General features: G+C 54.6%; 44 protein-coding genes and 1 riboswitch (2 of these 45 only partly in view). Of the genes, 25 read left to right on the forward strand and 19 right to left on the reverse strand.

Translation table 11 applies throughout. The annotated features are described in order from the left end of the window. Window positions 1-1,370, reverse strand: the 5' portion of a protein-coding gene (locus CX650_RS08080; RefSeq protein WP_101095525.1) for a S8 family serine peptidase. Its footprint begins 1,132 nt before the window's first position; 1,370 of the gene's 2,502 nt are visible here — the first part of the coding sequence; it begins with the start codon at window positions 1,368-1,370; its stop codon lies beyond the left edge, outside the window. 412 nt (window positions 1,371-1,782) lie between these two features. Between CX650_RS08080 and CX650_RS08085 the strand changes: the two genes are divergently transcribed. Continuing rightward, on the forward strand, window positions 1,783-2,211 hold the full coding sequence (locus CX650_RS08085; protein ID WP_025008981.1) for a curlin: 429 nt from the start codon (window positions 1,783-1,785) through the stop codon (window positions 2,209-2,211). 18 nt (window positions 2,212-2,229) lie between these two features. Beyond that, the gene (locus CX650_RS08090; RefSeq protein ID WP_045282999.1) at window positions 2,230-3,666 is read left to right on the forward strand and encodes a curlin; all 1,437 of its coding nucleotides are present in this window, start codon (window positions 2,230-2,232) and stop codon (window positions 3,664-3,666) included. Between the two features lie 1,235 nt (window positions 3,667-4,901). Here the strand turns inward: CX650_RS08090 and CX650_RS08095 are convergent. Together CX650_RS08095 and CX650_RS08100 are read right to left on the reverse strand one after the other, a co-directional pair. Next, on the reverse strand, window positions 4,902-5,567 hold the full coding sequence (locus CX650_RS08095) for a helix-turn-helix transcriptional regulator (RefSeq protein ID WP_025008979.1): 666 nt from the start codon (window positions 5,565-5,567) through the stop codon (window positions 4,902-4,904). 211 nt (window positions 5,568-5,778) lie between these two features. Next, window positions 5,779-6,384, reverse strand: coding sequence for a DUF2238 domain-containing protein (locus tag CX650_RS08100; RefSeq protein ID WP_025890161.1), 606 nt, complete (start codon window positions 6,382-6,384; stop codon window positions 5,779-5,781). Window positions 6,385-6,542: 158 nt separating this feature from the next. Here CX650_RS08100 and serA point away from each other — a divergent pair, with 158 nt between their 5' ends. Further along, complete coding sequence (gene serA / locus CX650_RS08105) at window positions 6,543-7,772, forward strand: phosphoglycerate dehydrogenase (RefSeq protein ID WP_101095526.1); 1,230 nt, start codon at window positions 6,543-6,545, stop codon at window positions 7,770-7,772. A 108-nt stretch (window positions 7,773-7,880) separates the two neighbouring features. Beyond that, window positions 7,881-8,843, forward strand: a complete 963-nt coding sequence (gene ygfZ, locus CX650_RS08110) for a tRNA-modifying protein YgfZ (RefSeq protein WP_096140954.1) — start codon at window positions 7,881-7,883, stop codon at window positions 8,841-8,843. 58 nt (window positions 8,844-8,901) lie between these two features. Here ygfZ and CX650_RS08115 read toward each other — a convergent pair whose 3' ends face one another. The 3 genes from CX650_RS08115 to CX650_RS20005 all read right to left on the reverse strand — a co-directional run bounded on the left by CX650_RS08115 (window position 8,902) and on the right by CX650_RS20005 (window position 15,724). Then, window positions 8,902-9,933, reverse strand: coding sequence for a response regulator (locus CX650_RS08115; protein ID WP_101095527.1), 1,032 nt, complete (start codon window positions 9,931-9,933; stop codon window positions 8,902-8,904). An 88-nt stretch (window positions 9,934-10,021) separates the two neighbouring features. Further along, window positions 10,022-15,325, reverse strand: a complete 5,304-nt coding sequence (locus CX650_RS08120) for a PAS domain S-box protein (RefSeq protein ID WP_101095528.1) — start codon at window positions 15,323-15,325, stop codon at window positions 10,022-10,024. 249 nt (window positions 15,326-15,574) lie between these two features. After that, complete coding sequence (locus CX650_RS20005; RefSeq protein WP_157823005.1) at window positions 15,575-15,724, reverse strand: hypothetical protein; 150 nt, start codon at window positions 15,722-15,724, stop codon at window positions 15,575-15,577. 90 nt (window positions 15,725-15,814) lie between these two features. On the opposite strand from CX650_RS20005, the gene CX650_RS08125 reads away from it, so the two are divergent. Further along, window positions 15,815-16,723, forward strand: coding sequence for a LysR substrate-binding domain-containing protein (locus tag CX650_RS08125; protein WP_045283002.1), 909 nt, complete (start codon window positions 15,815-15,817; stop codon window positions 16,721-16,723). Here CX650_RS08125 and CX650_RS08130 read toward each other — a convergent pair. Then, on the reverse strand, window positions 16,708-18,075 hold the full coding sequence (locus CX650_RS08130) for an alanine/glycine:cation symporter family protein (protein ID WP_101095529.1): 1,368 nt from the start codon (window positions 18,073-18,075) through the stop codon (window positions 16,708-16,710). The genes CX650_RS08125 and CX650_RS08130 overlap by 16 nt on opposite strands. Window positions 18,076-18,192: 117 nt before the next feature. Continuing rightward, a riboswitch (glycine riboswitch) is annotated at window positions 18,193-18,293 on the reverse strand. Window positions 18,294-18,648: 355 nt separating this feature from the next. Between CX650_RS08130 and CX650_RS08135 the strand changes: the two genes are divergently transcribed. The 8 genes from CX650_RS08135 (at window position 18,649) to CX650_RS08170 (ending at window position 28,227) form a co-directional block, all read left to right on the forward strand. Then, complete coding sequence (locus CX650_RS08135; RefSeq protein WP_101095530.1) at window positions 18,649-19,314, forward strand: ABC transporter ATP-binding protein; 666 nt, start codon at window positions 18,649-18,651, stop codon at window positions 19,312-19,314. Then, window positions 19,307-21,880: an ABC transporter permease gene (locus CX650_RS08140; protein ID WP_101095531.1), complete on the forward strand. Its 2,574-nt coding sequence runs from the start codon at window positions 19,307-19,309 to the stop codon at window positions 21,878-21,880. The genes CX650_RS08135 and CX650_RS08140 overlap by 8 nt, the downstream gene beginning before the upstream one ends. Beyond that, the gene (locus CX650_RS08145; protein ID WP_101095532.1) at window positions 21,880-23,070 is read left to right on the forward strand and encodes a lipocalin-like domain-containing protein; all 1,191 of its coding nucleotides are present in this window, start codon (window positions 21,880-21,882) and stop codon (window positions 23,068-23,070) included. Before CX650_RS08140 ends, CX650_RS08145 begins: the two co-directional genes overlap by 1 nt. A gap of 257 nt (window positions 23,071-23,327) precedes the next feature. Then, a complete protein-coding gene (locus tag CX650_RS08150) occupies window positions 23,328-23,627 on the forward strand; it encodes a chaperone NapD (RefSeq protein ID WP_025889977.1) in 300 nt (99 codons plus the stop codon). Beyond that, on the forward strand, window positions 23,624-26,107 hold the full coding sequence (gene napA, locus CX650_RS08155; protein ID WP_101095533.1) for a nitrate reductase catalytic subunit NapA: 2,484 nt from the start codon (window positions 23,624-23,626) through the stop codon (window positions 26,105-26,107). The genes CX650_RS08150 and napA overlap by 4 nt, the downstream gene beginning before the upstream one ends. A 10-nt stretch (window positions 26,108-26,117) precedes the next feature. Further along, window positions 26,118-26,861 (forward strand): ferredoxin-type protein NapG, encoded by a 744-nt coding sequence (napG, locus tag CX650_RS08160; RefSeq protein WP_101095534.1) that lies wholly within the window; start codon window positions 26,118-26,120, stop codon window positions 26,859-26,861. Then, complete coding sequence (gene napH, locus CX650_RS08165; RefSeq protein WP_101095535.1) at window positions 26,858-27,790, forward strand: quinol dehydrogenase ferredoxin subunit NapH; 933 nt, start codon at window positions 26,858-26,860, stop codon at window positions 27,788-27,790. The genes napG and napH overlap by 4 nt, the downstream gene beginning before the upstream one ends. Continuing rightward, entirely contained in the window at window positions 27,787-28,227 is a 441-nt protein-coding gene (locus tag CX650_RS08170) for a nitrate reductase cytochrome c-type subunit (protein WP_093982332.1), read from the forward strand. The genes napH and CX650_RS08170 overlap by 4 nt, the downstream gene beginning before the upstream one ends. A gap of 107 nt (window positions 28,228-28,334) precedes the next feature. Here the strand turns inward: CX650_RS08170 and CX650_RS08175 are convergent, their stop codons facing one another. Both CX650_RS08175 and acnA read right to left on the reverse strand, forming a co-directional pair. After that, window positions 28,335-28,970 carry a class I SAM-dependent methyltransferase gene (locus tag CX650_RS08175; RefSeq protein WP_071238474.1) on the reverse strand — a complete coding sequence of 212 codons (636 nt, stop codon included), beginning with the start codon at window positions 28,968-28,970 and terminating at the stop codon, window positions 28,335-28,337. Between the two features lie 340 nt (window positions 28,971-29,310). Further along, window positions 29,311-31,983 (reverse strand): aconitate hydratase AcnA, encoded by a 2,673-nt coding sequence (acnA, locus tag CX650_RS08180; RefSeq protein ID WP_101095536.1) that lies wholly within the window; start codon window positions 31,981-31,983, stop codon window positions 29,311-29,313. Window positions 31,984-32,153: 170 nt separating this feature from the next. Here acnA and CX650_RS08185 point away from each other — a divergent pair, with 170 nt between their 5' ends. Then, window positions 32,154-32,414: a DUF5062 family protein gene (locus tag CX650_RS08185; protein WP_025008966.1), complete on the forward strand. Its 261-nt coding sequence runs from the start codon at window positions 32,154-32,156 to the stop codon at window positions 32,412-32,414. A 76-nt stretch (window positions 32,415-32,490) separates the two neighbouring features. On the opposite strand, the gene CX650_RS20010 is transcribed toward CX650_RS08185, so the two are convergent. Continuing rightward, a complete protein-coding gene (locus tag CX650_RS20010; protein ID WP_157823006.1) occupies window positions 32,491-32,631 on the reverse strand; it encodes a hypothetical protein in 141 nt (46 codons plus the stop codon). A 95-nt stretch (window positions 32,632-32,726) separates the two neighbouring features. Between CX650_RS20010 and CX650_RS08190 the strand changes: the two genes are divergently transcribed. Next, the gene (locus CX650_RS08190) at window positions 32,727-33,608 is read left to right on the forward strand and encodes a LysR family transcriptional regulator (protein ID WP_039035018.1); all 882 of its coding nucleotides are present in this window, start codon (window positions 32,727-32,729) and stop codon (window positions 33,606-33,608) included. Window positions 33,609-33,620: 12 nt separating this feature from the next. Here the strand turns inward: CX650_RS08190 and CX650_RS08195 are convergent, their stop codons facing one another. Continuing rightward, complete coding sequence (locus CX650_RS08195) at window positions 33,621-34,490, reverse strand: universal stress protein (protein WP_039035019.1); 870 nt, start codon at window positions 34,488-34,490, stop codon at window positions 33,621-33,623. A gap of 107 nt (window positions 34,491-34,597) precedes the next feature. On the opposite strand from CX650_RS08195, the gene CX650_RS08200 reads away from it, so the two are divergent. Then, window positions 34,598-35,794: a cation:proton antiporter gene (locus CX650_RS08200; protein WP_101095537.1), complete on the forward strand. Its 1,197-nt coding sequence runs from the start codon at window positions 34,598-34,600 to the stop codon at window positions 35,792-35,794. Between the two features lie 59 nt (window positions 35,795-35,853). On the opposite strand, the gene CX650_RS08205 is transcribed toward CX650_RS08200, so the two are convergent. Further along, window positions 35,854-38,091 (reverse strand): S9 family peptidase, encoded by a 2,238-nt coding sequence (locus tag CX650_RS08205; protein WP_101095538.1) that lies wholly within the window; start codon window positions 38,089-38,091, stop codon window positions 35,854-35,856. Window positions 38,092-38,274: 183 nt separating this feature from the next. On the opposite strand from CX650_RS08205, the gene CX650_RS08210 reads away from it, so the two are divergent. The 3 genes from CX650_RS08210 (at window position 38,275) to CX650_RS08220 (ending at window position 40,844) form a co-directional block, all read left to right on the forward strand. Then, complete coding sequence (locus tag CX650_RS08210; RefSeq protein WP_039035022.1) at window positions 38,275-39,264, forward strand: class 1 fructose-bisphosphatase; 990 nt, start codon at window positions 38,275-38,277, stop codon at window positions 39,262-39,264. A gap of 207 nt (window positions 39,265-39,471) precedes the next feature. Continuing rightward, window positions 39,472-39,999: an inorganic diphosphatase gene (gene ppa, locus CX650_RS08215; RefSeq protein ID WP_025008962.1), complete on the forward strand. Its 528-nt coding sequence runs from the start codon at window positions 39,472-39,474 to the stop codon at window positions 39,997-39,999. Between the two features lie 398 nt (window positions 40,000-40,397). Further along, entirely contained in the window at window positions 40,398-40,844 is a 447-nt protein-coding gene (locus CX650_RS08220; protein ID WP_039035023.1) for a hypothetical protein, read from the forward strand. 215 nt (window positions 40,845-41,059) lie between these two features. On the opposite strand, the gene CX650_RS08225 is transcribed toward CX650_RS08220, so the two are convergent. After that, window positions 41,060-42,304: a dicarboxylate/amino acid:cation symporter gene (locus tag CX650_RS08225; RefSeq protein WP_101095594.1), complete on the reverse strand. Its 1,245-nt coding sequence runs from the start codon at window positions 42,302-42,304 to the stop codon at window positions 41,060-41,062. A gap of 271 nt (window positions 42,305-42,575) precedes the next feature. Here CX650_RS08225 and CX650_RS20015 point away from each other — a divergent pair, with 271 nt between their 5' ends. Next, window positions 42,576-42,908, forward strand: coding sequence for a hypothetical protein (locus CX650_RS20015; RefSeq protein WP_157823007.1), 333 nt, complete (start codon window positions 42,576-42,578; stop codon window positions 42,906-42,908). Between the two features lie 128 nt (window positions 42,909-43,036). Here the strand turns inward: CX650_RS20015 and CX650_RS08240 are convergent, their stop codons facing one another. Together CX650_RS08240 and CX650_RS08245 are read right to left on the reverse strand one after the other, a co-directional pair. Further along, the gene (locus CX650_RS08240) at window positions 43,037-43,726 is read right to left on the reverse strand and encodes an LrgB family protein (protein ID WP_083399819.1); all 690 of its coding nucleotides are present in this window, start codon (window positions 43,724-43,726) and stop codon (window positions 43,037-43,039) included. A gap of 4 nt (window positions 43,727-43,730) precedes the next feature. Further along, window positions 43,731-44,198 carry a CidA/LrgA family protein gene (locus CX650_RS08245; RefSeq protein WP_071476553.1) on the reverse strand — a complete coding sequence of 156 codons (468 nt, stop codon included), beginning with the start codon at window positions 44,196-44,198 and terminating at the stop codon, window positions 43,731-43,733. Window positions 44,199-44,297: 99 nt separating this feature from the next. Between CX650_RS08245 and CX650_RS08250 the strand changes: the two genes are divergently transcribed. Both CX650_RS08250 and CX650_RS08255 read left to right on the forward strand, forming a co-directional pair. Beyond that, on the forward strand, window positions 44,298-45,188 hold the full coding sequence (locus CX650_RS08250) for a LysR family transcriptional regulator (RefSeq protein WP_039035027.1): 891 nt from the start codon (window positions 44,298-44,300) through the stop codon (window positions 45,186-45,188). 367 nt (window positions 45,189-45,555) lie between these two features. After that, window positions 45,556-46,761 (forward strand): aromatic amino acid transport family protein, encoded by a 1,206-nt coding sequence (locus tag CX650_RS08255; protein ID WP_101095540.1) that lies wholly within the window; start codon window positions 45,556-45,558, stop codon window positions 46,759-46,761. Window positions 46,762-46,861: 100 nt separating this feature from the next. On the opposite strand, the gene CX650_RS08260 is transcribed toward CX650_RS08255, so the two are convergent. After that, window positions 46,862-47,299, reverse strand: coding sequence for a hypothetical protein (locus tag CX650_RS08260; RefSeq protein WP_101095541.1), 438 nt, complete (start codon window positions 47,297-47,299; stop codon window positions 46,862-46,864). 318 nt (window positions 47,300-47,617) lie between these two features. Here CX650_RS08260 and CX650_RS08265 point away from each other — a divergent pair, with 318 nt between their 5' ends. After that, the gene (locus CX650_RS08265; protein WP_101095595.1) at window positions 47,618-48,475 is read left to right on the forward strand and encodes a DUF72 domain-containing protein; all 858 of its coding nucleotides are present in this window, start codon (window positions 47,618-47,620) and stop codon (window positions 48,473-48,475) included. A 75-nt stretch (window positions 48,476-48,550) separates the two neighbouring features. On the opposite strand, the gene CX650_RS08270 is transcribed toward CX650_RS08265, so the two are convergent. Next, window positions 48,551-49,090, reverse strand: coding sequence for a hypothetical protein (locus CX650_RS08270; RefSeq protein ID WP_071476550.1), 540 nt, complete (start codon window positions 49,088-49,090; stop codon window positions 48,551-48,553). A 136-nt stretch (window positions 49,091-49,226) separates the two neighbouring features. On the opposite strand from CX650_RS08270, the gene CX650_RS08275 reads away from it, so the two are divergent. Further along, complete coding sequence (locus CX650_RS08275) at window positions 49,227-50,156, forward strand: GGDEF domain-containing protein (protein ID WP_101095542.1); 930 nt, start codon at window positions 49,227-49,229, stop codon at window positions 50,154-50,156. 77 nt (window positions 50,157-50,233) lie between these two features. On the opposite strand, the gene lysS is transcribed toward CX650_RS08275, so the two are convergent. Beyond that, complete coding sequence (lysS, locus tag CX650_RS08280) at window positions 50,234-51,736, reverse strand: lysine--tRNA ligase (RefSeq protein ID WP_028779438.1); 1,503 nt, start codon at window positions 51,734-51,736, stop codon at window positions 50,234-50,236. Window positions 51,737-51,753: 17 nt separating this feature from the next. Continuing rightward, a protein-coding gene (prfB, locus tag CX650_RS08285; protein WP_162206727.1) for a peptide chain release factor 2 occupies window positions 51,754-52,852 on the reverse strand; the annotation gives its coding sequence in 2 pieces (ribosomal slippage) (window positions 51,754-52,776 and window positions 52,778-52,852; 1,098 coding nt in all). Window positions 52,853-53,553: 701 nt separating this feature from the next. Between prfB and fdhF the strand changes: the two genes are divergently transcribed. Further along, window positions 53,554-57,671, forward strand: the 5' portion of a protein-coding gene (gene fdhF, locus CX650_RS08295) for a formate dehydrogenase subunit alpha (RefSeq protein WP_101095544.1). 130 nt of this gene lie beyond the right edge of the window; 4,118 of the gene's 4,248 nt are visible here — the first part of the coding sequence; it begins with the start codon at window positions 53,554-53,556; its stop codon lies off the right edge, out of view.

The following is a 57,671-nucleotide window of genomic DNA, read 5'->3' on the forward strand; positions in this document are numbered from 1 at the left end:
GCCGGAGTCACGCTGAAGCGATAACTTGGGCTTGGGTTGGCTTGATCGAGCGCGTTGGCCGCGTTCAGACGGGTACCGGCAACACTCTTGCCAGTCATGGCCGCATTGGCATCACCCGAATTCATCAACAGTTCTTTCATCTCAAGCGGTGTCAGATCCGGGTTGATGGACCACACCAGAGCCGCCACCCCGGTCACCATAGGCGTAGCCATGGAAGTACCCGAATAACTCTCGTAACCACCACCTGGAACCGTTGACAGAATGGCACTGCCAGGCGCCGCCATGTCTACGCTGGTAGCCCCCCAGTTGGAGAACCAGGAGATACCATCCGAGCTATCGGTACTGGCGATAGACATCACTATGTCCGATTCATAGTTGGACGGATAATGAGGGCTGACATCATTGTCACTGGTGTCATTACCGGCCGCAGCCAGGAACAGAATACCGGCTTCACCGGCGGCTTCGATGGAGTCCTTCAGCGCCTGGCTGAAACCACCGCCGCCCCAGGAGTTGTTCGTTGCTTTGATATCGACGCCATGATTCACCTTGAGATCAGTCATATAGTCGATACAGGCGATGGCATCTGCGGTAGAACCTGTACCGGCAGGAGTCAGGAACTGACAACCAATGATCTTCACATCCCAGTTAACCCCGACCACACCCAGACCATTGTTGCCCTTGGCGCCAATGGTGCCGGATACATGGGTACCATGGCCGTTGCCGTCCATGGGATCGCCATTGTTGTTGGCCGAGCTGAAACCGTGAACATCATCAATCACGCCGTTGCCATCATCATCTATGCCGTTACCGGGAATTTCACCCGGGTTAACCCACATATTGGCCTGCAAGTCCGGATGGTTATAGTCAACCCCGGTGTCGATAACCCCAATGATCACATCCGAGCTGCCTGTGGTGACATCCCAGGCTTCGGGAGCATCAATATCGGCGTCAGCCACACCACCGGTTTGCCCAGTGTTGTGCATGCCCCAGAGCTCAGGGAAACGGGGATCATCCGGCATGCCTATGGCCCGCAGAATGTAGTTGGGTTCAGCATATTTAACCGCAGGGTGGCTGGAGATCATCTTGATCGCCTGCTCAATATCGGCGCCTTGACGCAGATTCAGCTTTGCCAGACGGCCATCGAGCAAGCGGGCAAATTTGTCATCTATACCATCGGCATTGGCATCACGCAGAGTGCCACGTACCAGGCGCTGAGCCGCGATGCGCTCCTCTTTGGTGGCATTATCCTTGTAAACCACCAGGATAGAGTCCTTGGCGTAACGGATCTCGTTTTTAGCCATTGCAGGAGCGGCGCCAAGCGCCATAACACCAGCGACAGCCACCGCCAATGGCGAGAATTTTTTCAACATATTCGGGCTTCCTATAGTCCTTATAATCCCTTGATATCCGGAACGGCTTGCATCTGCGGCACTTCCTTGAAACGACAGGCAAACAGTGACCAGCGAGTGAAATCCGGCGTTTATTTATTGCAAATAGATTGTTACCGCAATGAAAACAATAGCGATAGTAGCAAACGGTAAAATACGACTTTAATACTAGACGCGTTAGGTATGAACAAACTTAAAAATCGCCAGAAATAAAACACAAATCATTGTTTATAAAACAAAATAAATCAATTCACCATTATTGCAAAAAGCAATATCGACTAAAGCCTAAATAGCCTTTAACTCCGATTGCGACCCCGGCTCAAGGCGCGTAACTTTTGTTGCTGATTTGTACCACTCTGGTTCAATCAAGGATATGTACGAAAAGGAGTCTTAGGTGTCGGTACTCGCAAAAATCCTGTTTGGTTCGGCCGTTTTGTTGACCAGTCTTGGTACAGCAGCGACAGAACGCCAGGTGAATGCACTACAGGAGTTGCCAGTCACCCTCCAGACGCTGCTGGAAACTCAGGGACGCGACAACTTGGTCGACCTGATGCAACAAGGCAGTTTCAACCAAGCCATCATAGTTCAAGCCGGAATTGACAACAGCGCCATCCTCACCCAGGCCGGGTTTGGAAATCAGGCACAAGTAGTACAACTCGGGGTCAATAACCAGGTTGAAATGATGCAGGTGGGTGACGCCAATAAGGCAAACATCACTCAAATAGGCAATGACAATCTGGTGCAACTCAACCAGCTTGGCAGCGCCAATTTTTCGATACAACAAATTGCCGATGCTGCCACTATCAGCATCACGCAGTATTAAAAACACAGGGAGCGTTTAATGAAATCTCAAGCTAAAAAGTCACTGATTGCACTGGCTATCACAACGGGTCTGGGTATGAGTGCCCAAGCCTTCGCCGGCAGTGTCAATGAAATCTCAGTTAACCAGCAGAGCCGCAGCACTGTAGGTCAGGAAGTCTATGCCGAGCAAACCGGCATTCTGAACCTGGCAGTCATCAATCAGGAAGGTTCTGCCCAGGAAGCCACCGTGGTTCAAGACGGTGTTTGGCACGAAGCCTATGTTGATTCCAAGGGCGACGAAAACAAAGTTATAGTGACTCAGAATGAAGACTGGCACGTGGCCAGCGTCGATGTAGACGGTAACGTCAACACAGCAACTGTCGCTCAATCCGGTTTCTTCAACGAAGCCAATGTTGAGCTGATCGGTGACAACAACAGTGCCGAAGTAAACCAAAACGGTGACACCAACTTCGCAGTATTCCGTGTCAACGGCAACGACAACTCCGGCTATATCAGCCAAAACGGTAACAACAACGAAGCCGGCATGATAGCCGTTGATTTCAGCCCCAACGTAGGCAACGGTAACTCTGTGACCGTACTGCAGGAAGGCAACAGCAACATAGGTGGCGTGCGTGGCGTTGCCGGTGATAACAACAGCATCGAAATCGATCAGGCAGGTGATCTGAACACTGGTTTTGTTTACGCCCTGTCCGGCTCTGAAAACAACATCGAAATGATGCAAACCGGCACTGCCAACACCGCAGTACTCGAATTCACCACAGGTGATGACAACGACGTTGAAATCTACCAGAAAGGTGATGGCAACGCGGTAGGCGATCTGCTGGTTGCCGATATTCAGGGTAGCGACAACGTAGTCGATATCCAGCAGGAAGGCGACACCAACGGCGTTGAATTCCAAATCTGGGGTGACGACAACAACATCGACCTGGAGCAGGATGGTAGCACCAACTTCGCTACTGCCGCCGCCTATGGCACTGACAACAGCATGGACCTGACTTCACAGGGCGATTACAACGAGCTGGTTGCATTCGCCACAGGTGAAGACAACCAGATCGAAATCCATCAGGAAGGCACAGAGAACTTTGCCTATGCCGAGCTGGAAGGTGAGAACAACGAAGTTGATATGGAGCAAGATGGCAGCGCCAACGAAGCTCTGGTCACTGTTGTTGGCTATGACAATACCGATATCGAAACCACTCAAAGCGGTGACCTCAACCTGGTAGACCTGCTGATCCTCGGTGATGACAACCTGGCTCAAATCGTTCAAAGCGGCGACAACAACTGGGTGAGCGGTGTTGACGGCGGCGCCTTCGCCGTGGTTGGTACAGGTAACAGCCTGATGATCACCCAAAGCGGTAACGAAAACCTGGTTGTCGGTTCTCAGGCCGGTACCAGCAACGCTATCAGCGTAACCCAAAGCGGCGACTACAACGTTGCCACTGTTATCCAGAACTAATCACTCTGGTGCTTTATGCGAAGGGAGCCTCTTGGCTCCCTTTTTGTTTGCCCAATTGCCAACTGAGCGTGAGTCATTATAGCTTGAAAACTCATGGTTCCAGCGGTTTCCAGGAAACCCCATACCATAAGCATCGAATAACAAGGCGAGTATTCGCCGCTGGAACAGCGTCTATCATGGCTTTGAACCAAATATCACTAATAAACCTGGTTTTAGCTGCCAGCTAAGTTGCAGCCCATCACCTGCGGTGGGCTCTTGCACAGGCGATCCTGTGACACGGCATTAATACGTCCCTGTCGCCTCGACGAAAACATCTGACCTACATGGACGTAGGAAATGCCGAATTTGTCAGGAACAAAATTCGGCCCTGTTTTCGACGGTCACAGTTCCGCCTGTGCCTGAAAATGAGGTGGATGTCTGCAGACACTTCAGATGTTTCAAGCTACTCAGTGCTAACAGAATTACACCAATTCCCCCTTCGGAGCCGCCGCCGGCGTTGTTGTAAATTGGCATAGCCGAGACAGGGAGGTCGAGGCTCGAAGGTCGAGCAGGGCGAATGTTGCGAAGCGACAAGCTTATGAGCGCGAGCCAAGGAAGGCGAGCTGGCCCTTATGCATGGATGCATTTGGCGAGTCCTGAGTGTAGCCAATTTGCTTCATAAGTCAGCGGGGATTTCGGCTACGTCGGGGTGTCCTTGGGGATGCAAGGGGCTTTGGACAAGCAAAGCCCCTTGTCCAGTGTGGTTTGGCGAGTGTCGCGCAGCGACTGGCTGCGAGCGAGAGCCAGGAATGGCGAACTGGCCCTTGTGCATGGAGGCATTTACACCACGACTTTAGGCCGCTGGCACAGCGGCTATCATGGCTTCTAACTAAAAGTTACTAATTAGTATTGGCAGGGCTTCCAGCGACGGACGGTCTCCCATTGCCTGCCGCAGGCTTATGCACAGGCGATCCTGTGACTCGGCGAGAGTTGCGCAGCAACATGCTTTCGAGCGCGAGCCTTGGATGGCGAACTGGCCCTTGTGCATCGACTCATTTGCCCCACGACTTCAGGTCGCTGGCACAACGGCTATCATGGCTTTGGCTGAAAGCCATTCCCGACGCGCAAAAAAACACAAAGCAGCGGCGATTGCCGCACTCTGACAGGAATTTTCCACTGACTTGGCTTACATAAAAGCCATCAAAGCATAAACAAGCCCCATTCGGGGCCAAGTTCAGGCTGGATCTAGCGACAAATCAACTGATGAGATCGAAGTGACTCTGATAGGTCTGGGCCCAACGCAACAATTCGACTCGATTACGAGATTGAGTCTTGCGGAAAATCGATGAAATATGCGCCTTGACCGTATGCTCACTGATACACAGACGTTGGGCTATCTCTTTATTCCTGGCACCACTGGAAACCAGCTGAATAATGGTACGTTCACGCCGGGTCAACATCTGCAGCATGGAAACCGTATCGGCCGACATCTCATTGCCAGTGTCCAAGGTCTTGACCAGCTTACGGAACATCTTGCTGATAAGGGTTCTGTCGTACCAGAGCTCATCGGCCACCATCTTGCGCAGGCCAGTAAGCATAAGATCGATGCGCTGATCTGAATAAAGTACCCCGCGGATCCCCAGCAACATAGCCGACTCCTGATCCAGTGAACCTCTGGCAACTTGATAGAGGGCGACAGGAACATGAGAGACCAGACGGCTGGCCAGCAGAGGAATGCCCTTATTGTCCAGCGCCGACCCCTTCTGAGAAATTAGATAGAAAGTACTATCGCTCTTCTGCGGATCCAACTGTTCCGGGTGGCGTACTATACGGGTCTTAAGACCAATGGACTCGGCCAGTATGGCCAAATGACAAGGGGCGGCTATCTGGTTTATAAAAACCAACTCATTGATACTACTCATATTTACTCTTCTCCCTGAAAAGTTTCGCTCATATCCCTAAAGGGATAGCTTCCTTAATCACTTTCCGTGAGCTTACACAAAAAGTATCAGATGATTCTGACCAGATAGTGTCCGGTTTTCATCACCATAAAGTATGATTCTAACAATCTTTAGTCGCATTGCCAGATGAAATATTGTAAAGACTGTATATGGCTCTCTCTGTCCCGACCTGTCAATCGGCGCCAAGACGCTGCAACTGGCGGTCATGAAATGAGGATAAAACCAGCAGGGCGGCGATGGCACCGATAAGAGCCATCAGCATATCCGACTGGGTATCCCAGACATAGCCCTGGGTGCCGAGAAAGGCCTCGGCACCTGTGCCTGTAGCCGCGGCAACCCACCATTCAATCAGTTCATAGAAAGCCGACAAGGCCAAGGCAAAACAACTGACCAGAAAAGCACACCAGGCACCAGGTTTCACTGCTTGATTACGCAGCAGTATCTCCCTGGCAATCATTGCCGGGATAAATCCTTGGGCCAAATGACCCAGTTTATCGTAGTTGTTACGCTCAGAGCCCATCCACTGTGCTAAAGTATCGAACAGCGGCACCTCGGCATAGGTGTAGTGGGCGCCGACAAACAGTATCAGGCAATGCACCAAGATCAGGCCATAAAGCAGCGGAGTCAGCGGAAAACGTTTGCGGGTAAAAAACAGTATCGGCAGCGCCAGCATCCCAGGCAGCGCTTCCAGCCACCAAGTGAAATCATCTTTAGGCGCTATCGCCGACCAGATAAGTACCACAAAATAAATGACCAGCCAGATAATTGTGTTTTTCAAGCCACTTTCCTTATGCCAGTGATTGTTCTCAATTAGGAAAAAATACTTTAGCCATCTAGCCCTCCACTTCACCTGAAAAAAGTGCTACTTTGATTGGGCATGGGCGAAAGCATCATAGCATACGTACATTAGTTAATAATCAAGAGGGTACCTATATCATGGCGAAACACTCGCTGGACAAGGATAAAATTAAAATCCTGTTGTTGGAAGGCGTCCACCAATCAGCCGTCGATGTGCTGGAAAGGGCTGGCTATACCAATATCGAGTATCACAAGGCATCACTCTCCGGCTCAGAGCTTCAGCAGTCGATCAAAGATGCCCATTTCGTCGGAATCCGCTCCCGTACCCAACTGACCCAAGAAGTATTACAACAGGCGGAAAAGCTGGTTGCCATAGGATGTTTCTGTATCGGCACCAACCAGGTCGACCTCAAGGCTGCCGAGCAACTGGGTATTCCTGTGTTCAATGCGCCCTTCTCCAATACCCGCAGCGTGGCCGAACTGGTACTCGGTGAAATCATCATGCTGCTGCGCGGTATTCCGCAGCGCAACGCCCTGGCCCATCGTGGTGGCTGGCTCAAGAGCGCCAATGGCAGCTTCGAAGCCCGTGGCAAGACCCTGGGGGTCATAGGTTATGGCCATATCGGTACCCAGTTGGGGATCCTCGCCGAAACCTTGGGGATGAAAGTGATCTTCTTCGATATCGAAGATAAGCTGCCGCTGGGTAACGCCCAGCAGGTACATTCCATGGAGCAGTTACTGTCTCAAGCCGATGTGGTCAGCCTGCATGTGCCTGAAACCCCACAAACCAAAGAGATGATTGCCCAGGCCGAACTGGCGATGATGCGCAAAGGCAGCATACTGATCAATGCTTCCCGCGGCACTGTGGTGGATATCGATGCCCTGGCCGTAGCCCTCAAGGAGCAACAATTGGCTGGTGCCGCCATCGACGTGTTCCCGGTTGAGCCCAAGTCCAATACTGACGAATTCCAAAGCCCGCTGCGCGGTCTGGGCAATGTGTTACTGACCCCACACATAGGCGGCAGCACAGAAGAAGCCCAGGAAAACATAGGTATTGAGGTTGCCGGCAAGCTGGCCAAATACTCAGACAACGGCTCTACCCTGTCGGCAGTCAACTTCCCGGAAGTATCGCTACCGCAGCATAAAGATGCCTCCCGCCTGCTGCATATTCACCATAACCGCCCCGGTATTCTGATCAAGATTAACCAGGCGTTCTCGGAGAAAGGCATCAACATTTCAGCCCAGTATCTGCAAACCACGGCCACCATAGGTTATGTGGTGATGGAGGTAGATACCACCCAGGCTGAAGAAGCACTGACAGAACTCAAGTCTATCGAAGGTACTATCCGTACCAGACTGCTGTTCTGATTTTTGAGGCTTTCACAGGGCGCCATATTGCTATCGGCGCCCTGTTTATTTCTGTCAAATCCGCTACAATCGCAGATCTCTTAATGCCTTCAATCTCAGGATCTTGTTATGAGCATTTGCGTTTCTCAGCCCGATTGGCCACTGGATGCCGGCATTCCGGATCTGCTTATTTCCCGCCTATCTCACTTGGGTCTGCTTGCCGTTACCGGCGAACAGGGCCGCAGCTTTATCCATGGTCAGGTCACCACGGATATCAGCTCTCTCACGGCCGAGCAGTGGCGTTGGGGCGCTCACTGCGATCCCAAAGGCAAAATGCTTTCAAGTTTCAGAACCTTTGCCCTGGGTGATGCCCTGATATTGATGATGCCAAGGGATACCCTGGCTGCCGACTTGCCGCAACTGAAGAAGTACGCTGTGTTCAGTAAGGCCGAACTGGTTGATGTCAGCGACGATTACAGTCTCTTGGGTGTAGCCGGCGCCAAGGCTGCCACTTGGCTGGCAGAGCAGTTCCCGGGCTTCAGTCCAGAGCAGCAAGTAAGTGCTGTCGATGACGGCGTGGTACTGCAGGACGGCGAGCGCTTTATTCTGGTTCTGCCCAAGGCCCGGGCCGATGCCTTGTGCCAGCAGCCTCCTGTCGATGCCAGTGCCTGGCAAGAGCTGGAAATCCTTGCCGCCTACCCTAACCTGCCGGCATCACACATGGGCCAATTTGTACCGCAAATGTGCAACCTGCAGGCCATCAACGGCATCAGCTTCACCAAAGGTTGCTATATGGGCCAGGAAACCGTGGCCAGAATGAAATATCGCGGCGGCAACAAGCGAGCCCTCTATATTCTCAAGGGTAAAGCCACTGTCGATGTCACCCCGGAAACCACACTGGAGATGGCACTGGATGAAGGTTTTCGTAAGGGCGGCAGCATTATTGAAGCCGTACAACGAAATGGCGAGTTGCTGCTGACCGCAGTGCTGGCCAATGACACAGAAGTCGGCGCCAAATTCCGCATCGCCGATGATGAAAACAGCGAACTGACGGTACTGCCTCTGCCCTACTCTCTGGAAGAGCAGGAGTAACAATGAATGACCCAATAAAGGCGCCGTCGGCGCCTTTATTTTTATCCGCAGTTTGTCGCTATTCAGTGCCGGACTCAGTTTCCATATGAGTATCACGCACCTCTATCACCTGGGGCAGTATCTGTTTGAACAGTTCCACCAGTTCAGGGTCAAAGTGTTTCCCCGCCTCAGACTCCAGTAACGCCATGGTATCTTCTATGCTCCAGGCCTTCTTGTAAGGTCGAATCGAGGTCAGGGCATCGAAGACATCGGCAATGGCGACGATTCGCCCCTCAATGGGAATATCATTGCCTTTGAAGCCATTGGGATAACCTGAGCCATCCCACTTCTCGTGGTGAGTCAGCGCAATGCCCCGGGACATCTGCAACAGAGGATCCGGGTGCTCACCGATAATCTCGGCACCGATTTCGGCGTGTTGCTGCATGATTCGCCACTCTTCGGCGTCCAGTTTCCCCGGTTTTTTCAGCACAGCGTCCGGAGTACCTATCTTGCCGATATCATGCATGGGCGCCGCATTGTAAAGCAGCTCACAGAAGTTGTCCGGCAGCTTGGCCTGTTGTGCCAGGAGCCTGGCATAGTGGCTCATGCGAATAACGTGTAAGCCGGTCTCGTTATCCTTGTATTCAGCGGCACGGCCCAGGCGACGGATGATCTCGAAGCGGGTCTGTTCCAGCTCGCGGGTACGTTCGCGCACCTGTTGTTCCAGCAAACGCTTCTGATCATAGAGGGCCAAGTGGTTACGTACCCTGGCTCTGACTATCGGGGCACTGACAGGCTTGGTGATGTAGTCGACAGCCCCCAAATCAAAGCCCTGGGTCTCATCGGCCACCTCAGAGAGAGCGGTGACAAAGATCACCGGGATATGGCTGGTCATGGGTTCCTGCTTGAGACGCTTACAAACTTCATAGCCATTCATGCCCGGCATCATCACATCCAGGAGGATCAGATCCGGAGGGCTCTTCTGCGCCAACGCCAGCGCTCTTGGGCCATCTATCGCCACCTTGAGCTTATAATCGTCGCCGAGGATCCCCACCAGAATATCTATGTTCTCCGGTGTATCGTCCACCACCAGTACAGTGGCTTTTTCCATCTCAATCTCCCTCTTGTTACGGGCTCCACATCCTATTTCAGCGCCACAGTGCTTTACCGGCGGCGCGAATATCCCCTAATGAGTATAGTCAGGCCTGCTCGGTCTCGTTCAGCTCCTGCTGCAGCTCGCGGATAAGATCGGCGGCATCGTCAAACTGATAGCTGCCGACCATGCTGCTGACAGGTTTCAGGCGCTGCCACAGAGGCTTGCTCACCCTGCGGCTCAATGCTTCCAGTTGAACAACGGCTTCGGCATCGGCGTCTTCCAGACTCTGCAGCAGTTGCTCCAGGGCGGTTTTAAGCGCCTCGGGATCAATCTCCTCGGCGGTATCACCTTCCGCCAGAGGATCGCTTTGTGGCTTATCACCCATCCAGTCCGCAATGGCTTCAACAATGGCTGCAACCCGGGTTTCCACCGCCAGCAACTCTTGCTCACATTCTTCACCGGCCGCCAACTTGGCTTCCAATTGCCTGGCCTCTTCCACCAAAGGCTCGGAGCAGAGGTTACCTGCCCGCCCCTTAAGGGTATGCGCCGCCCTGACCGCTTCTTCCTGCTGTTGTTCCTTGAGCGCCTTGCGAATCCGTTTGCCGACATTGCCCTGACTACCGAGGAAACGCTCGAAGATGCGCCGATAGAGGCGCTCTGAATGCTGTACCAGCTGCAGTCCGCGATCGATATCCAGGCTCTCGTGTTCCGGCCAGCTCACCAGATTCTCAGGAGCATCGCCATCGGCCATACCAGCATCATTATTCCCTGCAGCGGCCGGGACGTGTCCACCTCCCAGATACTGCAACAACACCTGATACAAGAGGCTGACTTCTATCGGCTTGGCGATGTGGTCATTCATGCCCGCTCGCAGACACATCTCCTTGTCACCGGCCATGGCGTTGGCCGTCATGGCAACCACAGGTAACTGCTCAAGCCCTGGTATCTTGCGCAGTGCCTCTGTGGCCTGATATCCATCCATCACAGGCATCTGGCAGTCCATCAGCACAAGATCAAACTGCTGCTGCGCCAACTTCTCCAGCGCTATCTGGCCATTCTCGGCAATGGACAAGTCTATGCCCACCTGTTCGAGAAACTCGGTCGCCACCTCCTGATTCATCTCGTTGTCTTCCACCAGCAACACACGTTTGCCGGCAAGAGCTGCCAGTTGCAGGGATTCGAGATCCAACGCCTTGCGCCTGACCGGAATATGGCCCTGACGCCCAAGAGCCAGCATAATGCCATCGAGCAGCCTGGAGGCACTGACCGGCTTGGTGATATAGCCGTTGATCCCGAGTTGCTCCAACTGTTCGATAAAGTCACTGTTGGCGTGGGCCGACACCATGAGGATCAGCGGCGGCTCTTTTACCTGTAGTATCTGCCGCGCGGTTTCCATGCCGTCCATCTCAGGCATCTTCCAGTCGATCAAGGCCATCTTGTAGGACTTGCGCTTCACCTTATCCAGTGCCTCCATGCCGCTGCGGGCACAGTCAACGGTAAAGCCCATGCTCTCCAGCGTGGTGCGCAATATATCTCTGGCGGTACCGTTATCATCGACCACCAGAATGGGCATGCCTTCCAGTTCCTGCTCTACATTCAGCTTGTCGTTTTCCGCAACCTTGAGCCGCACAGTAAAGAAGAAACAACTGCCGTTGCCAAACTGGCTCTCGACGCCGATTTCGCCGCCCATCAGTTCTACCAGTTGTTTGGAAATCGCCAGCCCAAGCCCGGTACCGCCGTATTTACGCGTGGTCGAGGTATCTGCCTGGCTGAAAGACTTGAATAATCTGGCTTGCTGCTCGGCCGTCAGACCTATGCCACTGTCGCGCACAGCGAATCTTAGGATCACTTCATCCTGCTCGCGGCTGAGCTCACTTATCGACAGCATCACTTCACCCCGTTCGGTGAATTTGATGGCGTTGTTCATCAGGTTAATAAGCACCTGACCGAGACGCAGTGGGTCCCCTTCCAGGTGGCTGGGTACACTGGGGGCCACGGCAAACAGCAGCTCCAATTGTTTGTCGGCGGCGCGCTCAGAGAACATATCCCCGAGATCTTCCAAAATACTGTCGAGCTGGAACGGCACCACTTCGATATCCAGTTTGCCGGCCTCAATCTTGGAGAAGTCGAGAATGTCATTGATGATCCCCAGCAAGGATTGCGAAGCCCGTTCAATTTTTTCCACATAGTTACGCTGTTTACGATCCAACTGTGTCTGCAGGCACAGCTGAGACATGCCGATAATGGCGTTCATCGGGGTGCGGATCTCATGGGACATATTGGCAAGGAAGTCACTCTTGGCCTTGTTGGCGGCATCGGCATCTTCCTTGGCAGCCATCAGTTCGTTGGACAATAGCTTGAGGCGGGTAATGTTGGCGATACTCATAACCACAGAACGCTCCCGTCCCTCTTCCTCTTCAAGCTCGGAGGCGTTGATTGCCATCCACATGGGCTCGCCGGAGGCACTGAGCAGGCGCCACTCGCCGCTGACACTGTGATCGTCACTTCGCTTCAGGCGCTCGTACAGCTCGCTGGCATTGCTTCTGTCTTCCGGCGCCATCAAGTCGGCAAACGAGCGACGTTTGAGCTGCTCGGCACTCATGCCCATGTCACTGCAGAACTGGCCATTGCAATCCATTATGGTGCCGCGATCGTCCAGGTTGACTATGCCTATACCTGCGTTATCAAACAGGGCCCGGAAGTGGGCCTCGCTCTGGGCCAGCTCGGTTTCCATCTCCTTACGGCCGCTGATATCGGTAAGATAACCGTTCCAGAGCATGCCATCCTGCTGTTTACTGCCCTTGGCACCGGCCTCTAGCCAACGCACCTCACCGGAAGGATGCCGGTAGCGGAACTCTTTGATCCATTGCAGTCCACTCTCACCGGAAAGCAGACGAATAATGCTGCCTCTGTCTTCGGCAACAATCCGCTCGGCCACCAGATCAAAATCGGCCATCACCTCATTCTTGTGGTGGCCAAGAGTGGCGATGGCTGCACTGGAAAGAAAGGTGAATCTGCGTTGCTGCGGGCTTTGCCAAAACAGTTGATACACAGTGCTGGGCACAGACTCTGTGATGGTTTCCAATTGCTCCCGTGACTGCTCCATCTTCTCTTGAGCCAGCTTGCTGTCGGTGATGTCATTGAGGCTGCCATCGAACCACAGCGGGTTACCGTCTTCATCATAGCTGGCCTTACCCTTTTCATGGATCCAACGCACACTGCCATCCCGATGGCGAATACGGTACTCGACATCGAAGGCTTGCTGCTCGGCCAGGGCCGAGTTGATGGTGTCGATACACAGCTGTTTGTCTTCATCTATGACCAGGGAACCATAACTGCGCTTCTTGCTGTCGATGAAATGCCAGGCCGGATAGCCGCTTATCTCAGTGATATTGTCGCTGACATATTCCATGGTCCACTGTTCATCGACCCGGGTACGATAAACGGCGCCGGGGATGTTGGATACCAGCCCACGAAAACGGCTCTCGCTCTCGCGAATTTTACGCTCTACCGCCAGTTTCTCGGTCAGCTCCCGAATCGATGCCGCCACCTGACGTTTGCCCTTGTGATCGGCCGGCAACAGGCTCAAACCTATCTGCACCGGGAACTGGGAACCATCGCACTTGAGTGCCTGCAGCGCCTTGCCCTTGGCCATCATGCGATCCTTGCCGTCAGTCACGAAGGCATGGCGCTTGGCTGCGTGTTCCAGCCGGTCCACTTCCGGCAACAGTTGGTCGATATTGAGTTTGAGCATCTCCTCGGCGGCATAACCGAACAGCTCCTGACAACGGCTGTTGGAGAACACCAGCATGCCGCCTTCATCGACGATAAGCATCGCCTCCGGCGCCGCCTCCAGCACGGCGTTGGACCAGGCCGCGGCGGAAAACTGCTCGGTGACATCATTAAACAGCATCTCCACCGAAATCAGCTTGCCTTCATCATCAAGCAGAGGCTGCATAAACAGATCCAAACGCCTCAAGCCACCTTCGGCATCGGCCAACTCCACCTGATGCGGCGGCACCGACTCGCCGGCCAGCGCCTGTTCCATATACTGCCAGTTGGCTTCGTTGATACTGTTGCTGGAAAACAGCCGCTGATACTTACGCCTGAGCACTTCAGGAGTGATACCCAAGACCTTCTTCACCCCTTCGCTCGCCTGTACTATGGCGCCGTTGGGATCCATGGAGCAGTAGAAGGACTTGTCACTCATGCCGTCGATAAGCTTGGCAAACCTGTTGCCACGGGAGTCGAGCAGCGCCTGTTCCCTCTCTTCGAGAATTTCAGCCATCTCATTGAATTTATTGCTGAGAGTCGCAATCTCCCGCACCACGCCTTCGGGTTTTTGCAAGCGTTTGATCAACCCCTTGCTGAAGTCCACTATCCCGGCTTCCAACTGCTCCAGAGGCTGGGTGAGACGCTTGGCGCTCCAGTAACTGGTGACCAGCAGTATCATAGCCAGCAGCAACAGGTTGAGCGTCAAGGAGCTGAAATCCTGCAGGAAAGAACGCAGCAACTGCTTTTGCGGCGTGATCACCAACACCCGCCACTCCAGTGGTGCAACCCTGGCGACACTGGCAAGGTACTGCACGCCGTTGAGATCGCTCAGGGCCACCTCGGGGGTGTCGGCGGCATAGATATGCTGCGCCGCTTCCTTGCCGGCGGCGGTATTAGCCAGCCAGTCTTCCAATTTGGCGTTGCGGGTAAGATTATTGTCCGGGTGATAGATGAGCCTGCCCTGGTTGTCCAATACCAACAGCTTTTTGGGATCTATCCCCAAACGTATCGGCAGGCTGGAGAGAGCGAGATCCGTAGTAACCACGCCCAATGGCGCCGCTTCACCACCAAAGCGCTGTGAAAAAGTGATCATCAGCGTATTACCGGCACCCTCATCAAAATAAGGGGGAGTCCAAAACCCATCCGCCAGCTTGAGCGCTTCGGTCCACCAAGCCCACTCACCGCTGGTGTAATCATAGGCTTCCTGACCTATGTCCATGGTCGCAATAGAAAGATCCTGCCGAAAAGCATAGGGAGCAAAGCGTTTTTGCCCGGGCAGAAACCCGGGCTGAAAGGCGATGGCGCTGCCGTAAAAGTTGGGATTGCGCTGCAACCTGTCCCTGAGCAGTTGATAGAGATTGTCCGCTTGTTGCAGACGTTCGAAAGACTCCAGATTCCCCAGGCTGTATGCCAGTGTCTGGCTATCCCTTTGTGCCAAAGACAGCTCAAACTCGAGCCTTTTAGCGGCGAAGTCTGCCTTTTCGGCCAAGTCGGCAAAGAAGGCTTTCTCTTCTTCCTGATAGTTATACCAGCCGGTAACCCCCGAAATCACAGTCATGATGCTGATTAAGGGAATGGCTATCTGCAACAGAATACGGCTGCGAAAAGTTCTGAGTGTCGCGGTATCCGGCATAGCTCTGCCTCTCTGACGATTTCCTTGCGACTCTGCTACTGCAAAGTCCTATTGTCAGACACTCTCTCTTGGGCAATCAATGCCGAAGTACATCAGGCGACTGAAGTCAACTAACTGATTAAAGGTCAAAAATTAACCTTGTTATTTAAGCATTAGCCATGCGGTTAAACAAGTGAAGCGGAGCAAATTTCACAAAAAAGTCAGCTGCAGCCAACTGGCATAAAACACACAGAAAAAGATAAGCTGGAATTATTTAAATAAACTCTTATGTTGCAGGGAAAGAGAACGGCCAATAGCTGCAAGCCAGCGCTGAAACCGCCCCTTTCCATGCGGCTTGCTATTGGCAGTAGAATCTCTACTATCTGGGTTTAAACAAGGTTTTTGAGTGGCTGAATTCATGGCGAGCTCCTGTGGTGACCAAATGCATTTTGCTGCGGCGCCCACCGTAAAACCAACGATGATTTCTTACCATTAAAATAAGTACAACTTATGGAACACTTAGATCACTTCAAGGGACTGCGCTGCCTGGAAGCGGCGGCGCGGCACAAGAGCTACACCCAAGCCGCAGAAGAGTTACATATCACCCAAGCGGCGGTCAGCCAACAGCTACGCTTGCTGGAGGCTCACCTGGGGATCAAACTCTTTATTCGCCGCGGTCGCAGCATGCAGCCCACCAGCCGTGCTCAGCAGCTGGCCGATACCCTGACGGCGGCATTCGGCTCCATCGGCTCCTGCTGGCAAGAGATACAATGTCAGGGGGTTCCAGGAGAGCTCAACATCACGACAACTCAGTCCTTTGCCTCCTTGATCCTGCTGCCGAATCTTGGGCAGTTCAATCGGCTGCATCCGGAAATCAAGGTCAGGGTCTGGGCCTCGAGTCAGCTGGAAGATCTCCAACACGCAGAGATGGATATCGGCATACGTTTTGGTGACATTGACGCGGGTGAGCTTTACTGTCGTCACCTGTTCGACGATGACACAGTCCCCCTGTGTTCCAGCCAACTGGCACAGGAGCAAGCACTCACACATGCCTCGCAACTGAGCCAATGCTGGCTTATCGATGCCGACGACAAGCCGGGACAGGATTGGCTGGCCTGGTTTGCGGCGGCAGGTATCACGCCGGATACCCAGGCGCTCAATTGGGTGCGGGTCGCCAATCTGGATATGGCACTGAGCACGGCGCTGTCAGGCCACGGGGTGTTTTTAGGCTCCCGCCTGATGGCCCAGCAATATATCCGCGCCGGTACGCTCACGGCGCCTCTGCCGCAGGTGCTGCCGGGTGGGATCCGCTATCACCTCTTGTATCACGCCGCCTCACCCAAACTGGCCAGGATAAGGCGGTTTGAAGACTGGTTGCTGGCCTTGATTGCTTCGCTCAAGACTCAGGCATCGGCCTGAGGCAGGGCCTCATCACCGCAGCCGCGCAGACGCTGAAAATAACTGCGGGTTTCTGCCAGCACCAGGTGGCGCAGACCTATAATGGCAATCAGATTGGGTATCGCCATCAAGCCATTGACTATGTCGGCGAGCAGCCAGATGAGATCCAGCGTGATAAAGGCGCCCGAGGCAATAAGCCCGAGAAAAACCCAGCGATAGAGCGGGATCCAGCGGCCCTTGGTGAGATAGCTCCAGCAGCGATCGCCATAATAGTTCCAGCCAAGAATAGTGGTAAAGGCGAAACACACAAGCGCCACAGTCACCAAATACTGGCCAATCAGCGGCGTGGTGGCACTGGAAAAAGCAGCACTGGTCATGCCTACCCCGGCGATATCGCCATTCCAGACACCGGTAAGAATAAGCACCAAGCCGGTCATGGTGCAGATGATGATGGTATCGAAGAAGGTGCCCGTCATGCTCACCAGTCCCTGCTCAACCGGCTCCTTGGTTTTGGCGGCCGCCGCCGCTATCGGGGCACTGCCCAAACCCGACTCGTTGGAGAACACTCCGCGAGCAATCCCGGTTTGAATCGCCAGGGCGATACCGGCCCCCAAAAAGCCACCGGTGGCCGCCACCGGATTGAAAGCGGAATGCAACACCAGTGCTATCGCATCCGGAATCGCCTCGCTGGCGCTCAGCAGCACCCAAAGACAGGCAACCACATAGCCTATGGCCATAGTGGGCACCAACTTTTGCGCCACAGCCGCAATCCGTTTAACCCCCCCTAAGGTCACGGCAGCCACCAGCGAGGTCAGCACCACGGCAGTGCTCCAGGCTGGCACATCAAAGGCGATGGTCAGGGCTTCGGAAATCGCATTGACCTGGGCAAAAGTCCCGATACCGAAAAAAGCGACACCGACACCGAAAACCGCAAACAGCTTGGCCAGCCAGCCTAGCCCCAGGCCTTTTTCTATGTAGTACATGGGGCCACCGGCGATGTTACCGTGGCGATCTGTGGTGCGAAACTTAAGCGCCAATAGACACTCGGCATACTTGGTGGCCATGCCAAACAAGGCGGCAATCCACATCCAGAACAGGGCGCCGGGGCCACCGAGTTTGATGGCAGTAGCCACCCCGACAATATTGCCCGTGCCTATGGTGGCCGACAGTGCGGTACAGAGGGCGGCAAAAGAGGAGAGTTCCCCTTTGCCATTGGCGGGTTTGAACAGCAACTGCAGCGCCAGCGGCAGACGCAACAGTTGAATGAATCCCAGCCTGAAGCTCAGATAAATACCGGTTCCCACCAACAAGACTAAGGTGGCAGGTCCCCAGACAATAGCGTTTATCTGGGTAAGAAGTGCATGAAAATCCATAGATTCCTCAGTTATTAAACATCAAAATTAATAAACGGAGGAGGAAAAGAAATGGCTGCGAAACCGCGGCAGCAGAGGCCAAAAGCGAAAGATCACCAGAGGCAAGGCGGTGCAATCATCCTCTCCTCTGTCCTTTTGCCTGAGCGTTTCGCGCCGGCCTAAGCCGGCACTTTCGCCTTCGGCGCCGGGGCATGCCCGGTCTCTCCAGAGGCTCGTCCAGTAACAGTCCACGCCGTCAATGCTGACCGGCACCTGAAAGAGTACCTCCAACCGGGTTAACCGGTGGAAATTGCCTCGTCGGTGTGGGGGCGATTCCCCACTCTCCTGCTACCTTCATCCGAACGGATTGCCACGTTATTTGTGGCAGGTGGCACAGTTTGCGCCTAAATGGCCCCCGGCTCAAGGGGCAAAGCCGACTCGCGCCCTGTTTGCTGCAAAAAATTTGACCTTGGCCTACACCCCGAGCGACCGAACCCGGTTCGGTTTACGCGGTAACAACAGCTGAAAGTCGAGTTCACCGATTGAAAAAACTTGTTATGCTGTAGCAGATTACTGCGGGTCACAGGAGTTCAAATGCAGAGCCAGGTGTTGCTGGAAGGGGTAAGCAAAGGATTTTTGGACGGCGATCGCCCCCACAGGGTGCTGGAAAATCTCAGCCTGGAGATCAAACCCGGCGAAACGGTGGCATTGACCGGCCCCAGTGGCAGCGGCAAGAGCACACTGCTGAATCTGATAGCCGGTTTTGAGCACCCGGATCAGGGCCGCATTCTGCTGGCAGGTCAAGACAGCAGTCGCTGGCAGGACAAACAGTGGAGCGCCTTTCGCCGCCGCCATCTGGGGGTGGTGTTCCAGCAATTCAACCTACTGACGCCGCTCAATGTTCGCGACAATATTCTTTTTCCCCTGTCGCTGCTCGGTGAAGGCTGGCAAGCCTGGTGCGATCACCTGGTACAGGCACTGGGGCTGACGCCACTGTTGAACCGGGAAGTCGAAAGCCTCAGTGGTGGTCAACAGCAAAGAGTCGCCATTGCCCGCGCCCTGGCCCATAAGCCTGAATTACTACTGGCCGATGAACCGACAGGCAACCTGGATGCCGCCGCCGGTGATGAGGTGATGCAGCTTTTGTGCTCTCTCGCCGCCGATGCCGGCAGTGCCATTCTGATGGTCACCCACAGCGAAACGGCCGCCGCCTATATGCAGCGCCGCTGGCACCTGCAGCAAGGGCGCATTCATGAGTGACACAGGGGCGCTAACCACAATCAAGTTGGCCTGGCAGGCCCTGAAAGTCACCCTGGCCCACTATCGCAAGGCACCACTGCAGGCCGGCGCCATACTGCTGGGAGTGGTGTTGGCGGTGACTCTGCTGATTGGCGTCAAGGCCACCAACGACAACGCCATCAACAGCTACCGTGAGGCGGGCGAAGCCCTGGGACAACAGGCCAGCCTTTTTATCACCCCCAAGGCCCGCGGGGCCAGCCTCGATGAAGCACTCTATTTTCAACTGCGCCAAAGCGGCATCCAGGCACTGCCGGTGATCAGCGGCGTCCTTGACGACGCTCAGGGTCGCCAGTGGCAAGTGGAAGGCAGCGATATCATTGCCGCCCTCGGCACCTTCGAGCAAAGGGGCAATGGCCGCAACCATCTGCCCTTGAATAGACTGCTCGCCGGTGAGCCCATCATTGTCATGAGCGACAGCCTGCATCAGGGACTCAAGGCGCCGCCAACCCTGTCCCTCGGTGGACGCACGCTCGAAGTGCTGGCGCTCGCCGACTCACAGCAGCTCGGCAACCGCCTCTATCTGGATATCTCGCTGGCCCAGCAGCTATTAAAGCGCGAAGGCACCCTCAGCTATATCGCCCTCTTTGGCGAGCCGCAGAGGCTCAAAGAGCGGCTCAAGCAAAGCGGACTGCCGCTGGGTAAGCTGAATATCAGCGAGCAGGACAAGGGCGCCGCCCTGACAGCGCTCACCCGCAGTTTTCATTTGAACCTCAACGCCATGGGGATGTTGGCCTTCGTGGTGGGGCTGTTTATCGCCTACAACGGTGTACGCTACAGCCTGATGAAACGCCGCCGTTTGTTGCTCTTGTTGCTCAAGCAGGGCCTGGGACGACGTGCCCTGATGCTGGCGCTGCTGCTGGAGTTGTTGTTGCTGGTGTTCATTGGCTCGGCCAGTGGCTTTATTCTGGCGCTGCAGCTCAGCCAGTGGCTGCAGCCCATGGTGGCGCTGACCTTGGAGCAGCTCTATGGTGCGACTCTGCTGCCGGGGAATTGGCGCTGGCAATGGTTGGCCGAAGGCGCCGGTCTGACACTTATCGCCGCACTGCTGGCCTGCGTGCCCCTGTATCTTGAGCTGTGTCATCAGAGCCTGGCACAAAATACCCAGAGCCAATGGCATGCACACAGACACAGAAGCATGCACAAACGCCTGTTTCTCATTGGGGTTGCGCTGCTTGCCCTGACGGCGCTGCTTTATCCCTTGAGCCAAACCCACCAACACAGCCTGGGCTTGATGGGGCTCTTGACCCTGGCTATCCCGCTGCTGTTGCCGCAACTGTTGCAGTCTTTGCTCGGGCTATTGGCGCGGCTGTTTCCGTCCGGACTCAGCAAGTACGCCATCGCCGATACCCGAGAGCTGGTGGCACCGCTGGCGCTGGCCATGATGGCGCTGCTACTGGCCCTGTGTGCCAATATCGCTATGAATACCCTGGTAGGCAGCTTTGACAAGACCCTCAGAAGCTGGCTCGACACCCGCCTGCATGCCGAGCTTTATATCCGCCCGGGCGCCGGCAATATGGCGAATCTGGAGCATTTTCTTGAGCAGCAAGCCCCCGGACTGGCTCACTTCTACCAATGGCAGGCGCCCTTCTATGCCAAGGGGAGCGGCAATACGCTGGAGATAAACCTTATTAGCCGGGACGCCGACTCTATCGCGCGCACCACGGCGCTGAAAACCCCAGCCCAGGCTCAGGTGCAAGGAGCCCAAAACAAGCAACAGCAAGCGCTGCTGACGGTGATCCAGGGCCAGACTCTGGCTATCAGCGAGCCCTTGGCCCTGATGCTGGGGCTGGCGCCGGGCGACAAGCTCAGCCTCTGCCCGGAAAAGGAATGTAAGACACCACTGACCCTACCCATCAGCGCCATCTATTACGACTATGGCAATCCCAAGGGGGAGGTCCTGCTGGCACAATCCCTCTGGCAAGAGCTTAAGCTGCCAACTGAAGCCGTTAGCCTGGCGGTGAGTGGCATAGCAACAAGTGCAGAAAGGGCCAAGGGGGCAGGACTCACAAGCATTGCCGCCCTCGAGCGCGCCCTCATTCAAGAGCTTGGACTCAGTCCGGTACAGGTCTACAGCCAGCAAAAAATTCGCGATGAGGCGATTCGGGTCTTCAACAAGACCTTCAGCATTACCCTGGTACTCAACACCCTGACCTTACTCGTGGCTGCCGTGGGGCTTTTCAGTGCTGTGCTGATGCTGACCCAGTCCCGCCAGGCGAGCCTCGCCATGTTACGCTCGCTCGGGCTTACCCGTGGCCGGCTTTTGTCTATGTTGCTATTGCAGATGCTGCTGGTGGTGCTGCTCACCTGTCTGTTGGCCCTGCCCATGGGGGCGATTCTCGGTTACCTGCTTATCCATAAGGTGACGCTGCAGGCCTTCGGCTGGACCATAGCCATGCAGTGGGACTGGCTGGCCTATGGCCGGGTGGTGCTTTTGTCGCTGCTGTGCTGCATCCTGGCGGTGATAGTTCCCCTCTACTGGCAGAGCCGCCGCTCTCTGGTCTCCAGCCTGCAACAGGAGGTGCTCTAATGCGATTGATTACAATGCGGTGGCCTGCCGTAGCGCCCTTGTTAGCGGGTCTACTGCTGGGCTGCGCTGTGCTGAGTGGCTGCGATAAGGCTCATCAAGACAAGGCTCAGCAGCAAGACTCACGGGCCATGAGCCGGGTGATGGGTACTGCGAGCGAAGGCTATGCCAAAGTCGAGCCCGGTGCGGCGCTGCAGTTTCCGGAAGATCACCTGCCCCACCCCAGGTTTCGTCAGGAGTGGTGGTATCTGACCGCCAATCTGACCACGCAAAGCGGTGAGCCCCTCGGGCTGCAATGGACTCAGTTTCGTATCGCCCTCTCCCCGGATGAACCTGAATCCAGCTCTCCCTGGGCGACGAATCAGCTTTATATGGCTCACAGCGCACTCAGTTTTCAAGATAGTCACCAAAGCGCCGAGCGCTGGGCCAGGGGCGCGCTTGCCGCGCCCCAAGGCAAAGCAGCCCATCCCCAGGGAGCCCAGGACAAAACTCAAGCCGGAGCCATGGGCTTGCCGCTCAGGGTCTGGCTCGATAACTGGCGCTGGCAAAGCCAGGCGGCAAGCGGCCCCAATAGCGGGCTGTTTCCCGCCAGTTTACAGGTCAGCGAAGAGGACTTTGCCTTCGAGTTGCAACTCGATAGCCAAGCCGAGCTGCAGATTCAGGGAGAAAAGGGTTTCAGCCGTAAAAATGCCGCCGGCACTGTAGCCTCTTACTACTACAGCCAGCCTTTTATTCGGGTCAAAGGCAAAGTGCGCCACAAGGAGCAATGGCTGCAGGTATCCGGCAATGCCTGGCTCGATAGGGAGTGGAGCTCAGAATTTCTCAGTCGCGGCCAACAGGGCTGGGACTGGTTCGCCTTGCGGCTCGATGACGGTTCGGCCCTGATGCTGTTTCAGCTCAGAGAGCAGGAAAACAAAGCCTTTTTCAGCGGCAAGCGCATGTATCCCGACGGCAGTGGCCACCCGCTGGCGCTCGATGATATCAGCCTCAGCGTCAAGGACTGGCAACAAACGGCCAGCGGTCGCTACCCTGTAGCCTGGCAACTGGAGCTGCCGGGAGAATCTCTGTCATTGACTCTGGAAGCCCTCAATCCCAATGCCGCCATGAACCTGTCTATCCCCTACTGGGAGGGGCCCATCACCATCAAAGGCACACAAACCGGCGTGGGTTATATGGAGCTGACCGGCTATTGAATAACCCACTTTAGGTAGTAAACAAGAACTATTCTCAAAATGACGTTGAATTAATATTGCAGGAGTCAAGCGGCTAATCTGTTTAAATTTCAAACTTGGATTCAGATCACATTGAAAATGTTGATCCGGATCGCCAATCGCTTTCATTACCTCTCAAGAGGTATACCCACATTTTTAATGAGGTCTAGACTTTGATTCAGTTCCGGTGACTCGGCCCATGCCGTGCCAGTCGCCCTTACCTGTCGAGGTGAGCCTCAATGAAGCAACAAACAGAGATGGAATACCATGTCACCAGTCTGGTGGTGCATGCCGCTCCGGGAACCCTGGAGGCGGTGACCACTGCCATCCAGGCCCTTGAAGGCGCCGAAGTCCACGCCAGCAGCCCAGAAGGCAAATTGGTAGTCACCCTCGAAGGCGAAAGCCAGGGCGAGATCCTGGATAACGTCGAAGCAATCAACCGTCTGCCCGGGATACTGTCCAGCAGTCTTATCTATCATCAGGTCGATTCTGAGCCTGTCAGTCAAACAAAAGAAATAAAGAGTGAGGAAACACCATGAGCATAAGCCGCCGCGAGTTTCTTAAAGCCAACGCCGCCGTTGCCGCCGCCACGGCCGTTGGAGTCACTCTGCCAGTGAAAGTCGTCGAAGCCGCTGAGCAGAAAGACAATATCAAATGGGACAAGGCCCCCTGCCGATTCTGCGGTGTCGGCTGCTCTGTGCTGGTAGGCACAAAAGAGGGCAAGGTCGTCGCCACCAAGGGCGATCCTGAGAGCCCGGTCAACAAGGGCCTGAACTGCATCAAGGGCTACTTCCTGTCGAAAATCATGTACGGAAAAGACCGTCTGACCACTCCACTGCTGCGGATGAAAGACGGCCAGTATGCCAAAGACGGTGAGTTCATCCCCGTGAGCTGGGACAAGGCCTTCGATGTGATGGCAGAAAAGTGGAAGCACTCGCTCAACACCAAGGGCCCGACTTCTGTGGGCATGTTCGGCTCAGGCCAGTGGACCATCTGGGAAGGCTACGCCGCCTCCAAGCTGCATAAGGCAGGTTTCCGCACCAACAATATCGACCCCAATGCCCGCCACTGTATGGCCTCGGCCGTGGTCGGCTTTATGCGTACCTTTGGTATCGATGAACCCATGGGCTGTTATGACGACCTGGAAGCCGCCGATCACTTTGTGCTCTGGGGCGCCAACATGGCCGAGATGCACCCCATCCTATGGGCCCGCCTGTCGGATCGCCGTCTGAGCCACCCCGACGGTAAGGTGCATGTACTGTCTACCTTCGAGAACCGCTCGTTCGATTTGGCCGACAACCCGATAGTGTTCAAGCCTCAGTCCGACCTGGTGATCCTCAACTATATCGCCAACTACATCATCCAAAACGGCGCGGTCAACAAGGACTTCGTCAACAAGCACACCAAGTTTGCCCTGGGTGTGGATGACATAGGTTATGGCCTGCGTCCGGATCATCCGCTGGAGAAAAAAGCCAAGAATCCGGGTAACGGCAAGTTCAGCGATATCAGCTTCGATGAGTACGCCAAGTTTGTCAGCCGCTACACTCTGAAATACGCCAGCGAGATGAGCGGCGTGGAGAAAGAGCGCCTGCTGGAGCTGGCCAAGGCCTATGCCGATCCCAAGGTCAAGGTAATGAGCCTGTGGACCATGGGTATCAACCAACACGTGCGTGGGGTTTGGGCCAACAACATGCTCTATAACCTGCACCTGTTGACCGGCAAGATTGCCACTCCGGGTAACAGCCCCTTCTCTCTCACAGGCCAGCCCTCTGCCTGTGGTACCGCCCGTGAAGTCGGCACCTTTGCCCACCGTCTGCCCGCCGACATGGTGGTCAACAACGACAAACACCGCGCCATCACAGAAAAGGCCTGGCAGCTGCCTGAAGGCACTATTCCGCCCAAGCCCGGTTTCCACGCCGTGTTGCAGAGCCGGATGCTGAAAGACGGCAAGCTCAACTGCTACTGGACCATGTGTACCAACAATATGCAGGCCGGCCCCAACATCAACGATGAAATCTATCCCGGTTTCCGTAACCCGGAAAACTTTATCGTGGTGTCAGATCCATACCCAACAGTAACCGCCATGGCGGCCGACCTGATCCTGCCTACCGCCATGTGGGTCGAGAAAGAAGGTGCCTATGGTAACGCCGAGCGCCGCACCCATATGTGGCACCAGCAGGTGAAAGCCCCTGAAGGTGCCAAGTCGGATCTGTGGCAGCTGATGGAGTTCGCCAAGCGCTTCAAGGTAGAGGAGGTCTGGCCCGCCGAGCTGATTGCCAAGAAACCTGAATACGCCGGCAAGAACCTCTATGAAGTGCTGTTCGCCAATGGCGTGATCAACAAGTTCCCCGCCAGCGACTGTCAGGCCGAGCTCAACGATGAATCTGAACACTTCGGCTTCTATGTGCAGAAGGGGATCTTCGAAGAATACGCCGCCTTCGGTCGCGGCCATGGTCACGATCTGGCTCAGTTCGACCGCTACCACGAAACCCGTGGTCTGCGTTGGCCGGTAGTGGATGGCAAGGAAACCCTGCGCCGCTTCGTTGAAGGTTCTGACCCTTACGTTAAACCGGGTTCAGGCTATCAGTTCTACGGTAAGCCAGATGGCAAGGCGGTGATCTTCGCCCTGCCCTACGAACCGGCCGCCGAAGAGCCCAACAGTGAATACGATCTGTGGATGAGCACAGGCCGGGTGCTGGAGCACTGGCACACAGGCTCTATGACCGCCAGGGTGCCCGAGTTGTACCGTGCCTATCCGGATGCGCAGATCTTCATGCACCCTGATGATGCCAAGAGCCGTGGCCTCAAGCGTGGTGATGAAGTCATCGTCGCTTCGCCTCGCGGCGAAGTGAAGACCCGGGTTGAAACCAAGGGCCGTAACAAGCCACCCAAAGGCGTGGTGTTCATGCCCTTCTTCGATGCCCGTCAATTGGTCAACAAGCTGGTACTGGACGCCACCGACCCTCTGTCCAAAGAGACAGACTTCAAGAAGTGTCCGGTCAAAGTGATGAAGGCCTGAGGCAGCAGTAATGGGTGACAAACGCAATAGTGCCAATAACATCAATCGTCGCCAGTTTCTGGCGACCACGGCCAAAGCCGGCTGTGTGATGGGGTTGGCCGGGCTGGGTATATCAGCGCTGGCCAAGTCCCAGTCGCTGGCGCCCCAGGCGATACGTCCCCCGGGCGCCCTCGCCGAGGACGCCTTTCTCTCGGCCTGCGTTCGCTGTGGCCTCTGTGTCGAGGCCTGTCCCTATGACACCCTGAAACTGGCGCGTTGGTTTGAAGGGGCAGCCACAGGCACGCCCTTCTTCAGCGCCCGCAGTATCCCCTGCGAGATGTGCGAGAACATACCCTGTACCCGCGCCTGTCCCAGTGGGGCACTGGATACCGGCCTCGAGAAAATCGAGGATGCCAGAATGGGCACAGCCGTACTGATCGATGAGAAAAACTGCCTTAACTTCAAAGGCCTGAGATGTGATGTCTGCTACCGCGTCTGCCCGCTCATCGATGAGGCCATCACCCTTGAGCGTGCCCGCAATGAGCGCAGTGGCCACCACGCCATGTTTATTCCTACCGTGCATGCCGATATCTGTACCGGTTGCGGCAAGTGTGAACATGCCTGCGTTTTGGAAGAGGCGGCGATCAAGGTGCTGCCGCAGAAGCTCGCCAGCGGCAAGACCGCCGAGCACGACACTTACATAGACACGGAAAAGACCACCCTGGAGATGCTCAATCAAGGGCTGCCCGGACTGGGTAACGGAGGGGCAATATGAGTCGAAAAAAAAGCTCAGACGCCTTTGCCGCCGATGCCATTGCCACCCTGGGTTGGTGGAAGGCACACAGGTTCCTGCTACTCAGACGCTTGTCACAACTGAGCGTTTTGCTGCTGTTTGCCATAGGGCCACTGTTTGGCCTCTGGCTACTGAAAGGCAACCTGTCGGCCAGTCTGTTACTGGACACTGTGCCGCTGGCCGATCCGCTGGTGACGCTGCAGAGCCTGGCCAGTGGCCATCTGCCGGAGCCGAGCCTGCTGCTCGGCGCCGCCCTTGTCGCCCTGGGTTATGGTTTGCTGGGTGGACGGGTGTTCTGCAGCTGGGTCTGCCCTGTCAATATGGTGACAGATACGGCTGCCTGGCTCAGACGCAAGTTGGGCCTGCCCAGATTGCCCGAGCTGCCAAGGTCGCTGCGCTACTATCTGCTGGTATTGGTGTTGCTCTTGCCCCCACTGACCGGCCTGTTGGCCTGGGAGTGGCTCAACCCGGTTCCCGTGGCCTACCGAGCCTTGTTGTTCGGTGGTTTCAGTGGCCTGTGGCTGCTGCTGGCGATACTGCTGCTGGATCTGTTCGTCAGCGAGCGCGCCTGGTGCAGCCACCTGTGCCCAAGTGGTGCCCTCTACAGCCTGCTGGGCAAGCTGCGACTGGTCAATATCGAGGCGGTAAGAGCCAACGACTGCAACAACTGCATGGACTGTTTTACCGTGTGTCCCGAACGGCAGGTGCTCAAACCCGCCCTCAAGGGAAGCAACCCAACGATAACCAGTACCGATTGCACCCTCTGCGGCCGCTGTATCGATGTCTGTGCCAAGAAGGTCTTTGAGTTTGATACGCCATTAACCCGGCTCTCGCCCAAGGGTGAAGCCAAAGACAAATCCAACAAAATAGATTGCAACAAAATTGCCACCAAGGCGGAGAACAAGCAATGAAAAAAACACTCAGCGCAGCCGCGATGCTGCTGGCACTCAGCGCCTGCTCAGGACAGCAGGCAGAAACGGCTCAGCCGGTTAACGTCAGTTCTCTTGGCGGTGGCGATGCAGAGATTAGCTCTGTACGCCCGGCCGATGCCATGCCTTCCTATCCAATGCGTGGCAATGCCATAGAGCGCAACTACGCCGAGCAGCCGCCGCTCATTCCCCACAAGGCCGACTACCCCATCAGCCTGAAGAAAAACAGCTGTATGAACTGCCATGACTGGAGCAAGGCCAAGCGCATGAAGGCAACGCCTGTGGCCAAGTCCCATGTTATCGACGACAAAGGCACCCTCAATGGACAGAACTATTTCTGTACCCAGTGCCATGTGCCTCAGGCCGATAACAAGCAGCCGCTGGTGGACAATAACTTCAGCACTGGCGCTGCCAACTGATAGTGAGAAAAACCGGGTCGCTGCTTCCTGGAGGCGCCCCGGTTTCAAGGTACAGCCCCAAAGGGATTGGGGCTTGCCTGCCCTTCCCAGCCCTTCACTTTGATGCCTCAGTTTTTCTGAAAAATGGCAATCCGTCGCTCATCGACAAAACATAAGCTCAAAGCAAACGTCTCACAGAGCCAGTCCAATGTTGCGCGATGGAAGAAGCTGCAATGGGTAGGATCCCGGGTATAGTGCCAGTCATAAAACTGGGCTTCACTCTGCCAGCGGTCTGTCATTATGCCTAAATAGCCCCCCGGAACCAGACGTGCCAGCAGCGCGCTTATCTCGGCGGCAGGCCTGTGCAAGTGCTCGAAACACTCGCTGGAGAGAATAAAGTCATACTGTGCCTGCAATGGATTGGGGAAAAACAGCGGGTCGTAATCGTCACACGCTATCCCTTCCCGGGCCAGAAGTTTTGATAGTGTCGGCCCAGGGCCACAGCCAAAGTCCAGTCCCTGCATACCGGGGCGCAGAAAGGTCATCGCCGGCGTCAACAAGCGTTGCAAAAAGCCCACATAGCCGGGATCGTCAATGCTGTTCTCGTGGGTATCGTAAAACTGCTGCTCCTCATTCAAGGGCAGCAAATGCACAGGGTCGAGAAAGATTAGCCGACACTCTGGGCAGAGAAAATAACGTCTGGCAACCCTGGCGGGAACTGTCTGTTTAGGCTGAGTGTTGGCACACAAGGGACATGGATTCATCTATGACTCGGTTCACTTTAACGGCTTTGGTTTAACGACTTTGGTTTAACGACTTTGGTTTAACAGCTTTGGTTTTACAGCCTTGGCCTAAAGGCTTTAACTCAGAGCTCTAATTCAGAGCTTTGGCTCAGTGCCTGGCTCATTACTTTGACTCGGCGGTTGGCTATCGGGCAGGAACTTTCATACTTTCCCGCAACAGTCGCCGCCAAAAACTGCGCTTACTCTAACAAACCCCAGCCCCGGCTCCTAGGGAAGGTGCAAACAAATCCCATGTTTGCTCTACAGTTATGGAATAGCAAAAACCGCCCCCAAAAGGCGGTTTTTGCCTGAAGCTGCTGGACTATTCAGCGGCCAAACGCTCCAGCACATAGGTCAGCACACCACCGGCACGGTAGTAAGCAACCTCCATGCCGGTATCCAGGCGGCTAAGCAGCGTTATGGTTTTTGACTCACCATTGGCGTAATGGATCTGCGCCTGCAGCTTCTGGTTTGGCTTAAGCTCGCCATCCAATCCGAGAATATCCACTGTCTCATCACCGGTCAGGCCCAGAGTCTGACGGGTTTCCCCGGGCAGGAACTGCAATGGCAGCACGCCCATACCCACCAAGTTGGAGCGGTGAATACGCTCAAAGCTCTCCACTATGACCGCCTTGACCCCGAGCAACAGCGTCCCCTTGGCGGCCCAGTCACGGCTGGAACCTGTACCATATTCTTTACCGGCAATAACCACACTTGCCTGCTTTCTGGCGCGATAGGCCATGGCAGCGTCATAGATAAAGCGCACCTCGGATTCGCCCTGCATTCGGGTAACACCACCTTCATGGCCGGGCACCATCTCATTGCGGATACGGATATTACCGAAGGTACCGCGCATCATCACCTCGTGATTCCCGCGGCGTGAACCGTAGGAGTTGAAGTCCTTGTCGGCTACACCATGACCGCGCAGGTAATCGGCTGCCGGACTGTTTTTGGGGATCACCCCGGCCGGGGAGATATGGTCTGTGGTGACAGAGTCCCCCAGTAGCGCCAGAATCGCGGCCCCCTTAATGTCACCCGCATTACCGCCGTATTCGGCTTCGAAGAAGGGCGGTAACTGAATATAGGTGGAGGCGGGATCGAAGGCATAGGTTTTGCCCGAGCCCGAGTCGATGGCGCGCCAGGCATCATCGCCATGAAACACATCGGCATACTGCTGCTGGAACAGGCTGCGACTCACCTTGCCCATTACGGCGGCTATCTCGGCATTGCTGGGCCAAATGTCTTTAAGGAAAACCGCTTTACCATCGCGGCCTTGGCCTATGGGATCGCGACTGAGATCGATACGGCTGGTTCCCGCCAACGCATAGGCTACCACCAGAGGAGGCGAGCAAAGCCAGTTGGACTCCACCAAGGGGTGGATCCGCCCTTCGAAGTTACGGTTACCGGAAAGCACTGAACCCACATGGATCTTCTGTTCACTGACCGCTTTGGTGACCGCCTCCGGCAAGGGGCCCGAGTTACCTATACAGGTAGTGCAACCATACCCCACCAGGTTAAAGCCCAGGCTATCGAGCGCCGTTTGCAATCCGGCCTGTTGCAGATACTGGGTCACCACCTTGGAACCTGGGGCCAACGAAGTCTTGACCCAGGGTTTGCGCTCCAACCCCAGTTCCACCGCCTTTTGTGCCAGCAACCCGGCCGCCAGCATCACCGCCGGGTTGGAAGTATTGGTACAACTGGTAATGGCGGCAATCACCAAATCGCCATGGTGCATGGCAAGCTCGCTGCCTTCGAGTACAAACGCCTGCTCAAGCTCGCTGCGCCCCGAGAGACGAATGGCATCTTCGGCCGCCTGTTTGAGCTGACTGACGGCGACTCTGTCCTGGGGCCGCTTGGGCCCGGCCAGGCTGGGTTCAACACTGGCAAGATCCAGACTCAGGGTATCGGCAAACTCAGGGGCGCTATCGCCAGTCTCTCGCCAGAGCCCTTGGGCCTTGGTGTAAGCCTCCACCAAGGCAACCGTCTGTTCATCTCGGCCACTGAGGCGCAGATACTCCAGTGTCTGCGCATCCACCGGGAAGAAGCCACAGGTTGCACCATATTCCGGTGCCATATTGGCAATGGTGGCTCGATCGGCCAGCGGCAACTGATCCAGGCCGTCACCATAGAATTCGACAAATTTACCCACTACCCCCTGGCGGCGCAGCATCTCCACGACTCTGAGCACCAGGTCAGTGGCAGTAATGCCCTCACTGAGTCGCCCCTTGAGCTCGAACCCCACCACATCCGGGATCTGCATTGAGATGGGTTGCCCCAACATGGCCGCTTCGGCTTCGATCCCCCCGACACCCCAGCCAAGTACCCCCAGGGCGTTGATCATAGTGGTATGGCTGTCAGTGCCCACCAGTGTATCTGGATAGACCCAAGTGGCTCCTTCTTCGCCAAGCCCCTGCCAGACACCTTTGGCCAGATACTCGAGGTTTACCTGATGGCAAATGCCGGTGCCCGGAGGCACCACGGAGAAGTTATCGAAGGCGCCCTGGCCCCACTTGAGAAATTGATAACGCTCGAAGTTGCGCTGCATCTCAATCGCCACATTGTCCCGATAGGCATCCGGATTGGCAAACTTGTCGATGCTGACCGAATGGTCAATCACCAGATCCACCTTGGACAGAGGATTGATCTTTTGCGGATCGCGCCCTTTGGCCACCAGCGCCGCCCGCATGGCGGCCAGGTCGACTATCGCCGGGACGCCGGTAAAATCCTGCATTAATACCCGCGCCGGATGATAGGCGATCTCCTGCTGACTGCCGCGGCCGCGCCCCTTGGCCAGCGCCTGCAAGTCATCGATATCACAATGGTCGGTATCCAGATGCCGCAGAATGTTTTCCAGCAGCACCTTGCAACTCTTGGGTAATGCGGCAACCTCGGCAATTTCCGCCAAGGGCCCTTCATTGAGGCTGTAGTATTGGAATGAGGTGTTTTTGACTGTCAAGGTGCGTTGCGCCTTGGCTTGATATTTGACTTTGGACATCACTACTCTCCCTAAGTTGAGTTGTCGTTCCGTCAACCAGCTTAAGTTATGCTCAAATAAGGTACAAGGGCACCTGAGGCTGCCGAAGGATTTTTAAGTGTAATCTCAGTCACTTTGCGCTAGTTTAGAAACGAGCCCAAGCAGGGGGCGATAAGCTGGGAGCGATACAGATGAAGAAACACAAGAATGAAGCGGCTCTGTTGAAACTGGCGTTGGAGATAGGTTTGGGATACTCACTCAAGCGTGGCTTTGCCCCTCTTGGGGATAAGGTGCCGGAGAAAGAAAAAGTCGAGTGCGTCTATCGCCTCTTGGTGCAGGATAAACTGATAGGGCCTTTGCCATCGGACAAAGAAGATGGCCCCAATATGAAACATAGGCTGGTGATGTGGATCAGCGGCAAATTGCCCAAGGAGCATCCACTATTACAATAACCTTGCATCATGCAGGATATAACTATACCAAAATAGTTAAAATGACAAAAAGAAACCCGGCTCGGGCCGGGTCACTTTAGACTGCTTTGGCTTTTTTGTGGAACATCAGCTTCCAGAAACTCTGGGACTTGGCTTTGACTGGCTTGGCCTTGTGTTCCTCAGTTTCAGTGGCAGTTTGCCACAGGGAGCTAACCCACAAACCTTGATATGCTTTCATCGATATTTCCTCTTTACTTGGGACGCTGATCAAATTAACGCCGCCAGGTCTATTAGTAAAATGAATTAATTCCATAGCAAGAATTCCAAATAAGCATGAACGTACCAATCAAGACCTTACACTGCTTTCTGACCCTGGTGGAAACAGGTAACTTTACCCGAGCCGCCGAGCAGTTGTACCTGACTCAGCCAACCCTGAGCAAAATGATCCAGCGTCTGGAAGACACTCTGGAACAACAACTCTTGATCCGCAGCAATCAAAAGGTAGAGCTGACGCAAGCCGGAGAAATATTTCATGCCAGCGCCTGTCAGATAATAGGTCAATGGCACAGAATGGAGCAGGACTTGAGTAACTTGAGTGGCCTCAAATCCGGCCACCTGCGCCTCGGGGTCTGCCCCATGATGAGCAGTCTGACCATAGATCTGTTAACCGAGTTTCGCCGCACCTATCCGGCGGTCGAGTTGCAGATGCATGAATACGGCGGCTTTGGTTGTGAGCAGGCACTACTCGCCGACACCCTGGACATCGCCTTCACCGCACTGCCTACCACCCATGGAGAGCAGTTGTCTTCATCGCCACTGCAGGGTTATCCGCTGAAGGTCTGTCTGCCGGTAGGTCACCCACTGACCAGCAAGCAGGCGATAGAATGGCGGGATCTGGCCGAGTATCCTTTCATCCTCTACAACGAGGACTTTTCACTGGCAAAGTTATTGACCCGCCTGAGCCGCGAAGCCGGGGTCACATTGAATATCGCTTTTCGCAGTGGTCAATGGGACTTTCTCGGCGCCATGGTACAGGCCGGAATGGGGCTGGCGCTGCTGCCGGAGCCCATCTGCGACAAGCTCGGCGAGCAAACGCTCAGCTATCGACCTATGGCGAGTGAAATCACCTGGCAGCTAGGGCTGATTTGGCGCAACAACCTGCCCTTGACCCCGGCTGCCGAGGCCTTGGTTGCCCTCAGTAAAAAGGGGTTGTGAGCAGGCAGGCTATTAGCTTGCCTGTTCCTCATCGGTTGGGATAACCAGCACATTGCTGCGTACGCGCCGCAAAATCTGCTCAGCGGTATTGCCTATCACCCGCCCCATCAAGCCCTGGCGCTGACGGGCACCAATCACCAGATAGTCGCTCTTGAGCCTGCAGGACAACTGATACAGACAGAGATCAGGATCGCCGGCAATAATATGGATCTGCTCTTTGGGGAGCCCAGTTAATTCCAACAGGGTTTGATGTCTGCGCCAGGCCGACTTGACCATTTCATGCAGGTTAAGCACCTCGAGATCGCGGATCACCTTAGGCACCCGAATAATATGTGCCAGATGCAACTTGGCACCACTGGCCTTCGCCAGCTCTCGACCATGCTGCAACACCAGTTGATTGAGGCGCTGTTTTTGCTGACTTTTGGCATCGAGATCCACCGCCATCAAAATACTGGATGCCTTCTTGATCGGGTTATCGCTGAGCAGCATCAAGGGCACCTTGGTGCTGCGAATAAGATGCCAATCGGTCGGCAGAAAATGCTCGCTCTGGTGCACTGTCTTAACCACCATATCAAAGCCATAGCGACCGGCATGGCTGCTGACATGTTCGTAGAGATACTTGCTCCAGATAATATGCAGCGGCACATCCTCTGCATCCAACTTTTTGAGATGAGCCGACACCTCGGCTTGCTTCTCCTTCATCAGCCGCTGCTGGGCGGCCCCGGCAAGCCGTGGACTGTAATATTCGTCACCAGAGAAATATTCGTAGCAATAAGCAAATACTTGAGGTTGCATCTCAAGTAATTCCGCTACCTCCAATCCTTTGGCAATCGCATCAGTGTTAGCCTCTTCATGTTGTTCGATGATAAAAAGCTTACCCATTTGTTTTCTCCAAACTTTCTGGTAATTGTCTACTTTTTAGACTCTAATCTGGTGCAGAATAAACCATACTGATCCCGATCAACAATTGCACCTATGGGGGATACTCAATGTCGATGGATAGTCTGTTGATCGCCTTGTTCCTGATCTTGCTGTTCTCCCGGGTGCTGGGAGAGTGCTGCAACCGTATCGGCTGGCCTGCGGTAGTGGGGGAAATAGGGGCAGGCTTGTTGCTTGGCCCTTCAGTGCTCGGCTGGCTGGAACCAACCCAAGTGCTGGCCAATATCGCCGAGCTCGGGGTGATACTGCTGCTATTTTCCATCGGCGCCGAAACCTCGATACAGCGACTCTACAGCGCCGGACGTCAGGTGGCGGCGGTAGCCATTATCGGCATAATCGCTCCTCTGCTACTCACCGGCCTGGCTGCCTTCTATTGGTTGGAGCTATCGCTGTTTGCCGCCCTCTTCTACGGCTGTACCCTGACGGCCACCAGCATAGGCATCTCTCTCAGGGTACTAAGCGACAGTGGCCAGCAACAATCCAGTGCCGGTCATCTGATCCTGGGAGCGGCGGTATTTGACGATATTGCCGGAGTCATACTGCTCAGTTTGCTGTTTAACTTTGCCAGTGAAGGCCAACTGGCACCGCTGGCAATCATTAAACTCTGCGGCTTACTGCTGCTGTTTCTACTGCTGGCACCGCCACTTGGTAGGATGTTAATTTACCCGCTACGAGTGCTCAGCTATCAATCCCAAACCCCTGGCTATGAGGCCGTGGTCATGCTGACACTGATCTGCCTGTTTGCCTGGCTGGCACACCTTTTTGGCGCCCCGGCGCTGCTCGGCGGTTTTGTCGCCGGTTTGGCGCTATCAAGGCAGTTTATCTGGCCCTGGCAAAAGTATCTGCAAAACCCCTTTCCCTTTACTCACAAGCTGGAAAAATCGATGCAGCCACTGACCGATGTGTTCGCGCCTGTGTTTTTTGTCTATGTGGGTATCAGCCTCGACTTGAGCCAGTTGAACCTCAGCCCCTACAGCCTACTGCTCTTGCTGGCGATGATACTGCTGGCATTTATCGGCAAGCTGGCGGCCGGTTTGGTGGTTAGCGGCACTTGGCGGCAAAAGTTGATAGTCGGCAGCGCCATGGTGCCCAGAGGAGAAGTCGGTTTGGTCTTTGCTGAAGTGGGACGGCAGTTAGATATCATTCCGGCCAAGGTATTCACCGAATTGGTGTTGGTGATAGCCATCACCACCCTGCTCGGCCCCTTGCTGCTCAGACGCCTGTTGCCCAAGGAGGGCGAAGCATAAAAAGCCGCGCCATATGAGGCGCGGCATTTTATGCTTCCAGATAATTTCAGCTTACCGGCTCAGTTGCCTTTCAACTCTGACTCAAGGAAGTCAGTCAGCGAGCGGTACAGATGAGTGCGCACCTTATCGCCCCGCATCGAGTGTTTGGAGCCGGGGTAATCTATCATGCGGAACAACTTGCCTTCATCCTGCAGCGCCTTATATACCCGAGTACTGTTCTCGAACAATACATTGTCATCGGCCATGCCGTGATACATCAGCAAGCCTGAACGATACTTGCTCACATAGGGAAAGACACTGCTGGCCTCGTAGCCCCGGACGTTGTCGTCAGGATGGCCGAGATAACGCTCTGTGTAGTGGGTGTCGTACAGAGCCCAGTCGGTCACAGGGGCACCACTGATGGCCGCCTTGAAGTAGTCCGGCGCCTTGAACAGGCTCATCAGTGCCATATAGCCGCCATAGCTGTGGCCATAGATGGCGATGCTGTCGGCCTTGACCCAGGGAAGGGTGCGCAGGAAATCGACACCTGTCTTCTGATCTGCCACTTCGGCATCACCAAGATGGCGGTAGATCACCTGCTCGAAGGCTGTGCCTCTGTGCGCCGAACCCCGGTTATCCAACTGAAATACGGCAAAGCCCTGCTGCAACAGATATTGGGTGTAGTAATCCTGCTCACTCCAGCTATTGACCACCAACTGGGCGTGAGGCCCACCGTAAACCCTTACCACCACGGGGTATTTGGCCTTGCTGTCGAAATTCACCGGCTTGAACAGACGGTATTGCAGCACCTTGCCATCTTTGGCCTTGAGGGTGCCAAACTCGGGCAACTGCCACAGCCCGGCATAGTCATACAGAGGGTGTCCGGCCTTGACCGCGTTCTCTTCCACCCAGGCCAGATGCTCACCGCTTTGGTTGTGCAGACTCACCTGGGGAGGCTGCGACAGACTGTTGAAATAGTCGAGGTAGACAGATTCCTTGTCGGCAAACACGGCATTGTGCATGCCGCCACGCCGGCTGATGCGCTCTATCTCACCGCCATTGAGGCTGACCCGATACAGATGGCGCTCGACCACACTGTCTTTACGGCCACTGAAATAGACCCAACCCTGCTTTTCATCTAGGTGTTCTATCTCGTCGACCGCCCATTTCCCCTGAGTCAGTTGCCGTTTGACCTTGCCCTTGTCATCAAACAGATAGATATGGTTGAAACCATCACGCTCGGATGCCCAGATAAAACCGGGCTGCTGCTTGAGAAAATAGAGGTCGTGGTTGAGGTTAACCCAGGCATCGCTGCGCTCGGACACCAGAGTCACGGCGTCTTTGCCCTCGCGGCTGTCTACCTGACGCAAATCCAGCTGTTGTTGACTGCGATTCTGCCATTGAAACGACAAATGCTTGCTGTCCGGCAGCCATTTCACCCGCGGCAGATAGATATCTTTCTCACTGCCGAGATCCACCCATTGGGTCTTCCCGGACGCCAGTGACACCACCCCCAAGGCAATCTCGACATTGGGCTTACCGGCATAGGGATAACGCTGCTCGGTCAGCTTGATGCCATCGGCATAAATCTCATTGCGGGTCACCAGCTCCACACCCGACTCATCGATGCGGGTATAGGCGATGGCCGATTCATCCGGCGCCCACCAGTAACCAGTCATACGGTCCATCTCTTCCTGAGCCACAAACTCGGCCATGGCGTTCTTGATGGCCCCGCCGCCATCCTGGGTCAGCGCCGTGAGCTTATGATCTTTCAGCTGGAGTACATAGAGGTTTTGTTCGGCCACAAAGGAGACAAAATTGCCCTTGGGCGACAGCTTGGCATCTGTGGCAAAGGCATCCCCTGTCGGCAGTTGGGTTACTTTGGTATCGGCCAGGCTAAAGTAGTAGAGTTTACCGGCCGCCGGGATCAGCAACGCCTGGCTGTCGTCGGCCCAGAAGTATTCCATGATCCCCTGGCCATACACTCGCTGCCGCTCGCGGCGGGCCTTCTCTTCATCGGAAAGTTCACCGGCTTCGAGCCTGGAGGCATCCAACAGCAAACTGATCTGGCCTGTGGCGACATCCATCTGCCAAAGATCGTAGAAATATTGATTGTCTTTACGGCCCGCCAGGTAAGTGACCCGCTTGCCGTCGGGAGAAAGTTTGAGCCCTCGGGGGCTGGCACCGGCCAATGCCGGTGAAGCATAGAGGCGCTCAACCGTTAATGGCGTTTTGCCACCTTCCAGAGCGAAGGAGTGGCCGCTGGCCAGTGTCAGAGGTATCGCCATAAGCGCCGAAGCCATCCAAGTTTTTTTCATTATTATTTCCGGAATTATAAGAGACAAGAGCCACGGCATCCGGCCACAGCCCAAAAAACAGCCCTCATTCTGCCCCAATTGACAAGGGATCGGCAAACCCGTGCAATTGGCCGCTGAAATATCGCCGGTTCTCGGTTATGATCCTGTCCCAGAAAAAGCTCAGACCTCTTTTAAGGAAACAAGATGCAGACTCTGGCCCAAACCCTCAAACAGCAGGCTGTCACCCCAGCCCTATCCCAATTGCTTCTCACTCTGGCCCAAAGCTCAGTCGCCATCAGTCAGGCGGTAAGACACGGCGCACTGGCCGGTGTGCTGGGCGCCACCACCCAGGAAAACGTTCAGGGTGAGACCCAAAAGAAACTGGATGTGATCACCAACGAGATGCTCAAAGATGCCCTCAAGGCCGAAAACACAGTGCGCGCCCTGGCATCGGAAGAGGAAGATCATATTGTTGAAGTCGGTGACAGCGGTGAGTTTCTGGTGTGTTTCGACCCACTGGACGGCTCTTCCAACATAGACATCAACTCGCTGGTGGGCACCATTTTTTCTGTGCTGCCGGCACCCGAGGGGGAGATCAGCGAGCAGAGTTTCCTGCAAAAAGGCAGCGAGCAACTGGCGGCGGCCTATGTGCTCTACGGCCCATCGACCATGTTGGCCCTGACCACAGGCCAAGGGGTGCAACTCTTTACCCTGAATCCGGAAACCGGCGAGTATCTGTTAACCAATGAAGCGGTGAGTATTCCCAAAGACACCGCCGAATTTGCCATCAATATGTCCAACCAGAGATTCTGGGAAGCACCGATGCAGACCTATATTGCCGATCTGCTGCTCGGCAAAATAGGCCCGAGAGAGAAGTCGTTCAACATGCGCTGGATTGCCGCCATGGTGGGCGATGTGCACAGAGTATTGAGCCGCGGCGGCATCTTTACCTACCCAACTGACAACAAGAACCCGGATAAGCCCTACAAGCTGAGACTGATGTACGAGGCCAACCCTATGGCACTGCTGGTTGAACAGGCAGGCGGTAAGGCCAGCACAGGTTATCAGCGCATTCTCGACATTCAACCGGAGCAAATTCACCAGCGGGTAGCCGTCATTCTGGGCTCGGCCAATGAAGTTGATGCCTGCCTCGAGTACCATCAGCAGGATTACAGCGGCGAGCCTGAACTCTAAACGCCGCTTGGGGCTGCCGGGGTCGGCAGCCTTGAATTGGCGGTATGGGCCAGGGCCTGAGACAGATAGCCTTAGATGAACTGTTGGCAATTAGTCTTAAGACCGCGGCCTTTCATTGGCAAGCCGTCAAATCGCGCTATAATACGCGCCACACTGAACTTCAGGCTGGACCTGAAATAGATTTATACACAGTCTAAGGATACTTCCATGAGCTTAAATGCAGTGCCTGCGGGCAAATCCCTGCCAGATGACATCTACGTGATCATCGAAATCCCACAAAACCACGACCCTATCAAGTATGAAGTGGACAAGGACACAGGTGCCTTGTTTGTGGATCGCATGATGACTGCGCCTATGTTCTATCCTTGCAACTACGGCTATGTGAACCAAACTCTGAGCCTGGATGGTGATCCGGTAGACGTGCTGGTTCCTACCCAGTATCCACTGCAGCCAGGCAGCGTTATCCGTTGCCGTCCAGTTGGCGTACTGAAAATGACCGACGAGTCAGGTGAAGATGCCAAGATTGTTGCCGTACCACACGAGAAGATCTCCAAGGAATACGGTCATATCCAGGATGTGAACGATCTGCCTGAGCTGCTGAAAGCCCAGATCAAACAGTTCTTCGAACACTACAAGGATCTGGAATCCGGCAAGTGGGTTAAAGTTGATGGCTGGGAAGATGCCGAAGCCGCCCGCGCCGAAATCCTGTCAAGCGCCGAGCGTTACAAGGGCTAAACCCTATAGTCCTAGAAACATATTGAAAAGCCAGCTGCAAGCTGGCTTTTTTATTGGCATTTCACAGCTTCAAGTGCATAGGTTTAATTTCGTTACCCAAAGAGTCCCGCGCATATCAAGACTCCGCAGCCCTATTCCAATCCAGTTTTGGCCCACTTTATGACCCCTCACTGGAAACAATTTCTCAAAACCAAACTTCCAGACAATGGGTTTCAAACAGGGTAAAGGGGCAAATACCACACATGGTAAAGCATACAAACCTAAAGTCACGCAAATGTGAAGTCACAGGCAAAAAAACAATCATAATTACCCAAAAAACAACCTTCGCCATAAAATCGCCAAGCTTTTGACAAAGTTAGTTAATTTGACGCTGTTAGTTAACCTTTCCAGGAGACACTATGAATAAGTTACTGCCGTCTGTACCTCTGCTAAGCGCGTTGGCTTTGATGGCATTTCAATGTTTGGGGAATGAAAAACATTTCCACGAGATATCCTTCCACCAAGATGCAACTCAACTACAAGTACAATGCTCGGTGGAGCAACCACAACCTAGATTGATAGTGAAGGTGCCTCAACCTTTTGCCTACAGCCAAGATCCCAGTGTGCTGGTGTTAAGAACCGCCGATGGCGAAACCCTGCAACTGGACAGCATGAGCTCATTAACGACACTCACCACCCAAGCCTGCCCAGATAAAGATCTCTGGGCCGAACTGACCTCACTCCACAGTGATCCAGTATCGCTTGAGGTGATCTCGTTTCGCTCAGGAGGCTCTTTCTCATCAGCTATCCAGATGAGTGATTTTCAAAACCGGCTGGCACAGCTCAAATCCTGCTGTCAGCCATAAAAAGTCCGGCAACTAGCCGGCCCCGATAAATTAACAACTTTTTCAAATAATCAGCCGTATTTTATTCAAGATTTCCCTAAAAAAACAAAATTGCGGCTTATCCGGCGAACGATAGTTACAACGAGGGCTTCTGGAGGATTCCTTAAAAATCTCTCTGAAGCCCTTAATTCCATTGTTGTTCGCTTAACTGACCGGTGAAATAGTCGGATTTTTTATTAGGCGTTAACCGCCTCTGTCTGATGCCCCTTCTCTGTTTGGTCCACTATGGTCAACACCGCAGCGTCGCCCACCACATTGCAGGAAGTCAACACCATATCTATGATTCTGTCCAGCGCTGCCACTATCGCAAAAGCTTCCACGGGTAAGCCCAGTTGATGGATTAACACGCCTATCATCACCATACCGCCACCTGGAACCCCGCCGGCGCCCACAGACAGCAGAAAGATACTGAATATCAGAGTAGGCAGCTGTTCGCTGGAGATTGGCTGACCAAAGGCGTTGGCAACAAAGAAGATGGCGATAGTGATATAAATCGACACCCCGCCCATATTCATGGTGGCTCCCAAAGGCACACCGAACCCGGCGACCGCCTTATTGACCCCAAGCTTTTCTGTCAAGGTTCGCATAGTCACCGGGATGGTGGCATTGGAGCTGGCAGTCGACAGAGAAAACAGGATCTGCTCTTGGGTCTTGGCACGAAAGCTCTTGGCACTGACCGGGGTAAACACAGCCACAGCCAGAGGATAAACAATGAAAATCCACAGCAGCAGCATGGTTAGGATGATGGCCATATAACCCAGTACACTGAGAAAAACTTTGGCTTCCAGAGTGGCTCCCAGTTTGAACATCAGCGCAAACACTCCAAATGGCGCCAGCTGCATTACAGTCATGATGAGCTTCATCATGATCCCATTGGCGACTTGAAAACCTCTAACCGCTGCGCTGCCGGCGTCATCCAGCGACTTGATGACCCCACCCAGCAGCAGCGCCATAAAGATCACCTGCAACATGTTGCCCGACATAAAGGCATCGACAGGGTTACTGGGCACTATGCCGACAATCAGGCTGATCAAATTGGGCAACTCGGTCGCGGTAATGGCCATATCCGTGCCACCACTCATATCCACTCCGACACCGGGCTGCAGCAATAACGAGACACACACCGCCGCCAGGATAGCGATCAGGGTATTAATGATATAGAAGCTGAAGGTCTTGCCGCCCAAGCGACCGAAGCTCTTGAGGTCCTGCAATTCGCAGACACCGCAGACTATGCTGACAAATACCAGCGGCATCACCAGCATCATGATCATATTGACAAACATGGTGCCCGCCGCGGTGGCTACCTCAACCAGGGTGCCGGAAAAGAAACCGATATGCCCCAGCCCATATTGCACCACAGAGCCCAATAACAGGCCGCTGAACAGACCCATAAAGATCCGTCCGGAAAGAGATTTGAGTATTGCCATTGTACGTTCCAATTCGGCATCGTTCCTGATGCACAACTATCATCCCTGTTCGCTCTGGGAAGGGATAGTGAAACATGCTACTCAAAAGTTCAATGATAAAATGCTCAAAAAGTGCCTCCGCAACATGTTGGAAACCTCAAAAATTAACGATAAAAACTTGATTTAAAACCATTTTAAATTTTGTCAAAAATTTACCCTATGGATTACCCCGTTTACAAACGCACAGTGCAACAACAAATCCATAACAAATACAAAATATTTATCAGTGAATATATCTAAAAATACAAAAATAACAGTATTAACAGCCAGAATTTCAATTCAAAGCAGTGAGCTTGTTAGGCCGCTTGCCATTTTACTGCAGATCCTGCTTGTTAATTTCGTCATCAAAGTGACTTTCCGCCTCACTCAACCCCAAGCTAGAAAAACCGCCACAGAAAAAATCATAGGGGCAAACCATAGAGAAAGTTGGCAGCAGAAGTACCAAAGCAAGCAGGAGAAAACCCGCAGAGCGCGATTGGAGAAGATAGTCCCACGGACAAAAAATGGGCAAAAAAAAGCCGGTGGGGCGCACCGGCAAATCAAGCAACATATTACCTGAGAGGCTCAGGAAAAACGCCTGACGATGCAGGCGGTCACCACAAGAAAAGGCCATCGGGTGATGGATAGACTCAAAAACGGCAGTAACCCTTGTGGTCAGGTCATCTACTTGAATCCAAATCGATTAAATCAAACAAAAATCAACGCAAATAAAGGCGCGCCGAGCACCATGGCGATACCGGTAAAGATCATCGTCAGACTGGCAATCACGCCTTCCTGCTGACCGAATTCGCTGGCTTTGGCGGCGCCGGCACCATGGGCAGAAGCGCCGAGTGCCACTCCTTTACCAAGAGAGGTCTTGATCCGCGCCAACTTGAACAACGGCTCACACACCAGCATACCTATCACGCCGGTGAGCAACACCAACATAGCGGTTAATTCCGGCACGCCACCGAAGGCACCAGTGGCCTCCATGGCAAAGGGCGTCGACACAGAGCGCACCAGTACGCTGTGACTCAGTTCGCTCGGCAGAGGCACCAATTTGACCAATAGCCAGGATGACACCAAACCCAACATGAGCCCGGCCATAACCCCAAGGCTAATAGTGATCGGATAACGGCGGATCAACTTGCGCTCGCGGTAAATAGGCACTGCAAAAGCTATGGTCGCTGGGGCCAACAATGCCATCAGCCAATGGGTGTACTCAAAATAGGTCGGCAGCGGAATCGCCAACAGCAACACCACAGCCAGCACGGCCAAAGGCGCCAAAAATATCGGAGCCAACCACCAGCTACGATGCCTGCGGTATAAAGCCTTGGCGCCGTAATAACAGATAAGGGTGATCAGCAGACTCAAAAGAGCAAGTAAGCTGTGAGACATAGCGTTACCCTTGCACTCCATGTTTGGCCAGTTGGCGTTTCAAATTAAGGCGCCGCTCGAAACGAAATACCCTGTCCACCACAAAGCCGGTTCCCAGCAATACTGAAGCGCTGCCGAGCACCAGGGTCAGCATAATATTGAAACCATACTCCTCGAGTAAGGTTTCATACTTGAGTACTGAAATCACCGGCGGGATAAAAAACAGCAAGAGATCGCCAATCAACCAGGCAGCCCCCAGTTGCAACGCCTTTTCCGGGATAAGCTTGAGCCCCAGCGCCAACAACACTACCAGCATCCCAAGCACACTGCCGGGAATGGGTGAGTGCAATGTGGCGGCCAAGGCATGAGTAGCCCATGCCAGCAAACAGATAGCTGCAATTTGCAACAAGGTCGCGCTGATGTATTTGCCTTGGAGCCAAATGACTTTCGCCACTTTTTGAGGGGAAGCAAGGCGTTTGCAGAGGGAGTGCATATCTTTACCGAATAACTTAACTGGTGTTTATTCTAGGCTTGCAATATAAATAAAAAAAATGAATATTAAGCATAGTTTGCATTCCATAAGGTTATTCAATTGGATCTGAAAGTTGTTCGCTACTTTATCGAAATAGTGGATGCCGGCGGATTTGCCAAGGCAGCGGAAAAGATCCACCTGACCCAACCTGCGCTGTCCAAGTCCATTCGCCAGTTGGAGCAGGAACTGGATCTTGTACTCTTGGAAAGAGGCAAGCGTGGCAGCCAGTTACGTCCTACAGCAGCCGGAGAGGTCGTCTACCGTCACGGCCAGGAACTATTGAATGTACGCCGCAACATGCTCAGAGAGTTGGCGGCGCAGCGCAGTCTCAACTCGGGTGAACTGCATCTGGGGCTGGCCCCTCTCGGCAGTGCCGAACTCTTTGCTCCTGTCATCGCCCGCTTTCGTAATCGTTATCCCAAGGTGCAGATGCATCTATTGGTTCGCGGCGGCGTAGAGCAAACCGCGGCCCTCAAGAAAGGGGAAATCGAGCTGGCAACCGGGATCATCTCCTTTGAGGATGAGTTTGATGGTATCAGGATCCGCCGCGATCCCATGGTGGTGGTATTGCCAAGACAACATCCTCTGGCAGGTAGTCAAGAGCTGACCCTCAAGGCGTTGGCGGAGATCCCACAGATACTGTTCGAACCCGAATACGCCCTGCATGAGCTGGTAATCAATGCCTGCCAGAGAGCCGGCTTCAGCCCCAAAGATGTGACTCGGGTCAGTCATCCCGACTTTGGTATCGCCCTGGTGGCAGCAGGCACAGGAGCCATGATACTGCCAAGCTTTATTGCCGAGCGCCATGCGGTGGCCGGGGTGATCAGCATACCTCTGGCCGCATCCGATCTGCTCTGGGAGCTATCGCTATTCTGGCGCCGGGGGCAACCACTCTCTTTTGCCGCCCAAGCAATGGTCGAGCTGGTCAGACAACAACTGGCGCTGAAGTGAAACCCTTATGCTTCAAGTGCTGCAGCCGAGTGAATTTTCGCCAACCAAGTCACAGCGTACCGTTACAGCAGTACAAACTCATTGACACCCTCTTTTCGCGCCGCTAAGGTGAATCACACTTTTCCGGGCCCGCTTGGCCTGGGTTTATAAACACAACCCGAGATTCGCAATGCGGCCAATACACAAGCTTTATCTCTATCCCAAGCCACAGTGGCTTGGGCGGGGATAATGACCTGAACCTCCCTCTCCTGTGAGCCACTGTGGCTTTGCTGTCAGGTTTCGTTACCGGCTTTCCGGTTCTCTTGGGTACCCACAAATCCAAAGCCTGGGTCCCTATTACGAAAATGCTTGTTGAGAATGTAATAAAATGAATAACAACAAAACCTTTGGTAGCATGCTGATCATAGCAGGCACCACAATTGGTGCCGGGATGCTGGCGCTGCCGCTGGCCTCTGCCGGCCTGGGTTTCGGGGTCGCCTCGATACTGATGCTATTGCTTTGGGGATTGATGAGTTACACAGCACTGTTGATGCTGGAAGTGCATCAACATGCCCCCGCTCATGCCACTTTGCACACTTTGGCGCACAAGCTGCTCGGCCGTAAGGGGCAGTTACTGGCCAGCCTGGCAATGATGTTTCTATTGTATGCCCTGTGCGCCGCCTACATCGCCGGTGGTGGTGCCCAGCTCAACGATAAGCTGGTTCGTTATGCCGACCTGACGCTGCCGCCACAGGTAGGCGCCATAGGTTTTGCCCTGCTGATCGCCCTGGTGGTCGCCATAGGAACCCATTCAGTCGATATGATCAACCGGGTGCTATTCACCCTCAAAATAGTCGCCCTGGTCATCATGTTGGCGCTGCTGTTGCCCCACGCCCAAGGGGGATACTTGCTGGAGCTACCGTTGCAGCAAGGCCTGGTCATCTCGGCCCTACCGGTAATTTTCACCTCTTTCGGGTTTCACGGCTCTATCCCCTCTGTGGTGCGCTATGTGGGACTGGATCTCAAGGCGCTGAAGAAAATCATGATTGTCGGCTCAGCTATGCCGCTGCTGGTTTACCTACTTTGGCAATTGGCCAGTCAGGGGGCTTTGAGCCAAAGCGAATTGATGGCTTCCAAAGAACTGCCCAAATTCATCAACAGCCTAGGACAACTGCTGCATAACCCCATGATAGGTCAGACAGTATCCATATTTGCCGACTTGGCACTGGCCACCTCTTTTTTAGGAGTCAGCCTGGGACTATTTGATTTTATGGGTGATATTTTGCGCCGCAACGACAGTACCGGCCATAGGCTGCAAACAGCAGCCATCACCTTTTTGCCACCCCTGGGGTTTGCCCTCTTCTACCCTCAGGGCTTTATGGCCGCCCTGGGTTATGCGGCGATAGCCTTGGTGATATTGGCGGTGTTCCTGCCCGTTGCCATGGTCTGGAAACAGCGGCTCCAGCCTATGCCGGCAGGCAGCTACCGGGTCGCTGGTGGTAAACCCGCACTCATGCTGGCAGCGCTGTGCGGGGTGGTGATTATTCTCAGCCAACTGCTGCAAATGGCCGGGATACTGACCAAGATAGGCTAACCAAGGGGCAATAAACTGGAGAAGCTCCAGCACAGCGCCCAGGGCCAACCTTTAACCACAAAACGCAGCTCTCAGGCTGCGTTTTTTCTTGGTTCAACATTCAGTTGATTGGTTCCAACGACACTCTAAAGCGACTGGCTGACAGCTGGGAAAAAACCAGGTCAAACCCTTCGGGGATCTCTTGTTCACTGATAACGACTCGTTGATCCAACTGCTGTTCCAGGGCCTGTTGGCGCCACTGCTGCCTTTGCTGCATTGCGCTTCTGCCACTGATAAAACTGGCACTGCCCAGCAAAACTCCAACCAGCGCCAGCAGATTGGCCACCATGAGATTGCCTATTTGCAGCGCACTGGCGTCATCCAGCAGCCACCAGAGAATGGAGGCGCTCAGCAGTAATACCCCCAAGGCCAACCTGGCTATTGCGCTCGGCGCATTATCTGTCGGCAATCTCAATTGAATATCGGCGGGTAAGTCAGCAAGGGTCACAGTCAGGAACGACGGCTCATCCTGCGCTGAGGCACTCTGGGTATCGGGCATAAATCATCCTTAATTCGAATGGAATAGGCTAATGCGGGTCGGTATAGAACCAATTTAATGACATCCTGTCCTTATGTCAGTGAGCACTGAGGTTACAATGCATCGATTCATTATATGTAAGCATAAATAAGCACTGCAAACTCAATATATTATTAACTCAAACTCTGCTGAAATTCTGTGCATTTTGTAGCAGTCATAGTGCCAGCGGTACTCTTGACCCTGCCAGGGACCGCAGACACAATAGCACCGGAGACCCATTTGACGGAGCCCGTGGTGAGCGGCCAGCAACAGATACCAGAGCTGAGATTGGGACTGGCCATGTGGTCCCATAACCAGTGGCAGCGAAGCCTTTATGGAAAGGGGACGCCTCAAGCCGAGCGTCTGGCGCACTACGCCGAGGTTTTCAATACGGTGGAGGGCAACACCAGCTTTTATGCCACCCCATCGGCAAACAATGTCAGTAACTGGCGCGATGCCGTGGGTGAGGACTTTCGCTTTACCTTTAAACTGCCGCAGGAGATCACTCACAAGTTGCAACTGAGGCACTGTGACGATGAACTCAAGCAGTTCCTGCAGGTGATGTCGCCACTGTTTGCCAAGACAGGCCTTTGGAAGATTCAGTTGCCCGGCTATTTTGGCCCTGACGCCTTGGGGACGCTGAACACCTTTCTTGGCAAACTGCCATCCGAGTTGCCTCTCGGGGTCGAGGTGCGCCACCCGGCCTTCTTTGCCAAGGGAGAAACCGAGCGTCAACTCAACCGCTTGCTGCTGCAGCGCTCGGTCAACCGCATCATAATGGACACCCGGCCGGTATTTGCCGCGCCGCCAAACAGTGCCGCCGTCATCGACGCCCATGAAAAGAAACCCAGAGTGCCGGTACATGCCATAGCCACCGGCCGCTATCCCACAGTTCGCTTTATCGGCCACCCGGAGCTCGAGGTCAATCAAGGTTTCTTCAAGCCTTGGCTGGACAAGCTATGCCAATGGCTGGAGGAGGGGCGCCAACCCTATCTGTTCATCCACACCCCGGATAATGCCCAGGCACCTGAGCTGGCCATAAGTCTACAGCGTCTGCTCAGTGACCGTTGGCAAGCCAAACACGGCCAACCTCTAGCTGTGTTGCAACAGCCCCAAGATGCAAGAAATCACAGCAAACAACTGGGCCTGGAACTCTGACAAGCAAGTTTCTGATCCCATAAACATAAAAAATGCCGTTTAATTAAAGTGAACGGCATTTGGTACTATCAACTTTTATTTTCTGGCTCCGACCGGGATCATTATGTGGGCATAAGGGGTGCCCTTCCACATCACATAGGGACCACCTTGCGCCGGGTCTGTCGGCAAACTGTCAAGCATGGCGGGATCCGGCACCAGAATCATCAGGTGTGGTCCTTCGACAATCCATTGATTATCAGCGGTTTCCATTTCCGCATACGGGTCAATATTGCTGGCCCCTCCATCACCGGCCAACATGTAGGAAATACCTATTGCATTGGCCTGAAAAGGTTTTTTCTCCATCCAGGCATTAGCCCATTCCATCCAAGGGCCGTCCATACACATAGGAGCCGTTCCCTTGAGCTGCGGCGGAGTAGGAAAGCAGGTGTAGCTGCCATCTCCCTGTTGCAACACGTTTTTATCCCAATCGACAACAGTAACACTGGCGCGTATGGTGGGCGGCGCAGCGCTCAGGGCGTCATCCAACATCATCTGTTGCGCTTCCGTAAGTGCAGCATGGGCAACACCGGCGAAGGAAGAAAGAGTCAAGGTTAACATTAAAGCTGAAGTTTTCATCAAACCAGCCTCCAGGTTGAACTCGGATACAACAACACCGAGATCTTCAGTATAGTTTCTGCAGAAAAAATCGATTTTGCCCCGTAAATTCAATATATTGGACTAAGATAAAATCAAAAAACCAGGAGGAGACAAGATGTTTTCTCTGTCCCAGACCTTATCTATCTTCGCCGCTTTACCGGATCCGGTATTTATTCTGACCCGCAGTGGCCGCTATGCCGCAGTATTGGGAGGTGCCGACAGTCGCTACTATCACGACGGCACGGCCTTGATAGGACAATACATCTCCCAAGTCATCCAACCCCCCAAGTGCGAGTGGTTTCTGAGCCAAATAGCGCAAGCCTTGCTGAGCCGCCGCCTCAGGGTGGTGGAATACAGCCTGAGCGGCAACGATGTTATGGGGCTCACAGAGCAAGGCCCCACTGAATCCATCTGGTTTGAAGGTCGGATCCAAGCATTGGACTTTCAAGTCGATGGTGAAGATGCCGTAATTTGGGTCGCCAGCAACATTACCCGCCGCCATTATTTGGAGCTGGAGCTCAGGGAAAGGTGCGAGCGCGATCCGCTCACTCAACTCTACAATCGCCGTAAATTACTGCAACTGCTGACCGAAAATTTGGCTCGATTCCAACGTTATCAGACCCCGACCAGCATATTGATCTTCGATCTCGATAACCTCAAGAAGCTTAACGATAGCTCGGGTCATCTGATGGGGGATAAGGCGATAACCACCCTAGCGGATATCTGCCTGGCCAGCCTCAGAACTCAGGATATCGCCTCCCGTTACGGTGGCGATGAATTTGTCATTCTTATGCCCCACACTGCTGCCGAGCAGGCATTGCCCATAGCCGAGCGCCTACGAAGCGAGTGTGCCCGGCGCCTCAGAGCCTTGGGTATTGCCGCTGAATGCGCCAGTATCAGCGGTGGCCTCAGCGAGTTTCAGTGCAGTGATACCAATATAGATGCGCTAATATCCAGGGCCGATGCAGCCCTCTACCAAGCCAAAGCACAGGGCCGCAACCGGATTGTGCTGGCCAAGGGGCCAGAGTGCACTGAATCGCCCTAAAAAACACGGGCAAACAAAAAGCCGGCACTTGGCCGACTTCTTCATTACATAGACTCGTCTAATTCGAGCGACTGAACTTAGGCCTGTGGGCGCATGGCCGGGAACAGGATCACGTCACGAATGGTGTGAGTGTTGGTAAACAACATCACCAGACGGTCGATACCTATGCCCTGACCGGCTGTCGGTGGCAGGCCGTGCTCAAGCGCCGTAATATAGTCGGCATCATAGAACATGGCTTCGTCGTCACCGGCATCCTTGGCTTCAACCTGAGCCTTGAAGCGGTTGTCCTGATCTTCGGCGTCGTTGAGCTCGCTGAAGCCGTTGGCCACTTCACGACCACCGATAAAGAACTCGAAGCGGTCGGTGATGAAGTCGTTGTCATCGTTGCGACGGGCCAGTGGCGAGATGTCCGCTGGGTAGCCGGTGATGAAGGTAGGCTGCATCAGTTTAGGCTCGGCGGTTTCACCGAAGATCTCTTCCAGCAGTTGACCACAGGTCCAGAAAGATTCGATTTCCAGCCCTACGTCTTTAGCCAGCTTACGCATAAACTCAAGATCCTTGACCTCTTCATAGGTCATGGCCTGAATCGTTGCGTTGTCTGGGTTGTAGTGCTGAATCGCTTCCAGCATGCTCATGCGGGCATAAGGGCCGCCGAAATCTATGCTGTGCTCGCCGTAAGGCAGCTTGGTGTCACCCAGCAGATCCTGAGCGATGGAAGACAGCATCTCTTCGGTGAGATCCATCAGATCGCGGTAATCTGCGTAGGCCATATAGAATTCCATCATGGTGAATTCTGGGTTATGGCGTGGCGACAGACCTTCGTTACGGAAGTTACGGTTGATTTCGAACACTCGCTCAAAACCACCGACAACCAGACGCTTGAGGTACAGCTCAGGCGCAATACGCAGATACATGTCGATATCCAGCGCATTGTGGTGAGTGATAAATGGACGCGCGGAAGCACCACCCGGGATGACATGCATCATAGGGGTTTCCACTTCCATAAACTCTTTTTTCACCATGAAGTTACGTATGGCTGAAACCACTTTGGAGCGCATGACGAAGGCATCACGGGAATCCTGGTTGACGATCAAGTCAACATAACGCTGACGGTAACGGGTTTCCTGATCGGTCAAACCGTGGAACTTCTCAGGCAGCGGGCGCAGCGCCTTGGTCAGCAGCTGATACTCTTCCATATTAACGTACAGGTCGCCCTTACCGGACAGGTGCAGAGTGCCTTTAACGCCAACTATGTCGCCGATATCCAGGCCCTGATAGCGTTCTTTCAGATCAGCCTGTACTTCTTTGCCGGCATAGGCCTGAATGCGGCCGGATACGTCCTGCAGAACCAGGAAGGGGCCACGCTTGGCCATGATCCGACCGGCAATGGCGGTCTTGAAGCCCAGAGACTCGAGCTCTTCTTTGCTCTTATCGGCGAACTGCGCCTGCAGCTCGGCAGCCTTGTGGCTGCGACGGAAAGTGTTAGGGTGACCATTGGCCGGGCAGCCCTGGCGTACATGTTCCAGCTTGGCGCGACGTTCCGCGATCAGCTTGTTCTCATCCAATACTTGTTCAGTCATTTTCCGCTTCTTCTCTGTTACAGCCCGGACTTCAGGCTGGCTTCAATAAATCTGTCCAGATCACCGTCCAACACGGCCTGGGTATTACGGGTTTCCACCCCGGTGCGCAGATCCTTGATGCGGGAATCATCCAGCACGTAGGAGCGGATCTGACTGCCCCAGCCGATGTCCGACTTGGCATCTTCCGCCGCCTGCTTCTCGGCGTTTTGCTTTTGCATTTCCAACTCAAACAGCTTGGCTTTCAACTGTTTCATTGCTGTGTCTTTGTTCTTGTGCTGTGAACGGTCGTTCTGGCACTGCACCACGGTATTGGTCGGAAGGTGGGTAATACGCACCGCAGATTCGGTTCTGTTAACGTGCTGACCACCGGCACCCGAAGCGCGGTACACGTCGATACGCAGATCGGCCGGATTGATATCGATGTCGATGGAATCATCAATCTCAGGGTAAACAAACACAGAACAGAATGAGGTATGGCGGCGACCACCCGAGTCGAAGGGCGACTTACGCACCAGGCGATGCACGCCGGTTTCGGTTCTCAGCCAGCCATAGGCGTATTCACCACTGAACTTGATGGTGGCACTCTTGATACCGGCCACATCGCCGTCTGAGACTTCGATAAGTTCAGGGTTAAAGTCATGTTCTTCACCCCAGCGCAAATACATGCGCAGCACCATATTGGCCCAGTCCTGCGCTTCGGTGCCGCCGGAGCCGGACTGAATATCCAGATAGCAGTCGGAAGCGTCCTGTGGACCCGAGAACATACGGCGGAATTCCAGCTCTTCCAGGCGCTTTTCCAGATCGCCCAGTTCACTGTTGGCATCATTGAAGGTTTCTTCATCTTCCTCTTCAATGGCCAGCTCCAGCAGTCCTTCGACATCTTCGAGGCCCGCATCCATATCGTCTATGGTCTTAACCACAACTTCCAGCGCCGAGCGCTCTTTACCCAGGGCCTGAGCGCGCTCTGGCTCATTCCATACTTCGGAGCTTTCCAGCTCGCGGCTTACTTCTTCCAGACGCTCTTTCTTGGCGTCATAGTCAAAGATACCCCCTAAGGAGCATTGTGCGGTCGGCAAGCTCCTTGATTTTGTTTTTTACCGGATTGACTTCAAACATGCGATTTCAACTTTCTTTGGTGTTAAGGACGTAGCAAACGAGGGATTTTAACCCAAGCAGCCGCTGAAACCTATGCCACTGCAGGCAGAAGCTTGATTTTTTTTCGCCGGTACTGCATTCAGAGCCGGTTCCGGTAAAACATCTGACACACTCTAGCGAATTCCGCGGTGAAAAAACTGTGACAAAAAATCAAATATGCCAACTTAATCAACAAATGAATCAGGTGATCATGCCAAGCAGCAGCCTTCAATGACAAACGATACCTGCAGCCATCTATTTGAAATTTCCATTGTCAGGGAGTCAATGATTTTTCAGCAAAAACTAGGCCTTCGAGCCAATGATGCGTACCCTTTTCAAGAGCAAATCATCTCGAATCTGCTACCGGTATTCTTCATACCTCAACCAAATAGCAACATACTCCAGCGTGCTTTTCCCGACTGACGCATTGAAATCCCAAGCGACAACTTCACCTCAGTTTAGTGCGCAGATATCTGTCAGCAAGATCTCCTGCCGAGCCAGATCACACTGAGTAAAATCCATTTTTCAGACAAGTGCACAGACTCGCCAAGCTTTGTGAATTCCCCGGCAAAAGCCTGTTCCAGCTCAATGAAGCAACTCACTCGATCGATATACTGCATGGTTATCAGCTTAATTAGTCCCTACTTCACCGCCATCGAGGTGAGCAAATAACAAGGCTGCCCATGTTTGAGATCTATATCGACGGCCAGGCCGTCAGCGCCTTTGAGGGCGAGACCCTGTTGCAGGCGGCCCGGCGGGCCGGCATCGACATTCCTTGTCTGTGTCACCATACAGACGCACACGCGGCTACCACAGAAGGCGCCGATCAACACCTGTGCCAACTGACCCGAGTTGACCAGGTAATGGTCGACGGTGACAGACCGCTGCTGGCCTGCTCGACTCCGGCAATCGCCGGAATGCAGCTCAAGAATCATACCCAGACAGTGCACAGTCATCGGCAGCAAGTGCTGAAACAGATCCTGAAAGATCACTTCGCCGATTGCGAAGCCCCCTGCCAGCAAGCCTGCCCGGCAGGCGTTGATGTGCAGTCTTACCTATATCATATAGGTCAGGGCAACCACACAGAAGCGGTGCGGATCCTCAAGCAGACGCTGCCTCTGCCGCTGTCTATCGGCCGGGTCTGCCCGGCATTTTGTGAAAGCGCCTGTCGCCGCGCCCTAATCGATGAGCCACTGGCAATACGTCAGCTAAAACGCCACGCCGCCGATCTGGATTTGGCCGATGCCGAACCCTATCAGCCGCCCAAGGCCGACCCCAGCGGCAAGAAGGTCGCCATAATCGGCGCCGGTCCCGCCGGGCTCAGCGCCGGGTTTTTCCTCGCCAATCAGGGCCATGAAGTAGACATCTTTGAGGCCGCCCCCAAGGCCGGTGGCTGGCTAAGATACGGCATTCCAGAGTATCGCCTGCCCAAGGCAATACTCGATAAAGAGATAGCTCTGCTGGAGCGCAGCGGCATTCGCATTCACACCAACACAGTCATAGGCGAGCATATCCTGCTGCCGAAACTGGCCGAGGAGTATCATGCCCTCTGTCTGGCGATGGGCGCGCAAAAGGCTGTGCCACTCGACTATCCTGGCAGTGACCTGCCCGGCTGCTATCTCGGGGTCGACTACCTTAAAGATCTGGCAATGGACCACCAGCTGGTCACAGGTAAAAAGGTAGCCGTTGTCGGCGGCGGCAATACCGCCATAGATTGTGCCCGCAGCGCCAGACGCCTCGGCGCCGAAGTGACCCTGATCTACCGGCGTACCAAAGAGGAGATGCCGGCCGAAGCCTTTGAAATTCATGAAGCTGAGCAGGAAGGGATCCACTTCCTACTACTGACCAATCCTGTGGCCAACCATGCCGGCAGTGACGGCCGTCTTGCACGAGTCACGCTTGAAAAAATGTCTTTAGGCGAACCGGATGCCTCCGGCCGCCGCCGACCTCAGCCCAGCGGCGAAACCTTCGACTGCGAGTTTGATACCCTGATCGCCGCCGTGTCCCAATCACCGGATCTGGCCTTTCTGCAACAGGCCGAAAACCGTCTGCTGCAAGGCGCTCCGGCGCTCAGCCGCTGGAATACGATCAACGGCTGCGACATCACACTGAGTACAGGGCTGGAAAAACTGTTTGTTATCGGTGATGTACGCCGCGGACCCGCCACTGCGGTGGAAGCGGTCGCCGATGGTCGCCGCGCCGCCGAGGCCATAGATGCCCTGTTCAATCAGGGGCTCAGTTGCCCACTGACGCCGGTGGCGTTCAATGCCAGCAAGGCTATAGGGCTCAAGTCCCAACAGGATTTACCCAAAGGTCTTTTCCCCTCACAGGTGAAAAGTGCCAGAGTCAAGATGCCGGAACTGCCGGTAGCCGAGCGCCTGAGTAACTTTGCCGAAGTGGAGCTGGGACTGAAGCCGCAAATGGCCGAAGCCGAGGCCAAACGCTGCCTCGAATGCGGCTGTCAGGCCAATATGGACTGTCGCCTGCGAGACTACGCCAGTGAATACAAGGTCAGCAGCCAGGGCTTGCTAGAGCAAGATAGCAGTGGCGACTCGGCGCTGCAGGCCAGACACTTTGCCCAGGACTTGAGTGCGCCTTTTATCCGTTTCGACGCCAATCGCTGCATCAGCTGCGGCGCCTGTGTTGACATCTGCCACAGTCGCAGCGGCCACAAGGCGATCAGCTTTGAGGCCGACCAATTCTCGGCGCTACCGGGAGGCAATAGCGAACGCCGGGCCCCCAGAGCCGGTTTCAGCGTCTCCATGGCCGACAGCGATTGTGTTCAGTGCGGCAACTGCCTGCAGGTATGCCCGACCGGTGCTCTGGTCGATGCCCGCCACAAGACCCAAGGACAAGCACCCGATACCAAGGTGACCAGCACCATCTGCACCTATTGCGGCGTGGGTTGTCGCATCCGCTTCAAGGTAGACACTAGCCAGAATCGTATCCTGGCGGCCGAAGGTGATGTGCGCTCACCTGTGAACCAGGGCATGCTCTGCGTCAAGGGCCGCTTCGGCTTCGACTTTATCAACAGTGAAGAGCGCCTGACCCAGCCACTGATACGCCGTAACGGCAAGTTGGAACCCTGTAGCTGGCAAACGGCCATCAGCTATATTGCCGCCCACTGGCAAGATCAATTGGAACAGTTTGGCCCGAGTTCATTCGGTGCACTGGCATCCGCCAAAGCCACCAATGAAGAAAACTTCCTGCTGCAAAAGCTGTTCAGAGCCGTTATCGGCAGCAACAACATAGATCACTGCGCCCGCCTGTGCCACGCCTCCACTGTCACCGGGCTCTACGATGCCCTCGGCAGCGGCGCCATGACCAATGATATTCCCGGCATAGAGGATTCAGATCTCATCTTTATCCTGGGCTCGGATACCGACTGCGCTCACCCCATCATAGCCTCGAGGATCAAGTCGGTTGTCAATCGCGGCAAGGCCAGACTCCTGGTCGCCGATCCCAAGCGAGTCAGCATAGCCGACAGTGCCGAGCTGTTTGTGCGTCATCGCCCCGGCACAGATGTGATGCTGCTCAACGCCATCATGCAACAGATACTGCTCAACGACTGGCATGACAAGGCCTATATCCGCAGCCGCACCACAGGCTTTGAGGCCTTGCGCGAAGAGTTGTTGCGCCCGGATTACAGCCTGGAGCAAGCCGCCAGGGTGACAGGTGTCAGCAGCAGCGAAATAGCGGCCATGGCAAAAATGCTGGGCACAGCCCAAAAGACCGCTCTCTACTACGCCATGGGGATCACTCAGCACACCACAGGCCATGACAATGTCACCGCCATTGCCAACTTGCAGCTATTGCTGGGCAACCTCGGACTCGACGGCGCCGGGATCAACCCTTTGCGCGGCCAGAGCAATGTCCAGGGTGCCTGTGATATGGGTGCCCTGCCCAACTATTTCAGCGGCTATCAACGTCTGGATAACGATGCTGCGCGGCTGAAACTGGCGCGTGCCTGGGGCACAGATAAGCTGAGTCCTGAGACAGGTATTCCAGCCTCTCATATGATGCAGGCGATTTTGGATGGCAGGCTGCAGAGCCTGTTTGTCATGGGTGAAAACCCGGTTCTGAGCGACCCTGACCAGGCCCATGTTCTCAAGGCGCTGAAAAATCTGCCATTTTTGGTGGTGCAGGATATCTTTCTCACCGAAACTGCCGAAATGGCCGATGTGGTATTGCCGGCAGCGGCCTTTGCCGAAAAGCGCGGCCACTTCACCAATACCGAGCGCCGGGTTCAACGACTGGAAGTCGCCTTGCAATCGCCAGGTAGTGCCCGTCCGGACTGGCAGATACTACAGCTGCTGGCCAATGCCATGGGCGCCGACTGGCACTATGGCGATGAACAGGCAATTTGGCAGGAAGTCACCGCCCTGACCCCCAGCTACGCCGGGATCAGTTGGCGCAGAACCACGGATAACCCGGCCGGGCTGCAGTGGCCCTGCCCAGATGAGCAACATCCGGGTACCCGGGTATTGCACCGCAACAGCTTTACTCACGGCAAAGGGCGACTGCAGCCGGTCAATTATCGTTTACCGGCTGAGCTGCCGGACGGTGATTACCCCTTGATGCTGTCGACCGGACGCCTGCTGGAGCAGTTCCACACCGGCACCATGACCCGTAAAACCGCCGGACTGGACGAACTCGGCTCCCCCAGAGTGATGATCTCGGTTGAGGATGCCGAGCGTTTGGGCGTCGGCAAGGGCGACTGGCTCAAACTGGAAAGCCGCCGTGGTGAGATATTCATTCAGGCCTTTGTCAGCCGCCGGGCTCAGCCTGGGGTGCTGTTCCT

It is taken from the genome of Shewanella indica, assembly GCF_002836975.1.
Taxonomy (GTDB): Bacteria; Pseudomonadota; Gammaproteobacteria; order Enterobacterales; family Shewanellaceae; genus Shewanella; species Shewanella indica.

Excerpts from the sequence above, each read along its gene's own strand:
- CX650_RS08090 (WP_045282999.1), top strand. The coding sequence starts at position 2,230 with ATGAAATCTCAAGCTAAAAAGTCACTGATTGCACTGGCTATCACAACG.
- CX650_RS08095 (WP_025008979.1), bottom strand. The coding sequence starts at position 5,567 with ATGAGTAGTATCAATGAGTTGGTTTTTATAAACCAGATAGCCGCCCCT.
- serA (WP_101095526.1), top strand. The coding sequence starts at position 6,543 with ATGGCGAAACACTCGCTGGACAAGGATAAAATTAAAATCCTGTTGTTG.
- ygfZ (WP_096140954.1), top strand. The coding sequence starts at position 7,881 with ATGAGCATTTGCGTTTCTCAGCCCGATTGGCCACTGGATGCCGGCATT.
- CX650_RS08115 (WP_101095527.1), bottom strand. The coding sequence starts at position 9,933 with ATGGAAAAAGCCACTGTACTGGTGGTGGACGATACACCGGAGAACATA.
- CX650_RS08120 (WP_101095528.1), bottom strand. The coding sequence starts at position 15,325 with ATGCCGGATACCGCGACACTCAGAACTTTTCGCAGCCGTATTCTGTTG.
- CX650_RS20005 (WP_157823005.1), bottom strand. The coding sequence starts at position 15,724 with ATGAATTCAGCCACTCAAAAACCTTGTTTAAACCCAGATAGTAGAGAT.
- CX650_RS08125 (WP_045283002.1), top strand. The coding sequence starts at position 15,815 with ATGGAACACTTAGATCACTTCAAGGGACTGCGCTGCCTGGAAGCGGCG.
- CX650_RS08130 (WP_101095529.1), bottom strand. The coding sequence starts at position 18,075 with ATGGATTTTCATGCACTTCTTACCCAGATAAACGCTATTGTCTGGGGA.
- CX650_RS08135 (WP_101095530.1), top strand. The coding sequence starts at position 18,649 with ATGCAGAGCCAGGTGTTGCTGGAAGGGGTAAGCAAAGGATTTTTGGAC.
- CX650_RS08140 (WP_101095531.1), top strand. The coding sequence starts at position 19,307 with ATGAGTGACACAGGGGCGCTAACCACAATCAAGTTGGCCTGGCAGGCC.
- CX650_RS08145 (WP_101095532.1), top strand. The coding sequence starts at position 21,880 with ATGCGATTGATTACAATGCGGTGGCCTGCCGTAGCGCCCTTGTTAGCG.
- CX650_RS08150 (WP_025889977.1), top strand. The coding sequence starts at position 23,328 with ATGAAGCAACAAACAGAGATGGAATACCATGTCACCAGTCTGGTGGTG.
- napA (WP_101095533.1), top strand. The coding sequence starts at position 23,624 with ATGAGCATAAGCCGCCGCGAGTTTCTTAAAGCCAACGCCGCCGTTGCC.
- napG (WP_101095534.1), top strand. The coding sequence starts at position 26,118 with ATGGGTGACAAACGCAATAGTGCCAATAACATCAATCGTCGCCAGTTT.
- napH (WP_101095535.1), top strand. The coding sequence starts at position 26,858 with ATGAGTCGAAAAAAAAGCTCAGACGCCTTTGCCGCCGATGCCATTGCC.
- CX650_RS08170 (WP_093982332.1), top strand. The coding sequence starts at position 27,787 with ATGAAAAAAACACTCAGCGCAGCCGCGATGCTGCTGGCACTCAGCGCC.
- CX650_RS08175 (WP_071238474.1), bottom strand. The coding sequence starts at position 28,970 with ATGAATCCATGTCCCTTGTGTGCCAACACTCAGCCTAAACAGACAGTT.
- acnA (WP_101095536.1), bottom strand. The coding sequence starts at position 31,983 with ATGTCCAAAGTCAAATATCAAGCCAAGGCGCAACGCACCTTGACAGTC.
- CX650_RS08185 (WP_025008966.1), top strand. The coding sequence starts at position 32,154 with ATGAAGAAACACAAGAATGAAGCGGCTCTGTTGAAACTGGCGTTGGAG.
- CX650_RS20010 (WP_157823006.1), bottom strand. The coding sequence starts at position 32,631 with ATGAAAGCATATCAAGGTTTGTGGGTTAGCTCCCTGTGGCAAACTGCC.
- CX650_RS08190 (WP_039035018.1), top strand. The coding sequence starts at position 32,727 with ATGAACGTACCAATCAAGACCTTACACTGCTTTCTGACCCTGGTGGAA.
- CX650_RS08195 (WP_039035019.1), bottom strand. The coding sequence starts at position 34,490 with ATGGGTAAGCTTTTTATCATCGAACAACATGAAGAGGCTAACACTGAT.
- CX650_RS08200 (WP_101095537.1), top strand. The coding sequence starts at position 34,598 with ATGTCGATGGATAGTCTGTTGATCGCCTTGTTCCTGATCTTGCTGTTC.
- CX650_RS08205 (WP_101095538.1), bottom strand. The coding sequence starts at position 38,091 with ATGAAAAAAACTTGGATGGCTTCGGCGCTTATGGCGATACCTCTGACA.
- CX650_RS08210 (WP_039035022.1), top strand. The coding sequence starts at position 38,275 with ATGCAGACTCTGGCCCAAACCCTCAAACAGCAGGCTGTCACCCCAGCC.
- ppa (WP_025008962.1), top strand. The coding sequence starts at position 39,472 with ATGAGCTTAAATGCAGTGCCTGCGGGCAAATCCCTGCCAGATGACATC.
- CX650_RS08220 (WP_039035023.1), top strand. The coding sequence starts at position 40,398 with ATGAATAAGTTACTGCCGTCTGTACCTCTGCTAAGCGCGTTGGCTTTG.
- CX650_RS08240 (WP_083399819.1), bottom strand. The coding sequence starts at position 43,726 with ATGTCTCACAGCTTACTTGCTCTTTTGAGTCTGCTGATCACCCTTATC.
- CX650_RS08245 (WP_071476553.1), bottom strand. The coding sequence starts at position 44,198 with ATGCACTCCCTCTGCAAACGCCTTGCTTCCCCTCAAAAAGTGGCGAAA.
- CX650_RS08255 (WP_101095540.1), top strand. The coding sequence starts at position 45,556 with ATGAATAACAACAAAACCTTTGGTAGCATGCTGATCATAGCAGGCACC.
- CX650_RS08260 (WP_101095541.1), bottom strand. The coding sequence starts at position 47,299 with ATGCCCGATACCCAGAGTGCCTCAGCGCAGGATGAGCCGTCGTTCCTG.
- CX650_RS08265 (WP_101095595.1), top strand. The coding sequence starts at position 47,618 with ATGTGGTCCCATAACCAGTGGCAGCGAAGCCTTTATGGAAAGGGGACG.
- CX650_RS08270 (WP_071476550.1), bottom strand. The coding sequence starts at position 49,090 with ATGAAAACTTCAGCTTTAATGTTAACCTTGACTCTTTCTTCCTTCGCC.
- CX650_RS08275 (WP_101095542.1), top strand. The coding sequence starts at position 49,227 with ATGTTTTCTCTGTCCCAGACCTTATCTATCTTCGCCGCTTTACCGGAT.
- lysS (WP_028779438.1), bottom strand. The coding sequence starts at position 51,736 with ATGACTGAACAAGTATTGGATGAGAACAAGCTGATCGCGGAACGTCGC.